This window comes from Exiguobacterium chiriqhucha RW-2, from assembly GCF_000416965.1.
Classification (GTDB): domain Bacteria; phylum Bacillota; class Bacilli; order Exiguobacteriales; family Exiguobacteriaceae; genus Exiguobacterium; species Exiguobacterium chiriqhucha.
Map to the genome: position 1 here is coordinate 803,889 of NZ_ATCL01000020.1, position 56,764 is coordinate 860,652.

Here is a 56,764-nt window from a genome sequence, read left to right on the forward strand (position 1 = left end):
GGTGCGCGCATCGCCTTCAGGGGAGCCTGACTCGAATGGCGGCGCGTGGAAATGAGACAACGGCTCCGCTGCCCCCCAGAACACGAGTCCGATTCCCATCCCGGCGCTGAACAACATGGCGAACCATGACAGATAGCCGAATTCCGGACGATCCGTATCTTTTCCGAGTCGAATTGACCCGAACCTCGAGAAGATTAAAAAGATGGCGACGAGTAGAATCCCGGTCGCACTGAGTAAATAAAACCAGCCAAAGCCGTTCGAGAGCCAGCCCTGCAGTTTCGTCGTCACATTTAAGAGACTGGCGTTACCGAGGATACTCTCAGGGATGACACCCCAGATCGTGAATAAGACCGTAATGATGGCTGAAACGAGAAAAACGGTCGTCACTTTGCTTTTCCTTTCCATAATCTCACTCCTATTCAATTTTCTTATTTTCATATACGTTTTCCACCGTAACATAGTTTGTAAACCCGACTCAACCCCGCGACGCGCTCGGCCGGCCAAGTCAAAAAAAGTGACGATGGCATGTCGTCACTCCGGCGGTTTCGGTTCCAAGGACACGATTAACGTCTCGTCAACGACGTAATAAGGCCGTTTAGGCAGCACTTTCAAATAACCACCCTCACGTAATCGAGTCAAATCCAATTGCAGTGTCTGTTGAAATTTTCGAAACGGTATTTTTTTTTCTTGTTCAAAGTATAAATCGAGCGCCCGCTGCACTTGATCCATCTCATAAACCAATTCCCGCTCGTCCTCGGGGACGATATGAAACGTCTCTTTTGACATATAAAACCGCTGTCTCGGTTTGCCGGGCAAATGTTTCTTCAGGCGTGTCAAGTCGATTTCTTGCGCCTCGTCGAGCAAGACCGTGCGATTGACGCCTTTCGGTAACGTCTGCTCATATTCATGGATGGCTACTCGCAACTGTGGAAGCGTGAGGTCGATCTCTTCCTCCGGCACTTCCTCTTTTTGCGTCAGCCGTTGCCACCAGTTTTTTCCTGAATTCGTCTGTCGTTCCATACACTCCCCCCTCTCCCCATTCTGTTCCCGATATGAGACATCCTCTCACCTCATATTCGCACATTCACAAAAAAAACCTTCCTTTTTGCAAAGGAAGGTCGGTGGGCTTACTTCAATTTGTTGCGGAGAACCATCTGAAGGATGCCGCCGTGGCGGTAGTAATCGATCTCGACTTCAGAATCGAAGCGAGCGACGACTTTGAACTCCGTCACTGTGCCATTTTCATGCGTTGCTTTGACGTTCAGGATATCACGTGGGCGGACTGACTCGTCAACTTGGATGTCGATCGCTTCTTCGCCTGTGAGCCCAAGTGAGTCGGCCGACTCCCCGTCCATGAACTGGAGTGGCAACACGCCCATCATGACGAGGTTCGAGCGGTGAATCCGTTCGAAGCTTTGTGCGATGACGGCCCGGATGCCGAGCAAGTTCGTTCCTTTGGCCGCCCAGTCACGTGACGAGCCCATGCCATAGTCGTTTCCAGCGAAGACGACGAGTCCCGTGCCTTGCTCTTTGTACTTCATGGCCGCATCGTACATCGGCATGATTTCGCCCGTCGGCCAGTACGTTGTGAATCCACCTTCCGTGCCTGGTGCCACTTGGTTACGGATCCGAATGTTCGCGAACGTACCGCGCATCATGACTTCGTGGTTTCCGCGGCGTGAGCCGTACGAGTTGAAGTCAAGCGGAGCGACACCTTTCGATTGGAGATATTGCCCGGCTGGAGTCGTTTTCGAAAACGCTCCGGCTGGTGAGATGTGGTCGGTCGTGACCGAATCCGCAAACTTCCCGATGACGCGGAGTCCGTTCAATGCATGCACTTCTCCTGCTTCCGGCTCGAGGTTTTCGAAGAACGGTGGGTTTTGGATATACGTCGAGTCGTCTGAGAAGTCATACAAGTTGCCTTCTGGGACGTCAAGCGCGTTCCAACGTTCATTGCCCGTGAACACCGTATCGTACTCTTTACGGAACGCTTCCGGTGAGACGACGTCTTGAACGACCATCTTGATTTCATCGTTCGATGGCCAGATATCTTTGAAGAAGACTTCATTGCCATCTTTGTCCGTTCCGAACGATTCGTTCATGATATCGAAGTTGACCGACCCAGCGAGTGCGTAAGCAACGACGAGTGGCGGTGACGCCAAGAAGTTTGCTTTCACGAGTGGATGGACGCGGCCTTCGAAGTTACGGTTCCCCGAGAGGACCGACGAAACGAGCAAATCGTTCGATGTGATCGCTTCTTCTACTTCGCGGTCGAGTGGACCTGAGTTTCCGATACATGTCGTACATCCGTAACCGACGGTGTTAAAACCGAGTTGGTCGAGGTACGGCGTGAGACCGGCTTTGTCGAGATAGTCGGTAACGACTTTCGACCCCGGTGCGAGCGACGTCTTCACGAATTTCGGAACCGTGAGACCGCGTTCGACGGCTTTCTTCGCTACAAGACCCGCTCCGACCATGACGTATGGGTTCGACGTGTTCGTACAGCTCGTGATGGCTGCAATCGCCACGTCACCCGTGCGCATGTCGACAGCGCCGTCTGTGTAGTTGATAGCTGCCTTCTTCTCAAGCTCGGCACGATCGAGACCGAAGCCGCTGTGTCCGGCTGGTGCCGTCACGCTATCGACGAAAGCTGACTGAAGGTCTGATAAGTTGATTCGGTCTTGTGGACGTTTCGGTCCAGCAAGCGACGGTTGCACTTTCGACAAGTCGAGTGTGAGCGTCTTCGTGAACGACGGGTCCGCTTGGTCCGGTGTATAGAACAAGTCGTTCGCTTTCGAATACGCTTCGACGAGGTCGATCAATTCTTCTGGGCGACCAGTTGTACGCATGTAGTTGAGCGTTTCCGTATCGACTGGGAAGAAGCCACAAGTCGCACCATATTCCGGCGCCATGTTGGCGATCGTTGCCCGGTCTGAGAGCGGCATCGTGTGAAGCGATGGACCGAAGAACTCGACGAACTTGCCGACGACTTTCTCGTTACGGAGCATCTCTGTGACGACGAGCGCGACGTCTGTCGCCGTGACACCCGGATTGACTTCACCGATGATTTTGACGCCGACGACGTCTGGTACCGGGAAGTAAGACGGTTGTCCGAGCATGCTCGCCTCGGCTTCGATTCCACCGACACCCCAACCGAGGACGCCAAGACCGTTAATCATCGTCGTGTGCGAGTCAGTTCCGACGAGCGAGTCTGGATAGGCGACATTGCCCGTTCCGTCATTCTTCTCGAGGACGACCGAAGCCAAGTACTCCAAGTTGACTTGGTGAACGATTCCTGTCGCAGGCGGAACGGCGCGATAGTTGTCGAACGCCGTCTGAGCCCAACGCAAGAACTTGTAGCGCTCTTCGTTACGCTCGAACTCGATGTCCATGTTTTTCATGAGTGCGCCGGCAAAACCGTACGCATCGACTTGAACCGAGTGGTCGACGACGAGGTCAACCGGGATTTCAGGATTGATTTTGTTCGGGTCTCCACCAAGGTCAGCCATCGCCTTACGAAGCGAGGCAAGGTCAACGACCGTTGGCACACCCGTAAAGTCCTGGAGGACGACGCGAGCCGGTTTGAACGGAACATCGATATCTTTCGAAACTTCGGCAGTACCCCATTTAGCCAAATTCTCGACATGTTCTTTCGTGATGGCGCGGCCATCCTGTTGGCGAAGCACCGATTCGAGCAATACGCGAATCGAGTACGGAAGTCGACTAAGTTCCGTCACCCCTTCTTCTTCGAGCTTTTTAAGCCGGTAAAAATCGTACGCCTGTCCATTGACCTCGAACTGCGTCCGAGATTTAAAAGCGTCTAATACGTTCGTCTGTTCCATACGATATCCCCCTTTTTGAAAGCGGCGACTTCGGCACGTGCCGTAATCGCTTACTTATCACATGTTTATCATAATACAACTATAGCGTGACGTAAAATACATTCCGTCACAAATTAGTCATAAGTAAAACTTATCAATAACATCAGACTCACTGAAACAAGAAAAGACGGCCCTTGGACAAGAGCCGTCTTCAATCATTATTCTGCGCCAATCTCGACGTTGACGTCGAGGGCATCGACGAGCGTGAGCTCATCTTCATACCGTTCTTTGAAGCGGTCGAACGTGAACTCGTTGGCGAACAAGAACACGGGACGCTCCCAACGATCCGTCACGAGCATGTTGCGTGAGTCCTGGAACGGCTTGAGCGCCTTCAATTCCTTGTCCTTCACCCAACGTGCGACGCTGTACGAAACCGGCTCCATGCGAATGTCGACGCCGTATTCGTTGTTCAAGCGATACTCGAACACTTCGAATTGGAGTTGACCGACCGCACCGAGATAAATCTCGTTGTATTCGTTGCGATATACTTGAATCGCTCCCTCTTGGGCGAGTTGCTCCACACCTTTGTGGAAGTGCTTCGATTTGAGCGAGTTGATCGGCGAGACGCGCATGAACAGTTCAGGTGGGAACGTCGGTAACGCCTCGAACGCGATTTTCTGTTTCGACGTCGTGATCGTGTCGCCGATTTGGTATGTCCCCGAATCGTAAATCCCGATCACGTCCCCAGCGAACGCCTGATCGACCGTTTCCCGGTCGTTGGCCATGAGCTGCGTCGACTGACTCAACTTGATTTTCTTTCCTGTCCGCGTGAGCGTGACGTCCATGCCGCGCTCGAACACGCCCGAACAGATGCGGACGAAGGCTATGCGGTCACGGTGGGCCGGGTTCATGTTCGCTTGAATCTTGAACACGAAGCCGCTGAACTCTTCTGACGTCGGGTCGATCGGACCGACGTTCGACTTACGGGCTTCAGGGGCCGGTGACATGGCGAGATAGTGGTTCAAGAACGATGTCACGCCGAAGTCGACGAGGGCCGTCCCGAAAAAGACCGGAGTCAATTTCCCGTGCTGAATCGCATCGACTTCGATTTCATTGCCGGCACCGTCGAGCAAATCGATTTCGTCTCGGAGGTTCGTCAAGTTCTCTTCCGTCAAATAGTCGGCGAGAATCGGGTCATTGACGCCGTCCTCGTTCAACGTGAGCGTCGATTTCTCGCCACGGAACAAGTGGACTTCGTTCTTCAGGCGGTCGTACACCCCTTCGAACTGCATTCCGCTCCCGATTGGCCACGTGACGGCGACTGAAGGCATGCCGAGAACTTCTTCGAGCTCTTCCATGAGTTCGAGCGGGTCTCTCGCTTGGCGGTCCAATTTGTTCATGAACGTGAAGATTGGAATTCCCCGCATCCGACAGACTTGGAATAGTTTCTTCGTCTGCGTCTCAATCCCTTTGGCCGCATCGATGACCATGACGGCACTGTCGACCGACGTCAACACGCGGTACGTGTCTTCCCCGAAATCGTTGTGACCTGGCGTGTCCATGATCGAGACGACCTTGTCTTGATAGACGAACTGCATGACGGACGAGGTGACCGAGATTCCACGTTGTTTCTCGATTTCCATCCAGTCCGACTTGGCATGCTTGGAATTTTTGCGGGCTTTGACCGTCCCCGCCTCACGGATGGCGCCCCCGTGAAGGAGCAACTTCTCCGTCAGCGTCGTCTTACCGGCATCCGGGTGCGAGATGATGCCGAAAATCCGACGCTTCTCAACTTCTTGTTTTAATTGATTCATGTATGGCTCTTTCCTTTCTGGACAATACGATTTATACGATGTCTTGCTCATTGCAACGCTATCTATTCTAACGAAATCGGCCCGTTTCGTCCATCTTTATAGTAGGGAGTTAATAGCTGTAGCTTTTGTATCGCGTCCCTTTTTTGTATACTTAGCTTGAATGATCGTGAAATGACAGAACGGGGGAAAGACGATGCCAGAAAACTTGATGATGTATTTCATTGTCTTCTGGGGATTCGTGATGATCGGGTTAATGTCGATCGGCGGTTACTTTATGTTCCGTAAATTTTTGAAACGAATGCCAAAAGAAGATGGGCGCTCACTCCTCGACATCGAGGATGACTACATCGACAAGACACGCCACTTATGGACGCCGGAGACACGAACGTTGCTCGACCGCCTCGTCACGCCGGTACCAGAGCTGTTCCGCGACGTCGCCATCCGCAAAATCGCCGGTAAAATCGGACAGTTCGCCCTCGAGACCCGGGCCCGTGAAATGACGACTGAACTCGTCGTTAAAGGTTATATCGCGGCGACACCGAAGCGGGACCATAAGTTTTTAAAGAAGGCACTTGAAGAAGAGCAGATCGACTGGAAAGTGTATCAACATTACTTCCAACAATGAGATGAGATGTCAGGCTATTTGCCTGACATCTTTTTTTGTCCAACACGTCCTGTCGCCTCGGCGCAGCCGACTTATTATGTCTCCCGTTCGCAAAATTGTGCCATACGACTAGTAGGTCAAAAGTACCTTTTTCACGAGTAGTAACTATTCAAAAATAATGTTCATAATATAGACAATATTGAAAACGCTTACATTAAAGTGGTATGACCAATATTAGTATAACAATTTCGTTTTACGCAATAAAAAAATGGATAGCTTTTCCTTTATTTACATTTCTATAATGTACGTATCTTGATGCCGAAGGAGGTTTTTATATGCATGATGTCACACATGTCACGCAAACCGACAGTACCCGCTCCGCCGAAGCGATTGTCGAGAGCCAGACGTTCCACAAACTGATGCGAGAAAAGAATCGGTTCATTGTTCCATCCATCATCTTCTCTCTTATCTTCTACTTCACGTTGCCAATCTCGACAAGTTACTTCACCTTTTTGAATATCCCGGTCGCCGGAGACATCACATGGGCCTGGGTGCTCGCCTTCGCCCAATTCTTTATGACCTGGACGTTCTGTGTGATGTACAGCCGCCGGGCCCGTCGGTTTGACGAACTCGTCACCGCCATCAAACAAGAGGAGGACGACCGATGAACTGGACCGCTATTTTATTATTCCTCGCGATTGTCGGGCTCACGCTCGTCATCACGTTCTTCGCCGCTCGTAAAACGAAGACCGCGAGCGACTTTTATACGGCCGATGGAGGGTTGACCGGTTTCCAAAATGGGCTCGCCATCGCCGGGGACTATATGTCGGCGGCTTCTTTCCTCGGGATCGCCGGGATGATTGCCCTCGCCGGATTTGACGGTTTCTTCTATTCAATCGGCTTCTTAGTGGCTTATCTCGTCGTGCTCTATCTCGTGGCCGAGCCGCTCCGTAACCTTGGCAAGTATACGATGGCCGATATGATTGCGGCTCGATTCAACAAACCGCGCGTGCGCGGTGTCGCCGCCATGAACGCCATCGTCATCTCAATTTTCTATATGATCGCCCAACTCGTCGGGGCCGGCGCGCTCATCGAGTTATTGCTCGGCATCCCATACACGACGAGTGTCGTCGTCGTCGGGATTTTGATGACGGTGTACGTCGTCTTCGGAGGGATGACCGCGACGTCATGGGTACAGATCACGAAAGCTGTGCTATTGATGATCGGGACCGCCATCATCTCGTTTCTCGTGTTCGCTCGCTTTGACTTCTCTGTCTTCACCATGTTCTCGGAAGTAAGCAAGGCAACGCCGCTCGGCGACAGTTTCTTAGACCCGGGCAACAAGTTCAAGCTCCCGCTCGACACGATCTCGCTCAACTTGGCACTCGTCCTCGGGACGGCCGGTCTGCCCCACATCCTTATCCGTTTCTTCACGGTCAAAGATGCACCGACAGCACGCCAATCGGTCGTCTATGCGACATGGGTCATCGGTGCGTTCTACATATTGACGATCTTCCTCGGATTCGGGGCCGCCGCATTCGTCGGCTCGGATGCCATTATCGCCGCCAACCCGGCCGGCAACATGGCCGCACCGCTCCTGGCCCAAGTGCTCGGCGGCGACTTGTTGTTCGCCTTTGTCGCGGCAATCGCATTTGCCACAATCCTTGCCGTCGTCGCCGGTCTCGTCTTGTCGGCCGCCTCGGCGTTCGCCCACGACTTCTATGGACATATCGTCCGTAAAGGGGAAGCGACAGAGAAAGAACAAGTCACGGCGGCCCGCATCGCTTCGATTGCTGTCGCCCTCGTCTCGATGGGACTCGCGTTTTTCGCACAGTCGATGAACGTCGCTTTCCTCGTCTCGCTCGCTTTCGCCGTGGCCGCCAGTGCGAACTTGCCGGTCATCTTGTTCACGATTTACTGGAGACGGTTCAACACTGGAGGAGCCGTGTTCGGCATGATCGTCGGCTTGTTCTCGTCACTCTTCCTCGTCGCCATCAGCCCGAACGTATGGGCGCCGGACGGTTCCGCCATCTTTATCGGCGAGGCACTGTTCCCGCTCACGAATCCGGGCATCGTGTCTATCCCACTCGGGTTCCTCGCCGCTATCGTCGGGACGTACGTGACGAAGTCAGATGAAGTCGCTGGAAACTTCGAACGGATCCTCGTCAAGGCGAACACCGGAATCGATGCCGAGACCGAGGCAGCCATGACCAAAAAATCTTCTTAAATCGACAAAACGGCGTCCCTCGCAAGGGACGCCGTTTATGATGCTACGATTTGTTTGTACTTTTGATACATGGCGATGCGCCACGGGACAATCATGCCCCAGGCGATCAAATAGAACAGGCCGCCCGTCGCGAATATGTTTACCTCGTCCCCGAGAAACGCCTTCATGACCGTCCGGATGGCCAATAAGACAAACACGACGATAAAGAACGCTTTCGAACGGGATAGATAAACTTCCCCGTCACGTTTCTCGAAATTCGACGTCTTGATGAGGAACACGCTGAAAATCAATCCGACGATCAGCGCCTCTCCGACCTCGAGCCAAGTCAGCCGAAACGCCGGGACGAGAAATTGTAACATGCCCGTCGACATCGCCAGCGGCGGAATCAAAATCTTTTTCGCATTCGTCGGACGTGCTGACGCTTTGACGCGAACGAAGCTCGCAATCAAGCCCATCATCAGTGCGACGAGGGTCGATCCCCAAAATATCGACATTCGGTCAACCCCTTTAAAATCCGGTGAATCCTACTAATTCGCTCATCCAAGCAGCGAAGCGGTTCATGCCATCAAAATATAATACGACGCCGAAAGCCATCATCAAATAGCCTCCGAATCTTGCTACCTTGGCGCTATTGCGTGCCAAGTACTTGATTTTGCCGACAAAACCGGCCATAACGAGGAATGGGATGGCAAAGCCGATGACGTATGCCAACATATAGCCCATTCCCTGACTCGGGTTCGACGCCGCGAGGGCGATGACGCCAGCAAGAATCGGTCCGGTACAAGGTGTCCACCCTGCTGCGAATCCGATTCCGATGAGTGCCGTCCCAAAATAGCCGCTCTTGCGCTCTCCTAATGCGAGTTTTTTCTCGCGCATCATAAAACGTGGTTGCCAGAGACCTGCCAAAAAGACACCAAATACGAAGATAAGGATGGCACCGAACATGCGCAAACTATCTTTGTATTGAATGAACACGTCGGCAATCAGCGAGGTCGACAAACCGAGCACGAGAAAGACGATAGAGAAACCGAAGAGGAATGAGAACGTATGAAACCATGCCGTGCGCTGCCGCAGTCCTTCGCTCTTCAAATCAGAGACAGAGACCCCAGTGATATACGATAAAAAGACTGGATACAACGGTAGCGTGCACGGAGACAAAAATGACAAGACGCCCGCCCCAAATGCGAGCCAAAGGGTAACTTCCATGCGATCTTCCACCTTTCAGCCCCATTATAGCGAAAACCTTTTCAAAATGCTCGCATCTTTTTCTGCAACGATTGTTTGATTGAAATTGTAATCTTTGAAATGGAAATGAAACTTGTAAACAGTAGTGTTAGATGCTAAGATTTGGATATTCCTAAGTAACACTTTTGACTTTATAATGATGGGGGAAACACCGTGGCGGTCATCACAGCTGAAAACTTACATTATGCCATTGAACAGAAACGCGATGAACTGTACGAAATCGCTTCGCAGCACAGTTGGACGTCTCCTGAAGTGATTCACGTCAGCCAAGAGTTAGACAAGCTGATCACACGTCACGTCCTGGCTATACATGCTTCAGAACACCTAACTTTTTAAATGAACGGCTCTCCGCATCTCATTTGCGGAGAGCCTTTTCCATGGAAAAAAGACGCCGGTATTGGCGTCTTTTTTTGTAATTTATGACATCAGACGTTGGCCTGATTGAAGTTCATACATCTTTTTGTAGAGCCCGTCTTGTTTCAATAACGATTGATGATTACCTCGTTCGACGATTTCACCACGATGGAGGACGAGTATCAAGTCGGCATCTTGAATTGTCGAGAGTCGGTGTGCGATGGCAATCGTCGTCCGACCACGTCTCATCCGCTCGAGGGCGAGTTGAACGCGTTCCTCGGTCTCAGTATCAATCGAACTCGTCGCCTCATCCAAAATCAAGATTTTCGGATCGCGAGCGACCGTCCGAGCAAACGCGAGCAATTGCCGTTCCCCACTCGAGAACGTCGCCCCCCGTTCACCGACCGTATGCCCGTAACCGGCCTCGAGTTTCTCGACGAACGTATGGGCTTGGACGAACTCAGCTGCTTCCCGGACTTTGTCAGAGTCGATTGTCGGGTTAAATAGTTTTAAGTTGTCCTCGATCGTCCCCGTGAACAAAAACGGGTCCTGGAGCACAAGGCCGACTTTGGCTCGAAGCTCGGCTTCCTCGAACTGCTCGATCGGATGCCCATCAATCGTGATTTGTCCTGATTGATACGGATAGAACCGAGTCAACAAGTTGATGATTGAACTCTTCCCGCTCCCGGTATGACCGACAAGTGCGACCGTCTCGCCCGGCTTGGCGACGAACGAGATATGTTTCAATACGTCGACTTCCCCGTCATAGCTGAACGTGACGTTCTCGAAACGCACTTCCCCGGAGCCAATTTCAGCCGTTCCCTCTAAGCTCTTACCTGGGGCCGGTTCATCCGTGTCCAAGACTTTGAAGACTCGGTCCGCCGAAACGACCGCCTGTTGAAATTCACTCAATCGTTGCATGATATCGAGCACGGGACGGAAGATTCGTTCGATATAGCTGATAAAGGCGTAAACGACCCCGACCTGTACTTGCTCGGTCGTTGACAAGACGCCGTAATAACCGAGCAGCCCGATGATGGAGAAGGCGAGCAACAATTCGATGATCGGTCGCAACAACATACTGTCGAGCTTCAAGTTCCGATAACGTGCTTCTTGGTGGGCTTCGTTCGTCTCTTCGAATTGGCGGACAAGCCGCTCTTCTTGACGAAACTGTTGAACGATTCCCATCCCGTTAATCGACTCATTCAACTGTCCGTTCAATTGTGACAGCAGATCACGCACTTGCGCGAAGTACTTTGTCGAGTAGCGACGATACACCCAGATGATGAGCCAGAACAACGGCACGAGCACAAGCCCCATCGTTGCGAGCGTCGGTTCGAGGATATAGAGAAACACGTATGTCCCGAGCAGCTGCACGGCCGATTGGACGAACGTACTCATCACCCCGACGTACAGCTCCTTGACCGCCTCGGTGTCGTTCGTAATCCGCGAGACGAGTACGCCTGCTGGCGTCCGGTCGAAATAGGCGAGCCGCATGCCCATGACGTGACGGAAAATATCCATCCGAATGTTTTGAACGATTTTTAAGGCGATTTTTTGGAATGAAATTGACTGTAAATAGTCGAAGATGATCGCCGACACATGCAAGACCAAATAAACGACGAGCAATGTGACGACCCAGTTCGTCGGATAGACGCCTGGCGTCACGAACTCATCAATAAAGACCTTGATTAAAAACGGTCCCGCGAGCTTCGCACCGGTGGCGAGCAACAAGAACACGAAAGCGAGACTGAGTGGGCGTGAGTAACGATTCGTATACGCCAATAGACGTTTGATGACCGCCCATTCCTGAACGTCATGCTTCATGGTGGCCACCCCCTTCTACGATTGCTTCGAGCTGTTGACGATCATACGTATCTTTGTACCATCCCGGTTCGCGAATCAAGTCCTGATGCCGGCCCCGTTGGATGATACGACCGTCTTCGAGAACGAGAATCTCGTCGGCGTGCTCGACCGCAGACAGTCGGTGCGCGACAATCAACCGAGATTGATCGGGATTCCCGGCCCGGAAATGCTCGATGATCGCTTCTTCCGTCTTCGCATCGACGGCGGAGAGAGCATCGTCTAGAATCAATACGTCCGCCTCGATCATGAGCGCACGTGCAATCGAGATGCGTTGTTTTTGGCCGCCCGATAGCGTCACGCCCCGTTCGCCTACAAGCGTGGCATAACCTTCTGGTAACCGCATGATGTCATCATGCACTTCGGCGATTTTAGCTGCTTCCATAATCTCGTCAAGTTTTGCTTCCGGTTTGCCGAACGCGATATTGTTCGCAATCGAGTCGCTGAACAAGAAGTGGTCTTGCGGGACAACGGCGACCTTGTCGAGCAGAAGTGACTTTTTCACCTGTCGGATATTGATGCCGCCGATTTTAATCGTGCCGTCATGGACGTCATACTCCCGCGTCAACAACCGAACGATTGTCGTTTTACCGGAGCCGGTCCGTCCGACAATTCCGAGCGTGCGACCGCGTTCGATTCGGAACGACACGTCTTGTAAGACGGGTGTCTCATCATAGCGGAAAGCATGAATGTCTGCCTCAATCTCCGAATGGGCAAGTTTCGTCGCCGCCATCGGATCATCTTGAATCTCAGGTTTGACGGCGAGCATTCGCTCGATTCGGTCATAAGACGCACGACCGCGTTCGACGATATTGAACAGCCAGCCGAACGCGAGCATCGGCCATGTGAGCAAACTGAGATACGCCGTGAAACTGACGATTTGACCGATTGTCAGCTCGCCTTGTTCAATCAAATAGGCCCCATAGCCAATCGATAGGATATACGAGAGGCCGACGATTCCGAAGATGGTCGGGTCGTATAGGGCATCGATTTTGGCGACGCGGACGTTCTTCGCCATGACCTCGTCGGATAACTTCTCGAACGAGTCGACGTCGCGGCCGACTTCTCCGGCCGATTTCAATACCCGGACACCGCTGACGCTCTCTTGGACTTTGTCATTCAGTTCGGAGAACGCCGCCTGAGCGACCCCGAACCGATTATGTAATAGTTTGCCGTATCGTGTCGTTAACGCGACCATGATCGGCAGCGGCAACAGCGCTACGACCGTCAACTTCCAACTAATCGTCGTCACCATCGTGATGATGACGAACGTCCCCATGGTAATGCTGTCGACGAGTGTCAAAATCCCCGCACCCGCCGTCGTCGAGACGGCTTGGACATCGTTCGTCGCATGGGCCATCAAATCCCCGACCCGCGACTTCTTATAAAAGCGTTGATCTAAATCGGTGAAATGGCGATAGAGCTGACTCCGCAACATCCGACCGAGCCGAATCGATGCTCCAAAGATGAAGTACCGCCAGAAGAAGCGGGCCACATAGTTTCCGATGCCGACGGCCGCGAGCCCGCCGAGCAACATCCACAATAAATCTGTTTCGAGCGATTCTCGGTTGATCTCATCGACGATTCGGCCGATGATGCGTGGCGGCACGAGTTCGAGCGCCGCAACGAACATGAGTAGGACGATACCGAGCGCATACGTCCGCCATTCGAGCTTGAAGAACCAAGCCAATTGTTTGAATACACGAATCTGAAACACCCCCTATGTTGTCTTGAATTCAGACTATTCTTTTAGATTAGCGAAAGTTTGTTCGATTGTCTAACAAAAAATGGATACAAAAAGCACTTTGCGGGCGCAAAGTGCTTCGGTCGATCCGGTTTATTTCTTTTCGTTCTTCATTTGAACGTTCATGGCGCGCATCACTTGGTTGACTTTCTTCTGTGACGGCTTTTGACCCATTTGCATCATCAATGTACGAATCATATCTTCGTTGATCGGTGGGTTCTGTTCGAGGTAGTTCATCATGTATTTACGAGCGATAAAGAAACCGATCGCAATACCCCCGATTAGTGCTGCCACGATCAGAAGAATCCAGAATAATGTACTCAAGGCTTAACCTCCTCTACCATATGAAACATCGTTTTTTACTATACACTATATTACGCTAATTCGCTAGTCGTCTGTAAAAAAAGTGGTGACCCAAAACTCCGGGCCACCACTGATAGTAAGCGATTAAAGTGATTTGACAGCAGCGACGACGTTGTCGACCGACATGCCATATTCTTTCATGAGGAGATCCCCAGGGGCAGAGGCACCGAACTTGTCGATTCCGAGTACTTTACCGCCGAATCCGACGTATTTGTACCAGCCGAGTGTCGCGCCCGCTTCAAGCGAGACACGCTTCGTGATTGACGAAGGAAGGACCGCCTCTTTGTATTCTGCTGACTGTGCTTCGAACAATTCCCACGAAGGCATCGAGACGACAGCCGCGTTCACGCCGTCAGCCGCGAGTGCTTCGCGAGCTTCGACGAGGACGTGTACTTCAGAACCTGTACCGAGAAGGAGGACGTCCGCCTCGCTCGAGTTACCGGCGACGACGTAGCCACCTTTGGCCGCTTCTTCGATCGACGTGCCTTCGAGTTCTGGCAACGCTTGACGCGTCAAGACGAGAAGTGACGGTGATGATTTCGTCGTGATTGCTTGCTTCCAAGCCGCAATCGTCTCTTTTCCGTCAGCCGGACGGAGAACAGACAAGTTTGGCATCGCACGGAAGCTCATCAAGTGCTCGACCGGTTCGTGTGTCGGGCCGTCTTCGCCGACCGCGATTGAATCGTGTGTCAAGACGAACGTCGATGGGATTCCCATGAGGGCCGCGAGTCGTACCGCTGGACGCAAATAGTCTGAGAAGACGAAGAATGTCGCGCCGTAAGGAAGGACCCCACCGTGGAGTGCCATACCGTTGACGGCAGCTGCCATTGCGAATTCACGGACGCCGAACCAGATGTTACGGCCTGCTGGATCTTCATCGAAATCCGCAGCACCTTTAATCATCGTGTTGTTCGAGCCTGCGAGGTCAGCCGAACCACCGAAGAGTGTCGGCACCGCTTTAGCGATTGCGTTCAATACTTCACCGCTCGTTTGACGTGTCGCTTTCTTCGAACCGATTTCGAACGTCGGCAACTCGCTGTCCCAACCTTCTGGGAGCTCATTGTTCACTGCACGCTCGAACTGTGCACCGAGTTCAGGGTGTGACGACTTGTAAGCCGCGACGAGTTCGTTCCAGTCCGCTTCCGCTTTGGCACCTGGCTCAACGACTTTCTCGTTGAACAAGTCGTACACTTCGGTCGGTACGTAGAAGTTTTCGCCTTCCCACTTATAGAACTGCTTCGTGAGCTCGATTTCAGCTTCGCCGAGCGGCGCGCCGTGTGAGGCCGATTTCCCTGACTTGTTCGGTGAACCGAAACCGATGACCGTCTTCACTTCGATGAGGGTCGGTTTCGACGTTTCCGCCTTCGCTTCGTCGATTGCTTTCGCGATTGTATCGATGTCCGTGCCATCTTCAACGCGAATCACTTGCCAGCCGTAAGCGTTGAAACGATCTTCGACGCTTTCTGAGAACGACTTGTGAAGGTCGCCATCGAGTGAGATGTCGTTTGAATCATAAAGGACGACGAGCTTTCCGAGTTTCAAGTGACCAGCGAGTGAGGCAGCTTCTGCCGACACGCCTTCCATCAAGTCACCGTCTCCGCAAATCCCGTATGTGAAGTGGTCAACCACTTTGAACTCATCACGGTTGTAAGTCGCTTCCAAATGTTTTTCAGCCATCGCCATACCGACTGCCATGGCAATCCCTTGGCCGAGCGGTCCAGTCGTCGCGTCGACACCAGCCGTGTGACGGTACTCTGGGTGTCCAGGCGTCTTCGAATCCATTTGACGGAACGATTTGAGATCGTCGAGTGAAAGGTCGTAACCAGATAAGTGAAGAAGCGAGTACAAGAGCATCGAACCGTGTCCTGCTGAAAGAACGAACCGATCGCGGTTGAACCAGTTCGGGTTTTTCGGGTTGTGACGCATCTTATCCGTCCAAAGTGTGAACGCCATCGGAGCCGCACCCATCGGCATCCCCGGGTGACCAGAGTTCGCTTTTTGGACCGCATCAATCGAGAGCGTCCGAATCGAGTTAATCGCTAATAATTCTTTAGTAGTTGTTTCCACTAATTTCATCCTCTCTGTTGTTACAAAGTTTCTACCCGTCATATTTTAGCATACTCATTCGTGTGTCACAACTAATTAATTAGTATAACACATTGAATGGAATCGTTTACTTCCTTTCGTCCAAAATCAGTCCAATAAGTCCCCCTGATCCCCGTTCGCGTATAACAAACATGCACACCCTATATGAAATAGGATGTGCATTCGTGGTCACTCCGAGCGATGTCGTTTCTGCTCGTCTTTCAATTTTTCAGGCGTTACATCGTTCCCGTCCGGATCGACGACCTTCATCCCCATCATTTGTGATTTGAATGATTGGCGGAACGCTTGCAAATATTGTTGGCGCAGCGCTTGCTGCTCGTCCATCTCTTCTGATGACAGTCCATCTGTCTTGGCTTTGTTGGCGAGAAAATTGATTCGCTCCAACTGTTCAGGTGCTAGCATCAGGCTCGCCCCCTCTCTACTGAATTTGTTCTTCTACTGTACAAAATCAGCGAGCAGGAATCAAGTTTCTGGCACTGATACGTGCTCCAAATAACGACGGTTCACGGTCGCTTTCGACACCTCATAGCCAAAACCACGTAGCGTGGCGGCAATTTCAGCGAACGTCAGTCCGCGCTCGCGCAGTTGGACGATCTCTTCGATCGGGACTTCGATTCGGCTCCGACCGCCTTGATCGTGATGTTGGATGTTGCGGTGCGGGTTGAACCCGTTCGCGACCGCCCGACGCATGCCGCGTGAGATTTTCGCATTATGGATTTTACGCTGGTACTCCTCGACGACACTGACGATTTCAAGCACCATCTTCTCGGCATCCGAGACGACGTATTCATCGGACGATTGCATCGTCAACAAGCGGACGTTATGTTTCATGAGCGTATGCAAGATGGCGATTTTCGCGTTCCCTCGTCCGAGGCGGCTGTCATCGCTCACGAGCACGGCATCGAGATTAGACGTCGAGACGTGCTCCAACAAATCGAGCAACCCCGTCCGATTGACCTCATACCCACTCTCTTGCTCACTGATCACATCGACGATTTCAGCGTCAAGACGTTTCGCCATCCGCGTCAGTTCGTCCGCTTGGCGACCGAGTGACGTCTCTTGCGTGGACTTGTTCGTCGACACGCGACAATAAATGACGACTCGCATCCCGTCACTTCCTTTCTTTCCATTCGCCCTCTACGATACACAGGTTCGGGGGCTGTTCGCAATCAGAAAAGATTATTCGGCGGCGAACCACGTCGTCTTGTCGTCTTCTTTCTCAGCGCGTTCGGCGAGAAGCTGTGCCTCGAGCGACTCGGCCTCCGTCAAGGCGACTTCTTCTTCGACGCTATGCTCGATCACCGGTTCGGTCGCGACGACATCGACGTCGTGGCGCATCTCCCCGACCATATAAAACGCGAACATTCCAAGTGCCAACATGCCGACTAAAATGATTCCATTGATTGTGTCTCTCATAACGATTACCTCCTGGGAATAAGAATACACGTTCTCGAGAACGTCTGTTCGTTTATCTGTTCTCATCATAAAACAAGAACTTCTGTTCGGTCAAGTAGAAAAAAACGAACGAATGTTTGTGCGCTCATGTGTTCTTGTGTTAAACTAAACCCATAAAGAATAGGATGCGTTCGCAGGTTATTCGACATAATCGAGGTGAAATCCATTGAAAAAAATGTCAGCAAGACAACAACAGATTCTTGATTTTATAAAAGCCGAGGTCCGGGCGAAAGGGTATCCACCTTCCGTTCGTGAAATCGGAGAGGCAGTCGGACTCGCATCGAGCTCGACCGTCCACGGCCACTTGGACCGTCTAGAGAAGCGTGGATTGATTCGACGTGACAAGACGAAGCCACGTGCCATCGAAATTTTAGATGAAGAGATGTCAGTCGTGGAAGACCATGATGCCGTCATGTACGTGCCGGTCATCGGGAAAGTCACGGCCGGTACGCCAATCACGGCAATCGAGAACGTGGAAGAGCACTTCCCGCTCCCGGCCCACGTCGTCGGTTCCGACAACGTCTACATGCTCTCGGTATCGGGAGACTCGATGATTAACGCCGGCATCTTGGATGGGGACCGTGTCCTCGTCCGCCAACAGAACACGGCCGACAATGGAGAGATTGTCGTCGCCATGACGGATGAAGGCGAAGCGACAGTGAAGCGGATTTATAAAGAAGCTTCGAAAGTCCGTCTTCAACCGGAGAACGACGAACTCGAAGCGATGTATTTCGATAACGTGTCGATTTTAGGGAAGGTCATCGGTGTATACCGTACGATTCACTAATGGCGAGTGGCAAGACACATACCCGTACGAATCTCGTGGCAATCGGTGCTCTTGCGATTGCCACGCCTTTTATTGACATCGATATTCCGACAGTGTTCCTATTCGGCGCCCTAATCGGGACGTTCTGGCTCTCCCCGGACCTTGACTTAAAGTCGGACGCCTATTATCGATGGGGACCACTCCGAGGCTTTTGGCTCCCTTACGTGAAGATTATGCCCCATCGGTCGTTATTCTCGCATCTGCCGCTCTTGAGTGATTTGATCCGGGTCATCTATCTAGGCTTCCCGCTCACGCTCGTGCTCACGTTCACGCCGTATGAGGAAGCTGCCAGATCGTGGCTCGACCTGAACGGGGCCGCCTGTTTCTTCGGACTCGTCTTCGCGACGACGTTACATACGACGCTCGATTATGCGTCGACGTTCTTCAAACGTGCCTTTTAAGCCAAACATTTATGCTATGCACCTAAAAGGGCAACCCGTCTACTAGACTGGGTTGCCCTTTCTGAACTGTTTATTATATAGAAGCTCAATAACTTTTATGCAACATGACATGATGTTCTGCCACTTCTCGTCCATTGACCAGCAAAACGACACGATGCTCCCCTGAATAATGCCGACGAGTCGTCAAATCTGCCCAACTGTGCATCCTGTTCGCTACAAGTCGCGCACCCCCGGGGACGATTTTGTTCGCTAGCAGAAAAGCTTTACGACTCGCTTTCCCGTTCGCTTTTATGAAATCGATGGCGTATTCGACCCGAATATAGGCGGCATCTCCTGGACGAATCGCCAAATCATACTGAATCTCGCACGCCTCACCTATGCTGAGCACATTCGGATGTATAGTAATCGATGAGTTGACGGTCAAATCCGTTTCTTGCGTATAACCAAACAATGTTAACGCGTCCGGGTGTGCGGATTTAATTAACGTTCGGCACGCGTGTCTGATGACCCAGTCGGTATGGGGATGTTCGCCTTGCCATCGACGCGAGACTTCGAGCACGGCTTCCGGGTGATCTTTCGAGATATCGTTGAGATTGTTGGCGACACTTTTCCTTACATATAATGATGGGTCTTCTTTTAATAACTCTAAAACTGCCAACACTGGAGCCGGATTTTCTCTGAACATCGGTAATGACTCCGCCCACGGAAGACGAGGACGACAGCCTTCACTTGCCAATCTCCGCACATGCTCATTCAGATGCTTGGCCCATGCCATCATGCGATCCATCACTCGCGTCGAATCACGAAGCAGAAAAGCTCTGATTGCGAATTCGGAAGACGATTTCTGCGTGAAGAGTTCAAGTGCTGACATCGAGCGTTCCCAATGTTCTTCCGCCTGTCCATACACTTCTACGAAGTCGGGAAAGAATAAATATGGAAAACCGATACAATCGTCTGCAATGTTAACCAATACGTCCAAAGCGGACTCGTAATCTTCAGGTAAAAACTGGCCGAGCTTTGTCGAGATACGGCGAGTCCGCGCTTTGAGTGCTAACGCTTCCCATGACTCATCAACGATTGATGCGACAAATGCTTGTATATCAAACGATGGGTACACGGATTGAATCCGTCGCCCAAATTCTAATAAAAACCCCTCATCATACACGTCTTTTAATGGCGTTGCCATTGCTTGGCCCCCTCTATCTGCTTCGATTACGCTCATATTTTCAATAACCGCTTTTCATTATATTGATTAATTAGAATGAATGACACAAAAAGAGCTCTGAATGAGCACTTCTTGCGAAGACTCATTCAGAGCTCTGGTTTTTAAAGGGGATATCCCTTATTAGTCGACTTAGTAGAGCGTCATGTACTGATCGCGTTCCCACTCCGTCACTTGCGTGCGGAACATATCCCACTCGATTTCTTTCAACTCGAGGAAGTGCTCACCGATATGCTCGCCAAGCGATTCCATGACGACTTTGTCAGTACGGAGTACTTCGAGCGCGTCGAAGAGCGTAGCCGGAAGATCGTCAATCCCGTTAGCAACACGTTCTGGCTTGTCCATGACGTAGATGTTGCTGTCGATTGGCTTCGGTGCTGTCATATCTTTCTCAATTCCATCGAGACCTGCAGCCAATAGTGTGGCCAAAGCGAGGTACGGGTTTGCTGCCGGGTCGACCGAACGTACTTCGATTCGAGTCGAGAGACCACGGGCCGCTGGTACACGAACGAGTGGTGAACGGTTGCGCGCGCTCCATGCTACGTAGCAAGGTGCTTCATAACCAGGAACGAGACGCTTGTACGAGTTGACAGTCGGGTTACAAACAGCCGTGAATGCACGGGCATGCTCGAGAATCCCTGCCGTGAAGGCGCGAGCCGTGTCAGAGAGTTCCATTTCGCCGTTCGGATCGTAGAAGACGTTCGTGTCACCTTTGAAGAGCGACATGTTGGCGTGCATCCCTGAACCGTTGACACCGAAGAGTGGCTTCGGCATGAACGTCGCGTGAAGACCATATTTCGCTGCAATCGTCTTGACGACGAGTTTGAACGTTTGGATGTTATCAGCCGTCGTGACCGCATCTGCGTATTTGAAGTCGATCTCGTGCTGACCTGGTGCGACTTCGTGGTGTGATGCTTCGATTTCGAAGCCCATGTTTTCGAGCTCGATGACGATCTCTTTACGGCAGTTCTCGCCGAGGTCGACCGGTGCCAAGTCGAAGTAACCGCCTTGGTCGTTAAGTTCGAGTGTCGGTTGGCCGTTCAAGTCTTTCTTGAAGAGGAAGAACTCAGGCTCTGGTCCGACGTTGAATGCTGTGAAACCGAGCTTCTGCATGCGCTCGAGGTTACGCTTCAAATTGCCGCGCGGGTCACCGCTGAACGGTTTTCCGTCCGGAGTATAAATATCACAAATCAAGCGAGCGACTTTACCGCTGCCGTCTGTCCACGGGAAGACAACCCATGTGTCAAGGTCTGGATAGAGGTTCATGTCTGATTCCTCGATGCGTACGAACCCTTCGATTGAAGAGCCATCGAACATCATCTTGTTATCAAGTGCTTTGTCCAATTGGCTGATCGGAACCTCGACGTTTTTGATCGTACCGAGGATATCCGTGAATTGAAGACGAATAAAGCGTACGTCCTCTTCTTGTGCGATGCGTTTGATGTCTTCTTTCGTGAACGTTTTTCTGGCCATGGTGAAATGTCCCCTCTCACATTGTGTAATGGTTAGTGTACTGGCGTCATCGATAAAAACGTGACAGCTCACCTTGAATGAGCGACGTCTTATTGAAACGGCCAGCTTCTTGAAGCTGTGTTTTCAATAATTTGTGTAACTCTTGTTCAGAGATCTTCGGTGCTTCATCGACCGGTGCCTTTGGTGATTCCGCATCTTTGGCGTCCGTGTTGTCGAGCATATGACGAATCGCCGCCAAGTTGAAGCCTTGGTCGATAAAATCCTTGATCGTGAGTAGACGTTCGACATCATTAAAGGAATAGAGCCGTCGTTTCGATTCCGTCCGACTAGGCGAAATTAGACCCTGTTCTTCATAGTACCGAATCTGTCTACCTGTCAGCTGTGTCAAATCTTGAACGATTCCAATCGGAAACAACGGGTTGGAGCGACGAAATTGATCGGCCATCTCTTACCCCTCCTTTTCTGTCTCACACTGTGAGAATAATACATGACAACTTACCTGTCAATAGATGTTAAGAAAGTTAACATGACATTTCGGTTACAACTTCTGTGAGATATTGTCACGGTCAAATGTGACGAGCTCTTTCGTCCGCAATTGGCTCAAGGCGAGCATGAGCGCGACCTTGACGTGGGCGTAAGTCAATCCGCCTTGAACGTAGGCCGTGTAAGGCGCGCGGAGCGGACCGTCGGCCGACAATTCAATCGACGAGCCTTGAATGAACGTCCCGGCCGCCATGATAACGTCATCCTCATACCCCGGCATATAGGCCGGTACCGGTAACGCATGCGCATTGACCGGCGACGCCATCTGGATGCTCTGACAGAACGCAATCATCTTGTCGCGGTCGCGGAACGTCACCGATTGAATCAAATCGGTCCGGGGCGTCGTATAATGCGGATCGGTCTCGAAACCGAGCAATCCGAGCAGGCTCGCCGTCAAGTGCGCCCCTTTCAACGCTTGGGCGACCGTGTGCGGCGCCATATAAAACCCTTGATACATCTCTTGTAACGAATAGAGCGACGGACCGGCCTCGCTGCCGATGCCAGGTGTCGTCATGCGGAACGAGCAGCGTTCGACGAGTTCTTTCGTCCCGGCGATATAGCCACCCGTCTTCGCCAAGCCGCCACCCGGGTTCTTGATGAGCGAGCCGGCCATGAGATCGGCCCCGACGTGGGTCGGTTCGATCGTCTCGACGAACTCGCCGTAACAGTTGTCGACGAAGATGAAGACGTGCGGGTGTGCCGCCTTGATTTTCGCGATCGCCTCACCGATTTCTTGGACCGGAATGCTGCGTCGGTTGGCGTAACCTTTTGAGCGTTGGATGCCGACGAGCTTCGTCTCAGGGCGAATCCGTGCGATGACGGTCTCGACGTCGATCTGGTCGTCTTTCAATTCGACCGTGTCGTAGCCGACTCCGAGCTCTTTGAGCGAGCCACGGCCGTCTCCCCGAATCCCGACGATCTCTTCGAGCGTATCGTACGGCTTGCCGGTGATATAAAGCAGTTCATCCCCTGGCAACAACACACCGAACAAGGCGATCCCGATGGCGTGCGTCCCAGAGATGATTTGCGGACGGCACAGGGCGAGGTCCGCCCCGAACACGTCAGCATAAATCGACTCGAGCGTGTCGCGTCCGATATCGTCATAGCCGTACCCGGTCGTCGGATTGAAATGAAAATCCGACACTTTATGCTTTTTGAACGACTCGAGGACACGGTATTGGTTGAACTCCGCCGTCGCCTCGATTGTTTCAAAATATGGTTTTACCCGTTCTTCCGCCTCGGTCACGAACGGGGCCAATTCATCATAATACGCAATCTTTTCTTGCCACATCATTGTTTCACACCTCAAATTGTTTCAGCGTCGCATATAGACGCGTGTCTTCTCTCATATATCCAACGAGTTCGACCGAACCGTCATCGAGGAACTTCTCCTCGAGACGATACATCGAATCTTTGGCCGGATGGTAATGCTCGAACGAGCGGACCGGCAAGATGACGTGTACTTTCGTCAACACATCCGCAATCTTATCTTCGATCGCGCCGATGAGCGTCTCGATATCGTTCGAGTCGAGCGCCGAGATGACGAGCGGTCCGCCGACGAAGTCTTCGGTCAACCGGTCTTTCTTATTGTATACCTCGAGCTGCGGCAACTCACTCGCGCCGAGTTCCGTTAAGACCGAGTTGGTCGTGTCGATCTGGTTCATGTAGTGCGGGTTTGACGAATCGATGACGTGCAAGACGAGGTCAGCCCCGAGCACTTCCTCGAGCGTCGAGCGGAACGCGGCGACGAGTTTCGTCGGCAAGTCGCGAATAAATCCGACCGTATCCGTGATGAGCACTTTCCCGCCGCGCGGCAATTCGAGCTCACGCGTGAGCGGATCGAGCGTCGCGAACAATTCGTCCTGTTCGTACGTATCGGCGTCCGTCAAGCGGTTGAAAATCGTTGATTTTCCGGCGTTCGTATATCCGACGAGCGCGACTTGGAACACACGGTTCTCTTTCCGACGTTCGCGGTAACGGTCACGGTGCGCGACGGTGCCTTCGAGATTTTTCTTAATCTCATCGATGCGGCGCTTGATGTGCCGGCGGTCCGACTCGAGTTTCGTTTCACCCGGTCCCCGTGTCCCGATTCCGCCACCGAGACGTGACAGTTGCGTGCCTTGTCCGATTAAACGCGGGAGCAGGTAGTTCATTTGGGCGAGTTCGACTTGGAGTTTCCCTTCTTTCGATTGGGCCCGTCCGGCAAAGATGTCTAGAATCAATTGCGTCCGGTCAATCAGTTTCATCTCGTCCGGGTCGTTCAGCGAGATGCGGATGTTCTTCGACTGGGCTGGCGACAGCTCGGCGTTGAAGATAACGATGTCCGGCTCAAACTGTTCGATGAGCACCGCGAGCTCCTCGACCTTCCCTTTCCCGATGAACGTGCGGCGGTCGACTTGTTGCCGTTTCTGGTCGAGACGGGCGACGACCTCACCTCGTGCCGTATCGACCAATTCGACGAGTTCCCCCATCGATTGTTCATATGTCCAATCGTCGACAGTCGGTAATTGACATCCGACGATAATGACTTTCTCTCGTTGCATAAAAATCCCTCATTCCTATAAGTCTCATCCTCCATCTTACCACGAAACGGCGAATGGAGAACGTCCGTTTGTGGTACGATATGAGGAGAAGGAGGAACGTCCATGACGAAACGTAGAAAAGAGTATCCATTGCCTGAATATATCGAGGCGTACTTGTTCCATCTCGGCGCGAGCGGCCGCCAACCGTCGACGCTGAAACGCTATCGATACGATTTGATTGATGTGCACAAATACTTTCATGACCATAACGTCGAGCTCGAGGCCCCAGAGGCGTGGCTCGCCGTCCCGCTCGAATCGTGGAAGACGTTCGTCAACGACTTCCTCATCGAAGAGAAGCAATACCAACAGGCGACGGTCGCCCGAATCGTCACCGTCATCAATAGCTTGACCGTCTTTTTAAATCCGCTCCGCAAAAAGATGCTCGCCTATGCCCAACCGGCCCATACGCTCACCGTCGACCAGATTGCCTTGCCCGCCGAGTTCAGCAAACTCGTCCGGACGATCCGCTCGACAAGCGGGTTGAGTGAGAATCAGCTTCAGGCGCATCCGTATCTCGTCAATCGGAACGAGCTGATCGTCACGTTGTTCTATAAATATGGGCTCCGGGTGCACCATATCATCCGCCTCCGGATGAACGACCTGCATCTCGCGAGCCATGAGTTCGACGTCTATGACCGACTCGGCAACCGATTCACGTTGAAACTCAGTCAAGAGGACCAGACGCTCCTTATGAACTATTTGGCCGACATCCCGACGCCCGTCCGTCCGCGTTGGTACTCGGACGACCCCGTCTTCGTCTCGTTCGACTTCTCCCGGATGACGTTCCGTTGGGTGTATGCGAAGAACCAGCCGAAACAGCTGACGATCGTCATGATCACGAAGATGATGCGCCAGTTGAATGAACGCAGCGGCCTTACCCGTTCGGTCACACCGTCGATGCTCCGGAACGCCCACGTCTTGAAGACGTATGCTACCGACATGACGTCACTCGAGCGGATGAACGTGACGTGTATGCATAAAGAGTCATCGCTCAGGCGTTATGAGCAGGCGTATGCGGAGTTCGGCGCGACGCTTTTCGAGTCAGGCAGAGTCACCCCGTAACGAGTCGTCATCTTTGAAGGTGACGACTTTTTATATAGGACGCCTCGTTTTTCCCATACTTACTGTCAGAAAGGTGGTCGTCTTATGCTCTTTCAGAAAATCCAGTCCGCCCTCATCAGTCTATTCATTATTCCAGTCGTGTTGCCGTTCTTATTCCCCGAAGCGCTCGGGCTGTCATATGGACCTAGTGTGGCCATCTATCTGCTTTATGCGATTCCGATCGTGTTCATCTACGGGACGTTCACGTCGCTACTATCCGAGTATATCAGTCAAAAGACGCCATTCCGTTCGAAACGGATGACGTCTTTGGTGTTTCATCTTATCGCTGGCTGGTTGTTTGTGCTTCCATACGGACTAATGTTCGATCCATCCATCTTCGAGACAGGCGTACTTAATTTCGCATCGTTACTCGGAATATGCAGTGCCCTCGTTTTTTATACGGTCGACCAACTGCTCGGCCATCATTTCAACACGTTGTAGTCAGTGGGCCCACTCGTCTCGCAACAATCCGTACACGACGTGATCGACGTAATGGTCATAGAGCCACTCCGCATTGCGGAGCACCCCTTCTTCGAGGAAGCCGAACCGTTCCGGCAAGGCCCGGCTCTTCATGTTTCCGGTCGCGACCCGAATCTCGATTTTATCAAGTTTCAAGTCACGGAACCCGTAATCGATGACCGTCTCGAGTGCTTGACTCATAATGCCCTTCCCTTGAAACTCTTGGCCGAGCCAATAGCCGACCGTCCCGCACTTGATGCCCCGGTCGATGTCGTTGAAGCCGATTGTCCCGGCGAGCTCGCCCTGATACACAATTGCGAACGATTTCGGATACCCGCCCGTCTCCATCAATCCTTTAATTCGTCCCTCGATATTTTGTCGCGAATCCTCGACCGTCTCGGTATAATCGAGCCAACCGAGCCACTCGCGAAGGTATGGCTTCGACGCCATCGTCAATTGGAACAACGCCTCCGCGTCGTTCACGTTAAACATCCGTAGCGATAAATCCTCATTTACTTTATAGTCGAGCATGTTTCCCCCGTCCTTTCCCTGTTTCCAATATTGATGTAACGATTTATTCCTTTGCATGTGGATACGTGACAGCAATCTTTAACGGATGGATGGTCCGTTCACTCAACTCACTAAACGTGCGAATCAAGTCGTCTCGTTGAATCTCCATGTCAAAAATCTGTTTGACATATTCGGCCTGCTGAACCGATTCGAAATACCACTGAAAGTGTTCCGGATAGTCCCAGCCGTCACTCGACCCCATAACCTGTAACTCTTTTTCATAGAATTCAGGTTGAAGGACGAGCGTCTCTTTATTCCCGTCCGATAACACGCAAATCGATTGTCCCGGTTTCACGGCTTGCTGGAGTAAGGCAAATGCAGCATTGCTCGCTGAACACTCGATGCCGGAGTCATAGCAGTCGAACCCCACTTCGTTCGGCACGTATACGGTCGTTACCCCAAACGCTTTAGCTAGTTCTCTCCGAGCAGGGTCCGGCTCAATCGCATCCACTTTTACCACTCCATAAAAGGCCTTTAAATAGTAAACCGCAAGTAGACCCATCGTGCCCATGCCGGCGACAATGACCGCATCGGTGGGCGAAGGGTTCAATTTTCTAACCCCTTTGGCGGCATCACACGACAAGATGGCTAACAAGGCCGATTTATCATCAATCTCTGCCGGTACGTGGAACGCTTTATGTTCAGAGACGATGCCATATGATTGTTGCCCATAAAATGCGAGTACTCGATCCCCGATATGAAGCGATGTGACTTCGGTTCCTACGTTCATGATGACGCCATAACTTTCATAGCCTACTTTTCGCGGATAGTCAGGCGACGGGTCGGTCAGGTCGGTCGCTTCATATTGGGGGAGTTCGGCACCTATGCTGACAGAAGTCGTGATTGTCTGAATCAACACTTCATCCGGCGCTAAAGCCGGTAGCTGATCTGAATCCCAACGCAGTTGTTTTTTCCCCACTAATTTTAACGATTGTTGAATCATCTGCCCCTCCTACGAATTACAATTTTATCCACACGTTTAGTTTACATAAATAATCATTTTTTGTATAATTATTTTAATATTATGTAGAGAGCGGTGTAAATATGTAATTCGACATCATGTCATCCACCCAAAATTGAATAGTTCTGGAGGAGAGTCATGATGAAGTCGTTTTACCTGCTGCTGGTCAGTCAATGGCTGGCCAATATCGGCGACGTTCTCTATATTGTCGCCTTGATCGCTTTGTTATATCAACAGACCGGTTCCGCTCTGGCCGCCGCCAGTTTCCCGATTGCCGTCACGATCGGCATGACCGTGAGCGGTCTGTTCTTTGCCCGCGTCTTGTCTCGGTTCACCCTCGGTCAGACGTTGCTCGTCACGCAACTGTTGAAGACGGTCTTGCTCGGGGCCGTCATCTGGTCGGAGTCGATTCTCGTCCTCGGACTCGTCGTGCTCATCGCCTTCTTCGACGGATTCGCCCGACCGGTCCAAGCGTCGTTCATCCCGCGGCTGACGACGAATCGTCAACAAGCGAACAGTCTCGTCCAAGGATCGAACCAGTTCATCCAGCTGGCGATGTGGCCGCTCGGCACAATGGTCGTCGCTTCCTTCTCGAGCGCACTCGCTCTTACTATTGCGTTGATATTGTTCATGATTTCGACGATCGTCACGTTTCAATTCGTCCGTTCGCTCGACCGCGACGTGACAGTAGAAGATGGCGAATCAGACATATCGCTTAAGGACAGCCTCGCCTTCGTGTGCACTGCTCCTTTCGCCAGGTTAATCACGGTGTTCGTCACGTTCGAGTCGTTCGTCAGCACGCTCTGGATCTCGGCGCTCTTGCTCGTCTATCTGGAACGCCACCTCCACATCGATACGGGCTGGTGGGGCACGATGAACGCGAGCTTCTTGGTCAGCATGATTCTGGCCAGCGCTTACCTGTATCGTGCAAAGCGCAACAGCCCCCTCGCCGTCAGCTCCATCCTGTCGGTCGGGGCGGCCTTATTGTTCGGGGTGACGTCCCATATCGTGTTCGCGCTCATCGCGCTCGCGGTTCAAGGATACGCCACCCAGCTCCGTATTATTCAAACGAACACGGTGCTCCAAGAAACGACATCACCCTCGCAACTTCCTTACGTATATAGCGTCCAACAGACGGCCTACACTCTCGCCTTCAGCATCGGCAGCCTGACGTTCGGAATGCTCGCGGACGGATTGCCAATCGCCATCGTCTATTTGATTGGCGCAGCGTTGACCGTTCCGCTCGTCTGGCTCGGTCGACAAATCGATTTGACGGAAGATGTGGTTCAATCTGCATAACAAGATGGCGCCTTCTCGGTCAGAGAAGGCGCCTGTTTGCTGATATGAGTGCTTCTTACGATTGCTCGTAATAATGCTTGCCTCCAAAATAGTAACTCGGGCTGCTGCGACGGATACAATTCAATCCGATTGCCGCCTCGACAGTCGGGTCCGACATCGTGATGATTTCGAGGACCGTGTCCAATCCGTATATCCGATAGTGGCAAAATGTAGCGACGTCCGGTTTGATGTACTCCCACAATTGGAAACGTGTTTCTTGGAGTTGCTCGAGATAGCCTGATCTCATGTAACGTATGATTTGATGTCCTTCAAACTGGTCATGAGGCGTGATCACCACCCCATCGGCATACGATTCATCGATGACTTCCAAGTAGATAATGTCTTCAAAGCGGAGCTTCACGTTCAACATCTCGCTTTGCGGAGGAATCCCATTCGCCTCGAGCCGCTCGCGGAACGAGGCGTTCTGGTTCTTGCGATGGTCGAGAAGTTGAAGCTGGAACGTCAGGTGCTTTGGACCAATATCATAATTAAAAGCAAACACCTCCATCATCCCGTCATACAAGAACAAATCTTCAAATCTCATTGGAAACCACCTCTCCATTATGTTCATATTGAAATACTCCAAATCCATATCCTTCTGTCAAATCGCCTCCGATGAACAACGAGACGATTCCGGTTTCGGTTGGGATTAAAAATCGGAACCCTTCCCACTCTTCATAATGTTCCAAGAGTGACTCAAGTTGATGAACAGCTTGCACTGGTTGTCGGGAGACATCACAGCTTACCTTATACGTCTTCGACCACGTCCATTTTCCACTAGATTCAATTGTATGATCGCTTCCGGTCCGCTTCGCCCAAGACTCAAGATGAGATAACAATTTATTTTTGGATAAGACGACTTGGAATGAAGTGACACCGAGTGCGATGAATAAGTCCGCAATGAATGCCGCAGGGGCTTTCACTTTCGGTAAACCGAGCTCTTTCCATTGGCTGTACGGTGAGAGGCCGTAAGCATGTTCCATTTTTAATGAATACGAATCAGGGTCATGAAACGTCCCGCTATGCGCCAATATAAAATCGAGAAACAAAACATCGTGTGTTGCTAGCTCAATGGGAACAACTTTTTCTGTATGTAGCTTCCGATGATACGGGTCATACAAAAACACGAGCTGTTCATTCGAATAGATGCCGAACGGTAACGTCAAATCAATCCATCGAAGCTGAAGTAATTGTGGTTTGGCAAGTTCCATATCTAGCACACCATAGTCAATCACGCGATACGAACCGAGCGGCAAAACGTCTGACCAAATGGACTTGAGCAAGAACAAATCAATCGTCTGGAACGTCTGCGCATGTAGATGCTGAACATCTAAGGCATCGAAATTCACTTGGCATTCCCCTTTCCATGAACGGCGTGCTGAATCAATCACAAGTGATGTCGTATACTGAAAGAAACCTTGGAATGGAGTGATTAATGATGTCCATCCTTTCACACGAAGAAACAACCGAATTATTGAACACTCTTGAAGCGCGCTTTATCACCCATCCGGAACGACATGCCGATACCGCTTGGCCTGACGTATTGAAGCGTCTCCAAGCTGACGAGCGGAAACTCGTCGTGCTTGCCGAGATGGAGCGGACCGGTGGCGAACCTGATGTGATTCAACTTCCAGACGGTGACCTCACTTTTTGCGACTGCTCATCGGAAACCCCGAGCGGACGACGCAGCCTTTGTTACGACGAGCAGGCGCTCGCGGCGCGGAAGAAGAATAAGCCGGACGGGAGCGCCGTCGCGTTGGCTGAAGAGATAGGCATTGAGCTACTCGATGAAGCAACGTATCGTCATCTGCAGACGCTCGGCACGTTTGACTTGAAGACGTCGAGTTGGATTTTAACCCCGGAAGCAATCCGCCAAAAAGGCGGCGCCTTGTTCTGCGACCGCCGCTATGACCACATCTTCGTCTATCATAACGGAGCCGACTCCTATTATGCGGCCCGTGGATTCCGCGGCATGTTCATCCTCTAAGCAAGGCTACGTGCCTTGCTTTTTTATGTAACAAGCCAGTTGAAGACAACGGGAACATATTTGATAAAGAAGAGGCTTACGAAAAAGAGCGAGGGTACTTTTAGAAACCACATATACCAGACATTGTCTTTACGCATCCAGAACAGAATGACGGCATGAAGCAGCGCATGCTGTGTGACGTTCGGTCCGTTTATCATTTGATTTAAGAAAGCTCCCCACCCAAGGAAGGAATCCAGACCAAACGATGCCGTGAAATCCGGTGATGTATCATATTTGATGCGTACATACCACGCCATCGCATACAGAGAGACAAAGAACGAAGCGACAATCGTCATCACTAAAAACGCCAAAAACTCTTTCCATGACTCCGCATCGAGATAAAACACAACGAACAAAGCTCCAATTGCAAAAATAACCTGAATGATAAAAGCTGGAGAAATCGTTAGGACAGAAAACTCTTCTGCCGTCCAAAGGGCTCCCATCACAATACTAGTGTCGTCAATCATATTAAATCCTCACTATTATCTAAATATTAGGCCGTCATCGCCTCGCTATCAATCGTATGATGACAGCTACCTCGTTAATCCATTCATTGTGATTACATGAACAACCAGTTGACCACGACCGGGATGTATTTGATGAAAAAGAGACTTACAAAGAAAATGAAGACGACTTTTACCGGCCACATGTACCAGTCATTGTATTTTCGCGTCAGAAACAGAAAAGCAGCATATGTGATCGCATTCCCAGTGACATCTGGCTCCTCCATACTTTGTGCCAACAATTCTTTCCATCCTGGAAATGGACCGGGCGCAAACGAGGCCGCAAAGTCCGGCGTGATATTGTATTTTACTCGCACATACCAGGCAAATACGTACATCGAAATGAAGAACAGCGACCATATTGTTACAACAGTATTGAGCAATCGGCCTTTCCAGCTCTTGCTTCGGGAACAAATCACGACAACCAAAGCCACAGCACTGAAGATGACGTTGATGATGAACGGCGGTGAAATCGTCAAGATGGAGAATGTTTCCGCGGACAGGGTTACGCCCATCACTAAATGTGAGGCTTGCATCATCGTCGCGTCGCCCTTTCTTTTATATAATAAATTCGGTAGTTGAAATAATATAAACGTTAATCATTTGGTTTACCTTTTCAAATTTTAGAGTCATTCCACCTAAATGTCTACCAAAATTTTCAAACTAAAACAGCATACCTGAATCAGGCATGCTGCAAGTCACTTATTAACGGGTTGAAGCTTTACTTGACCAATGCCTTCCACAATCAGCATCAGTTCTGGACCGGCATCTCGTGACGTGAACGGCACTTGGAACACCAGATTTGTTTTTCCGGCACTGACCGATCGACTATATCCAGATTCAATGTTGTACACGTTCCCATCCGCATCACGTAGCTTCACGTGGTCGATAAAATAGTTCTCATCGTAATCATCCCCGTTGACGGTAAGCTCGATTCGCATCGATGTCAGGTCGACAACCACATTCCCGACTTCAAGCGGGGAGACGGCGTCGTCAGCTTCATAACGGATCGCGGCTTGCATCGTCACCTGTTCAATCGGTAAACGCCAGTCACCGTTGATTGTATCGGTCTCCCCGTCACGGAACAGCCGAACCGTCTCAATCTCAATCGTCGCTCCTTCCAGTGACGGAATGTCTTTGTCGCCCGCCTCGCTCAACACTTCATATACGAGTGATCCGCTCTCATCGACCATCACGTTCACTTGATGGCCACGCATTCCACCGTCCCCCTTCAACGGCAACGTATCCGATACCATCTCGTCGACATACGATCCGTCCGCACTACGAACACGATAGTCGAGACTCAGATCCGTGACGTCTTTCCATGGTATTTCCTCTTTTGTCAGGACGAAACGGAGCGCGAGTTGATGGCGGTCGGCGATGACCCGCTCTAACTTGATGTGAACGTCTTGATCTGTGGTGGTCGCGACCGGTCGCTCTCCTCCGTTCGTCAACACGACTTGGTCGATGCCACGGTCTCCGAACTTAAATAAACGATCGATGGCGGCAAGCGCTGAACCGTCAAACGCCAGTATGAACACGAGCAACGTCGCGGCCGCCATCATGACCACCCCGCCGACACGGCGCCGGCGTCTCCGACGCGCCCGGTTCGCCTGTTCCCTGACGCGGGCATAGCCGGCATCGAACGCCTGGCGCGCCCCGCTCGATAGATTGGTTTCATTATGTAATTGTGTCAATCGCTTGTCGAACTCTTCATTCATACCGATTCACGCTCCTGTCGATAGTACGTCTGCTTCAACTGTTCTCTCGCCCGCGATAACCTTGCTTTGATTGTTCCTTCCGGCGTGCCAAGCACGTCTGCAATCTCACGGGTCGTCAGTTCCATCACATAGCGCAACGTGACGACTTCGCGATACATCGGGGCAAGAGCGTGAATCGCCTCGTCGAGTTCAAGGTGATACGCATCGTTCACCGCCGTTTCTTTGATGATGCCGTTCACGTTTGTCTCTCGCTCTCGCTTGCGGATGAGACGATGACATTCATTCAGCATGATTCGGTACAACCACGTATGCAGAAATTCAGCGTCACGCAACGTGTGCAGTTTCGTATAGGCGAGGAGCACCGTCTCTTGCATCACGTCGGCGACATCTGCTTCATGGCGCAACATGCGTAGTGCGCCGCCATAGAGAGTCGACTCATAGTGTTGCATCAAGGTGATGAACGCCTCTTCATCGCCCTTTTGCGCCCGCTTGACGAGGCGTCTTCGTTGTTCCATCCGGTCGACCCCCTTTTTCTTTGTCATACATTAGAGTCGACAGCCTCGCGTTTCGTTGCATGAAAAAACTGCAGACGAGTCGTCTGCAGTTTCAAGCTTATGCGTGAAGCGTGACGTTCAGTTCTTCCGCGACCGCCTTGAAGGCAGCGAGCGCGCGTTCGAGGTCGTCGCGCGTATGTTCCGCCGTCACGATCGTCCGAATCCGGGCCTTGCCTTTCTCGACCGTCGGGAAAGCGATGCTCTGTGCGAACACGCCGTGGTCTTTCAGCTTATCCGAGAATGTGTGCGCAAGCGTCTCTTCGCCGAGCATGACCGGCGTGATCGGTGTCGTCGCATGGCCAATATCAAAGCCGAGGTCACGAAGACCCGTCTTGAAGAACTCGGTGTTCGCCCATAACTTGTCGAACAGCTCTTCCTCCTCTTTCATGACACGGATCGCCTCACGGTTCGCCGCGACGACCGCTGGCGGGTGTGACGTCGAGAACAAGAACGGACGTCCCTTTTGAATCAAGAAGTCACGGATGTCGTTCGAGCAGGCGACGTAGCCGCCGAGGACACCAATCGCTTTCGATAGCGTCCCGACTTGGATTGCGACCCGTCCGTCGAGCCCGAAGTGGTTGACCGTGCCGCGACCGTTCTTCCCGAGCACGCCCGAGGCGTGGGCGTCGTCGACCATGACCGCCGCATCATACTTCTCGGCGAGCTCGACGATTTCTGGGAGCGGCGCGATATTGCCGTCCATCGAGAAGACGCCGTCCGTGACGATGAGACGTGTGCGGTAGTCTTGCGTCTCTTTCAACGCCGCCTCTAAATCGGCCAGGTCGACGTGCTTGTAAATGCGGCGAGCCGCTTTCGTCAACCGGATGCCATCGATAATCGAGGCATGGTTGAGCGCGTCACTGATGACGACGTCTTCCGGACCGAGCAGTGCCGACAAGACGCCGAGGTTCGTCGCGAAGCCCGACTGGAACACGAGCGCCGCTTCCGTATGCTTGAACTCGGCGAGCTCGCGTTCGAACGCCTCGTGCATCTCGAACGTCCCGGCAATCGTCCGGACCGAGCCTGTGCCGGCGCCGAACTGTTCGACCGCTTCAATCGCCGCTCGTTTCAAGCGCGGATGGTTGGCAAGCCCGAGATAGTTGTTCGAAGACAACTGGACGAGCGATTTGCCGTCGATCGTGACTTCGTTCGCTTGCGCCGACTCGAGCGGCACGAGTGAGCGGAACGTGCCCGCTTGTTTCATTTCATTGACTGCTTCTGTAATATGTTCAAATGCCATATCGATTCCCCCTGTTTATGGTAATAAGACCACTTTACCGCACTTCCCGGCCCGCATGAGCTCGAAACCTTGCTCGAACTCCTCGAGCTTGAACACGTGCGTGATAATCGGTTCAACGTTCAATTGACCTGTCGCGAGTAGCGTCGACACTTGACCCCACGTCTCATACATCTTACGTCCGGTGATGCCTTGTACACGCACCCCTTTGAAGACGACGTCACGCGTCAAGTCGATTGCGACCGGCTTGGCTGGGAGTGACAACACATTGACGTCCCCGCCGGCCGTGACCATCTTGAACGCCTGGTCGATGGCGACCGGATGCCCGCTCATCTCACAGACGACATCGATGCCGTCCCCATCGGTCTGATCCATGATCAGCTCGAGCGGATTTTGTTCGAGGCTATTGATGACGACATCCGCCCCCATCTCCTCGGCGAGCTTCAACCGATATGGATTGACGTCAATCGCATAGACGCGGCTTGCACCGGCCGCCTTGGCGACTCCTACAGCCATGAGGCCAATCGGGCCGCAGCCGACGATAGCGACCGACTTGGCCGACACGTCACTCGCGAGCACCGTGTGAACGGCGTTTCCGAGCGGCTCTTGAATCGAGGCGAGCTTGGCCGGCATCGACTCTGGATTGACCCACAAGTTCTCTTCGGGCATGACGACGTATTCAGCGAAACAGCCTTGCGTGTCGACACCGATGATTTTCGTGTTCTTACAGATGTGATACTGCCCGCGCAAACACTGTTTACATTGGTGACAGACGATATGCGTCTCGGCCGATACGGTCTGTCCGATTTGGATGCGTTTCGTTCCTTCCCCGAGCGCCACGACTTCCCCCGCGAACTCGTGACCGAACACGTATGGCGGTTTGACCCGGCTCTTTGCCCAGTCGTCCCACTCATAAATGTGGACATCGGTCCCGCAAATCGATGTCGCTTTCACTTTGATTAACACTTCCCCGGCTCCTGGTGTCGGGATTGGCACTTCGACCAATTGGGCCCCGAATCCGGCCGTATGTTTTTGAATCGCTTTCATCACAGGTGTCGTTGCTTCCTTCTCTGTCGTAGACACGAGCTGTTCCATTGAAAACGTCCCCCTCTTCATCTCTTAATCGAACTTCACGTTCTCTTTCATCTTGTCATAAAATGACGAACCTGAGAAGATAGAACGTCGATTTTCCAGACAAAAAAGAGAAGCCATCCGCGCCGATGGCTTCTCTTACAAGAATAGGACCTATGTCCCGACCGCAAGCTCATCTTGGTTCGATGATGAGCTTGATTGCCGTTCGTTCTTCTCCGTCAATCATAATATCGGTGAACGCCGGGATGCAAATCAAATCCAGCCCGCTCGGCGCGACGAAACCACGCGCGATCGCGACCGCTTTGATGGATTGATTGAGCGCTCCAGCGCCGATTGCTTGAATCTCACACGTTCCTTTTTCACGAAGTACGCCAGCGAGTGCACCCGCCACGGAGTTAGGATTCGATTTTGCCGAAACTTTGAGTACGTCCATTCTTGTTTCCCCCTCGGGTAGGTTGTTCAATCAAACCATACGGTCTGATCATCTAGGTGTATGCGTTCGATTTTCGTGGCTCGTTTCGATTGGTCATCGATTGTGATTAAAACTCCATTTAGTTGTTCCCGTCCCTCGGCAACTTCAAACCGGACCGGGAGCTGGGTGATGAATTTTCTTAAGACGACCTCGGCATCCATGCCGAGCACCCCGTCGAGCGGACCCGTCATCCCGACGTCGGTGATGTACGCCGTACCGTTTTGTAGGATGCGGTTGTCAGCCGTCTGGACGTGCGTATGGGTGCCGACGACGGCTTGGACGCGTCCGTCAAGATGATACCCCATCGCAATCTTCTCACTTGTCGCCTCGGCGTGCATGTCGACGAAAATCGCATCGACCTCGCCGCGAATCTCTTCGACGAGCGCGTCGACGGTGCGGAACGGACAGTCGAGCGACGGCAGGAACACCGTCCCCATCGCGTTGATGACGGCGAGCTTCTTCCCGCCTTGTTTCAACACCATCATCCCGACACCGGGCGTACCGGCAGGATAGTTGGCCGGGCGGACGATGCGGTCGGCATCATCAATCCAGTCAAAGATGTCACGGTTGTCCCAAGTATGATTCCCCATCGTCACGCCGTGGAATCCAAGCTCGAGAAATTGTTGATAGATTTTTTTTGTGATACCGCGTCCGTTGGCTGCGTTTTCACCGTTGACGAGCATGAACGTCGGGCTATATTTGCTTTTTAAGCGTCCAATTTGGGCGCTCAAGATGTCGCGACCTGGTTTTCCGACCACGTCGCCGATAAATAAGATTTTCATAGTCTTGTCCTCCTCCAATAGAAAAAGCGGAGAATGTCTCCGCTCTTGTTACTTCGCATAATCGACGGCACGCGTTTCGCGAATGACCGTCACTTTGATTTGGCCTGGATAGTCAAGCTCATCTTCGATCCGTTTACAGATGTCGCGGGCCATCTTGTTCGCCACGACGTCATCGACGACGTCTGGGCGGACGATGATCCGGACTTCACGTCCCGCTTGGATGGCATATGACTTCTCGACTCCTTCGAACGACTCACAGATCGCTTCGAGGCGCTCAAGGCGTCGGATATAGCTTTCGAGCGTCTCTTGACGGGCTCCTGGACGCGCCGCTGACAAGGCGTCAGCCGCTGCGACGAGAACCGCAATCGTCGATGTCGCTTCGACGTCCCCATGGTGCGAGGCGATCGAGTTGATGACGACCGGATGCTCTTTGTACTTCGTGGCGAGCTCGACACCAATCTCGACGTGGCTGCCTTCGACTTCGTGGTCGATGGCTTTCCCGATATCGTGGAGGAGACCCGCTCGCTTGGCGAGCGTGACGTCTTCCCCGAGCTCGGCGGCCATCATGCCGGCGAGGTGGGCCACTTCGACCGAGTGGGCGAGCACGTTTTGACCGTAACTCGTCCGGTAACGCATTCGACCGAGCGTCTTGACGAGGTCCGGGTGGACGCCGTGGATGCCGGCTGAGAATGTCGCTTCTTCTCCGTATTCACGGATGCGTTCATCGACTTCACGACGTGATTTCTCGACCATCTCTTCAATACGGGCCGGATGGATCCGACCGTCTTGAACGAGTTTTTCGAGCGTCATCTTGGCGATTTCACGACGGACCGGGTCAAATCCAGACAGGATGACCGCTTCCGGCGTGTCATCGATGATGAGATCGATGCCGGTGAGTGTCTCGAGCGTGCGGATGTTACGTCCTTCACGTCCGATAATCCGCCCTTTCATCTCATCACTCGGCAAGTTGACGACTGATACGGTCGTCTCGGCGACGTGTTCGGCCGCATAACGTTGCATCGTGAGAGACAAGAGGTGTTTCGCTTTTTTATCAGCTTCTAATTTTGCTTTTTGCTCGATTTCTTTTTGAAGGAGAGCAGCATCGTGAAGCGCTTCCTGCTTCGCTTCGTCCATGATGATGGTCCGTGCTTCTTCTTTCGACAAGGCTGCCACGCGTACTAGTTCTTGGCGTGCCTCCTCATATAATTCCTCCACTTTGCTCTCGAGCGTTTCCGCTTCACGCTTCCGTTTCGCGAGTGCAGCCTCACGTTCATCCAACGCGTCTTCTTTCCGTTCAAGCATGTCTGCTTTCCGGTCGAGAAGCTCTTCCTTTTGGACGAAACGATTTTCTTTCACTTTCTGCTCTTCACGTCGTTCGCGCAATTCTTGTTCGGTTTCATTGCGAAGTTGAATCATCTCTTCTTTTACTTCAAGCCGTGCTTCTTTTTGCATCGCTTCCGATTGTTGTCGCGCTTGCTCTACAATCTTGGTCGCTTCCGTCTCGGCACCTTGAATCTTCGCTTCGGCGATCGATTTACGCACAAAAAAACCTGCAACAAAAGCTATCGGCAAAAGGAGGATCAGAATAAGCTCTAATAGCCATTCCATCATGTTCACCTCCCTTTCGCAAGGTTATTTTATTTTTTCATGAATGAAAACGCGAGCGAGCCCGCGTATAGCTTTATTGTACTTATTTACCTGTTAGAATGCAATGCACGGACAGGATAGAACTACCAATTCATCAAAAAAATTATACTAAAAAAATCTCGCCTGAACCATGTCAGGCGAGAAACGTTACTTACTCTTCGTCTAAAAGTGAGAGGACGTCATCGTTGTCAGCTTCGACTGTGACCGTCTTTTCACCGTTGAGACCGTAGTGGTCGCGAATCCGTTCTTCGACCGATGCGGCCACCGACGGGTTCTCTTTCATATACTGCTTCGCGTTCTCACGGCCTTGACCGAGACGCTCCTCGTTGTACGAGTACCACGCGCCGCTCTTTTGAACGATATCGAGGTCGGCCCCGATGTCGATGAGCTCGCCTTCGCGCGAGATTCCTTCGCCGTACATGATATCGACTTCTGCCGTCTTGAACGGTGGCGCGATCTTGTTTTTGACGACTTTGATTTTCGTCCGGTTCCCGACCATGTCTTGGCCTTGTTTGAGCGTTTCAGCACGACGGACTTCGAGACGGACCGACGAATAGAACTTGAGGGCACGACCACCAGGTGTCGTTTCCGGGTTACCGAACATGATTCCGATTTTCTCACGGATTTGGTTGATGAAGATGACGATTGTCTTCGACTTGTTCGTCGCACCAGACAATTTACGGAGCGCTTGGCTCATGAGGCGGGCTTGAAGACCGACGTGTGAGTCTCCCATCTCCCCTTCAATCTCGGCTTTCGGAACGAGTGCCGCAACCGAGTCGACGACGAGGATATCGACCGCACCAGAGCGGACGAGGGCTTCCGCGATCTCAAGGGCTTGTTCCCCTGTATCCGGTTGTGATAAGAGCAACTCATCGATGTTGACGCCCAAGTTTTGTGCGTATTTCGGGTCGAGCGCGTGCTCGGCGTCGACGAAGGCAGCTTGTCCGCCGCGCTTTTGAACTTCAGCGATAGCATGAAGCGCCACCGTCGTCTTACCTGACGATTCAGGTCCGTACACTTCGATGACACGACCACGTGGATAACCACCTGCACCGAGGGCGATGTCGAGGGCGATTGAGCCTGACGGGGTCACCGAAACTTGCTGATCTGTATTTTCACCGAGGCGCATGATTGAGCCTTTACCGAATTGTTTCTCAATTTGGCGTAATGCCATTTCTAACGCTTGTTTACGATCACTCATAGATTAATGAGCCTCCTTTGATTGATACTTTCATTATAAGCGAAGCGAAGACGATACACAAGTTTTTTGCGAACGTTTATTCGCCTTTTTTCATTTGTTGCAGGAGCGCCCACATTCCGTCTTTCGTAGCCCGGGCTTGAATGACATGCCGCTCTTGATGCGGGTAATCACGTTCGATCACGTCAATCCCGTCCGGTGACCGGATGCCGATGAACACTTTTCCGACCGGCTGACCCGAATTTGACGTCGGACCGGCCTCGCCGGTGAACGCCAGCCCATAATCCGTTCCGGTCTGACGAGTCAGACCGAGGATCATTTCAAAGGCGACTTCTTTTGAGACGACCGAGTGTGAATCAATTGTATCAAGGGACACCCCTAAAAACCTATTTTTTAGCTCGTCGGAGTACGTGACGACTCCGCCCTTGAACACCGAGGATGCTCCTGGAACGGCCGTGAGCATCGCTTGGGCTTGACCGCCCGTGAGCGACTCGGCAATCGACAGCGTCGCCTTGCGCGCTTGTAACTCGTGAATCAGCCGTGCGGCGAGCGTATCCTCGTCTGAACCGAAGTAATAGTGACCGACCCGCGCCAAAATATCCTGTTTGACCCGTTCAATCATCTCCCGCGCCACGGTCTCAGTATCGGCGCGGGCGCTGATGCGCAGTCGTGCCTCGCCCGACTCGGCGTACGGGGCGACCGTTGGGTTCGACCCGGTCATCAAATCGACGACGGCCGCGTCGAGCGCCGACTCACCGATTTCATAAAAGCGCAACGATTCAGAGACGATGGTCATCCCGCCGAATTTTTCTGGGAACGTGGCGTCGACGATCGCTTTCATCTCCCACGGGACACCCGGTAACAACAGCCATGTCGGTTCGTCCTCGATCCACATCCCGGGCGCGAGACCGACCGGGTTAGTGAGCACTTCGGCCCCGGTTAAGACATCGGCTTGCCGCGCGTCCCCTTCGTTCGGCTCGCGTCCGCGCGAGGCGACGAAACGATGGATCGTCTCGAGCGATGCCTCGTCACGGATGAGTGGACGACCGAGCACCTCGGCGAGTGTCGTCTTCGTGATATCATCCGCCGTCGGCCCAAGGCCGCCAGTGACGATGACGAATTCACTTCGTGATCGCGCTTGTTCGAATGTCGCTCGCAAACGTTCCTGATTATCTCCGACGACTACATGATACAGCACGGACAACCCATATTTCGATAGCTGTTCTGATAAGTAACGGGCGTTCGTGTTCGTGATTTCCCCTAAGAGCAGTTCAGAGCCTACCGCAATGATTTCGGTGCGTTTCATCCAAATTCCTCCTCCCAATAAAAAAACGAGCTGTTCGGCCAAGCTGAACAACTCGTCTATGCCGATGGTTACATCGACTTTACAATGATCTTATAGTTTTGTGCGAAATATTCGGCCCCTGAGTAAATCGTCAAGACGAGAGCGAGCCACATGGCCCATTCGCCGAACGGGATGCCGACATAGCTGAAAATCGGGTTGCCGAACAGCAGGAAGATGATGGCAAAGAGTTGGACCCATGTCTTCGCTTTGCCCGACTTCCCGGCCGCGACGACGATTCCTTCATCGGCCGCCACGAGACGAAGTCCCGTCACCGCGAACTCACGCGAGAGAATGACGACGACGACCCATGCCGCGACGAGATCCATCTCGACGAGCAGGACAAGTGCCGCCGTGACGAGTAGTTTGTCAGCGAGCGGATCCATGAATTTCCCAAAGTTGGTGACCAAGTTGTGCTTCCGGGCGAGATGCCCGTCAAGCCAGTCAGTGATAGCGGCAATCGTAAAGATGACCGCGGCGATGAATTGATGGAGCGGTACGTCCGCCCCGAGGAAAGCGATGTCTCCCCAATCAAAATCTACGGCGAGTAAGACGACGAACACGGGGATGAGCAACACCCGTAACATCGTCAAACGGTTAGGTAGGTTCATCGAGAACTCCTCCTCTAGAAGGAGAGTCAACTTATTCTGCGTCGACTCTCTTTACAAATATATTTTGTGTGACCGGCGAGTCGGCTAATTCAAGCTCCCGGCCATTGACAACAATTTTCTCGACCCCACCGATCAAGCCGATTCGGATGCGAAGCGTATCCGTCTCCGCGTCCTCGATGACAATCGGGTTTTGTTTCGATTGGTTCGGATATTCCGGAGCGAGGAACGCTCCCTCGAGTGAGGTGTCCCGAACACCGACATATGTCGCCGGCGACTCTTTCACATGAATCTCCGTCGTCAGTTTATCGGTCGTCGCGATCTCATATGTGAGGTCTGCCCCGTTCGTCGACGCGACCGCAATCGGTCCCGTCTCTTCTGCCGGTTCTTCTTCGACCGGTTCTTCAGCCGGCGGTTCTTCTTCGACCGGCTCTTCTTCCGGCACGTCCTTGTTTTGATCAATGGTTACACCCGAGTTCGTCTGTTCAGTCGGTGACGCGTTTTGGTCGCCGAAATCAAGGTTTCGGACGACGTAATAGACGGCCGTCATCAACAGGAACGCGACGAGCACGAGCATGACTTTCGGTACCCAACGCGAGACACGGCTCGACGTCTCGGACGCTTTCGAATAGGTTTGCTTTCGCGATAATTGAACGGTCGGTTGCGGCTCGATTTTCGGCAAGTCTTTCGCATACGTCTCGTACAGTTCATCGACATCAAGTCCTAACGATTCCGCATACGTTTTAATGAACGCCCGTGCATAGAACGAGCCAGGGAGATTTTTGTAATCACCTTCCTCGATCGCGATGATATAGCGTTTTTGAATCTTCGTCGTCTGCTGGATTTGGTCGAGCGTCAAACCGCTCGCCTCACGCCTTTGTTTCAAAAAAGTCCCTAGTTCTGTCACAGGGGTCCACACCTTCCATTCAAGTAGTTATTCAAACCATTCTGCCTCACGATGTGTCTCTTGAGGAATGATAATCTCCTCATCTTGTGAGTTCCTCAGTTCGATGATGTAATCAAAGTCTTCGAACACGCAATCGGTGTTGCGCACGTATAGGTCCGGATGCTCGATGACTTTCACGGACGGCAACCGCATGACTTCTCGAATCAATTGACGATGGCGTTCATCCATCGTCCGCGTCGAGACGGCACCGTCGATGATATAGACGTGGTCCCCTTCGCGTTCTTCTTCGAACAACGAGGTCCTCACCGTCTGCTTCATGAGCGTCGATGACAGGAACAGCCAGCGCTTGTTCGCACAGACGCTCGCCGCAACAATCGACTCGGTCTTCCCGACACGCGGATTGCCGCGCACCCCGATCAACAAGTGCCGTTCTTCTTTCATCAGTTCGGCGACGAAGTCGACGAGGACACCTAAGTCCTCGCGGACGAATTTGAACGTCTTCTTGTCGTCATTGTCGTGCTCGATGTAGCGCCCATGTCGAATCGCGATTCGGTCGCGAAGCTTCGGTCGCCGGAGCTTGATGACGACGATGGCTTCCATCTTGCGCAAAATATGTTCCAGACGATGGACGTGATCCGCGGCCGGGGCCTTTAACAGCATGCCGCGGCGCTGGAGATCGACGCCGTTAATCGTCACGATTGAGATTTGAAGCATCCCCATCAGGGAAGCGATATCCCCCAGGATACCGGGCCGATTTTGGCAAAGTTCATATTCGAGATACCATTCTTCGAACTTATGATCCATCTCGTCCACCCTTTCCGATGTGTGCTCGCTACCTTGTTCATTCTAAATTATTTTAGAAGAATTGAAAAGAACTCGTTTCAGTCGTGGCGACAAAGTTTCACACCCAACCGCCATCGATACGAAGCACGGCACCGGTCATATAGGCTGCAGCCGGGGAGCAGAGGAAACGAATCGTCTCCGCCACTTCTTCAGGTCCGCCTAACCGGCCGAGCGGAATCTCCTCACGGGCCGTTTGTTTCGTCTCTTCTACCGTATCATTCATCGGAGTGTCAATCCACCCCGGTGTGACCGCGTTGATACGGACATGAAACGGTCCCGCCTCACGCGCGAACGCTTTGACGAATCCGAGTTGGGCGGCCTTGACCGTCGAATAGAGGACTTCCCCGGCCGCACCGACCTCACCCCAGACGCTCGAGACGACGACGATATCTAGGGGGCGGTCGTACGCTTTTTGCCCGACGACGTGCTGCACGAGCCGGACCATCGAGCGGACATGAATTCGGTACAGCCGATCGAGTTCGAGGAGCGACTGGTCGACGAGCAACCCGTAGGCATGATTGCCGGCGACGTGGATGATGCGGTCGACCGGTCCGAGTGTGTCGAGCCAAGCCTCGAGCCCGGCCTCATCATCGAGGTCACACGTGACGACGTCAGCCGTCAGTCCTTCGCTCGCGACGAACGCACGGAGCGATTCCGCCTGCGTATGCGCCTGCAAGATGAGGTCATCGTCCCGGAACGACAGGGCGACGGCACGACCGATTGCCCCGCTCGCTCCCGTGATGAGCGTCGTCACGGCTTCTTGACGATGCAGACGGTCCGTTGATCGGCTTGGAATAGACGGTCATACGCGGCGTACAGATCGTCGAGTGAAATCGCATCGAGCAGATCAGGGATGTCGAACATATTACCGCCACTGAGCGCATAGCGTGAGAACTGGTTAGCAATGAACTCAGGTGAGTTGAGCGCCTTCAAAAACTGCCCTTTCATCATGCGCTTCTTGCGATCGAGTGTCTCGACGCCGAGTTCGAGCGGACGCTCGAGGGCGGACGTAATCCGATCGACGAACGTCTCGACGTGTGGCGTCTCCATCGACAGGACGGCGAAGGCGAACGTCTCTTCTGACGTATAGTCGAACGAGAACGCGTCATCAATCAATCCTTCGGCATACAGTTCCGCATAGAGCGGTGCCGTCGTGTCGAACAAGGCATGCATGAGGAGCTCGACGATGAGCTCTTGCTTCATGCCATCCTTGCCGGCAAGCGGCATGTCTTTATACCCAATCATCACTTTCGGCACCGATACGTCCATCTCGATAATGCGTTCGGCCAGATGCACCGTCTCCGGCTCCTCGATTTCTTCCCGCGCTGTCAACAGCGGCTGTGGGAACGTCTTCGCCGCCTGATTGGCGGTGATTTCCGCTAGGATGGCGTCCGGGTCGATATTCCCGACGACGAACAGCACCATGTTGCTCGGATGATAGAACGCTTGGTGGCAACGATACAAATCGTCCGCCGTGATGGCACTGATCGAGTCGATCGTCCCGGCGATATCGATTTTTACCGGGTGTTCGGCGTACATCGCCTCAATCAAACCGAAGTAGAGCCTCCAACCTGGATTGTCTTGATACATCTGAATCTCTTGACCGATGATGCCTTTCTCTTTTTCGACCGATGCTTCTGTAAAGTACGGCGCTTGGACGAAGTCGATTAACGTCTTCAAGTTCTCACTGACGTTCGACGTCGCACCGAACAAATATGCCGTCCGGGTGAACGACGTGAACGCGTTCGCCGACGCACCGAGGCGTCCGAATTGTTGGAACACGTCGCCGTCCTCTTTCTCGAACATCTTATGCTCGAGGAAATGGGCGATCCCGTCCGGTACGTCGACCCAGTCCTCTAGCTTGAACCGACGATCAATCGACCCGTATTTGGTCGTGAACGTGGCGTACGTTTTCTCATAGCCGGTCTTTTTCAATAAGTAAACCGTCAATCCGTTCTCGAGGACGGTATGATGAAGCGTCTCTCCGACGTTTGGAAAATCGAGTTTCATGCGGTTCCCCCCTTTAAACAATAGACGGCCTGTAGCGTCAATCGGTTCGCGAGCGCGGCCACGTCTTGACGCGACGTCCGTTCGATAATCGCCATCTCTTCGTCGAGCGAGAACGGACGGATGTCCGAACCGCTCATCCAAGCGATCAATTGGCGCGGATTGTCGCCGAGTTGACGACGCTGATGGAATAACATCGCTTTCGTCTGTTCGAGCGTCTCATCCTCGAACGTGCCGGCTTGAAGGTCGGCTAGCTGGTCGGCGATAATCGCCTCGGTCTTGGCCTGGTTCGAGGCATCGATTCCGGCGTAGACGAACAACATCCGGCTGAGCGAGCTATACTGCGAGGCCGCGTAATAGGCCAAGCTCTCTTTTTCACGGACATTCATGAACAGTTTCGAGTGCGGGAAGCCGCCGAATAAGCCGTTGACGACTTGCATCCGGACGGCGTCCTCACTTCTCGGGTCGATGTCGACTTGATAGGCGAGGTGCAACTTGCTCTGATTGATGGCTTGATGTTCCTCGAGCCGTTGAAACTCACGGTCGACCGGCTGGGGATACTCCCGAACGAGACGTTCTCCGAGCCCTTCGAGCGGGGCGAACGCGTCCGTCACTTGTTCACGACTGACGTCCCCGACGACATAGACGTCGACGCGGTCGTGACGGATCATCGCTTCATACGCCTCGAACAACGTCCGAGGTGTCACGTGCTCCAACTGGTCAAGTGTCCCAAGCGATGGGATGGCGAGTTCTTCGCCGAGCAGCTCTTGTAGACGTTGTTGGGCAAAGCGCATCTTGTCATCGTATACCGATTCGATCCGTTGACGCTGTAGACGAGCCTCTTGCTCGACGATGAGCGGTTGGAACGCCCCGTCATAGGCGTTCGGACGAAGTAGCACTTCCTCGAGCAGTTTGATGGCTTGAGCGAGCACCGGTTCGCCGACGAGTTCATCGTTCACGACTTCAAGCTGGAACTGGATGATATGCTCTTTGCCGACTTTTGAGGCCCCGGCGTACAGGCTTGCGTCATACAGTTGTTCGAGCGGTGTATGGAACAGTTCGATCGACGGATAGGCTTCCGTCGCCTTCTCCATCACATACGGCAACAAGGCGCGGGCTGCAATCGTCTCAGGCGACAATGGCGCCGCGAACGAGACGAGACATGTCGTCGTCTTGAATTTTTGGGTCGGGTAGACCGAATAGTGCAATCGCTGTTGAAATTGTTCGATTCCTTTCATAACTGGATCTACTCCTTCTTCTTTTTCGTTTTAAAGACATCGGCACCGCGGGCGTACTCTTGATCAGGCACACCGGCCACGACGTTGGCGTAACGGGCCGCAGTAAATAAGTAATCACTCAATCGATTGTAGTACGGGAGTTGACGGACGGCTGCATCGACATTGACAAGTTCTCGTTCGACACGGCGACAGACGGTGCGCGCCACATGCAGGCTTGCCGCTCCGACACTGCCTCCCGGCAAAATGAACCGGACGAGCTCAGGACATTTGGCCTCAAGCTCGTCAATCCACGTCTCAAGCTCCGTGACGATTACTAAATCGACTTGTTGCGGCGGGTCTTGTTTATACATCAGCTCCGAGCCGAGATCGAACAAGTCGTGCTGGATTCGTGTCAATTGGGTCCGGAGCGTCTCGTCCGTCTGATGGGCGAGCGCGAGACCGATCTGACTGTTCAACTCATCTAACAGCCCCATCGCCTGGATGTGGGGATGGACTTTCAAGACGCGTCCACCAATGAGCGACGTCTCGCCCTTGTCCCCGCCTCGTGTGTACAGTTTCATGTCATTTCCTCCTTTATGCCACAAATGGTGACCCATAGGAGTCACCATTGTCGTTATGCCTGCGGTTGCGTGTACGGGAGACGGATTGTGAACGTCGTCCCTTCGTCGAGCGCGCTTGAGACGTCGACCGTGCCGTGATGGGCATCGATGACGTTCTTGACGATGGCGAGACCGATACCGGTACCCGCCTTGCCGCCGCTCGTCCGTGCTTTATCCGCTTTGTAAAACCGTTCGAACACGAACGGTAAATCTTCTTTCGGGATGCCGCTGCCCGTGTCAGACAGACGGATCATGAAGCCGGTCTCTTCTGCGCTCGCTTCGAGTCGAATCGAACCGGACTCGGTATGTGCGATGGCATTGCCGATCAAATTCGTGAACACTTGTTCCAATCGGTCCCCGTCCGCCTCAATCGTGTGACGCGGAGCCTCAGTCGAGAGGGTGATCCCTTTCTCGTTCGCCATCTGGTTGAACTTGCGCATGACGCGCGGTAAAAACTCACCGAGGTCGAACGTTGCGAATTGCATCGTCTCTTTGCCTGATTCAATCCGTGCCAAGTCGAGTAAATCGTTGACGAGACGGGCGAGCCGGAGTGACTCATCATAGATGATGGACGCGAATTCTTTCGTCGCATCATCACTCTCGGTCATACCGTCGATAATCGCCTCGGAATACCCTTGGAGCGTCACGAGCGGGGTCCGGAGTTCATGGCTGACGTTGGCGACGAAATCGGTCCGCATCTTGTCGAGGCGATGGCTCTCTGTCGTGTCACGGATGACGACGACGGCCCCTTCGAAATCGTCCTCGCCAAGAAGCGGTGTCACGGTCAACGTGTAGTAATGGTCGAGCTGTTTCACTTCGATCGTCTTCTCCGGAGCCCCGGCGACGACGTCCTCATAGAGCGACAACACGACTTCGTGCGGTTGCTCGTCAATGAGGAGCGGTTGGGCCTGCGGATTCGTCACGATGACGTTCGCATGGCGGTCGAGGGTGATGACCCCATCGGCCATCGACCGTAAAATCGAGGCCAATTGTAGCCGTTCCCGATCGAGCGCGTTCACATACGTAGACAGCTGGCTGCTCATCGCGTTGAACGAGCCGGCCAGTTCGCCGATCTCATCGTTCGACTTTTGAACGAGGCGCAGGTCGAACTGCCCTTCCCCTGTCTTGTTGACGGCGTCGCGCATCTCCCGGAGCGGTGCCGTGATGCGCGTCGATAAGAAGAACGCGAACACGGTCGTGACGATGATGGCCGAGGCGACCGTCCAAAAGATGATCGTCCGGGCCCCTTCGTTCGCACTCGAGATCGCATCAAGCGGTTCAATCAAATAAAGCGTATACTCGCCCGTCTCGAGTGAGAACGTCGTCCGGTATGCGAGCGCGGCCTGGTCGTCAAACGACGAGAAGTTCCCGATCGACGTCTCTCCGACGGCTTGATACGCTTCCCAGTCTTGACGTCCGAGTTCGGTCATGAGCCCATCTACTTCGGTCCCGAAATTCGAGCGGACCGTCCCGTTCTCCAATATATAGTTGGCGCCGTACACTTCGATGATTTGATCAACCGTCCGCGATGCGTCCCCTTCTTGGAGCAGTACGGATTGAACTTGTCCCCCGAGTTTGGCCAAATGGCCTCGTTCCTGATCAATATGAAACGAGTTGAAAAACTCGAGCATCAGAACGGAGACGATGAACAAGATAAGACTGACCAACACGAGAATCGTCAACCACAGCTTTGTGACGATGCTATTGCGGCGAATCATCACTCACTGACGACTTCGAACTTGTAACCGACACCCCATACCGTCGTAATCATGTGCGCGGCTTCTGGAGAGACCCGGTTCAACTTTTCCCGGAGTCGCTTCACGTGTGTGTCGACCGTTCGAAGGTCTCCAAAGAATTCATAGTTCCAGACCTCTTTTAATAGCTGTTCCCGTGAGAACACTTTGTCAACTTGCTTGGCCAAGAAGAACAACAATTCATATTCTTTCGGCGTGAGCGCAATCTCTTCTCCGTCGACCGTGACACGGTGCGCGTCGTTATCGATCGTCAAATGCGGGAAGACGATTAAGTCTTTTGATTTTTCAGCCGTACGTAAATATTTGGTCGATCCTGAACGGCGGAGGAGCGCCTTGACGCGTAGGACGACCTCACGCGGGCTGAACGGTTTGACGATATAATCGTCGGCCCCGACCTCGAACCCTTGGACACGGTCGACTTCTTCCCCTTTCGCCGTCAACATGATGACCGGCGTCGCTTTCGATTTGCGAAGTTCGGTACACACCTCGACACCGTCCATTTTCGGCATCATCAAATCGAGCAAGATGACATCGAAATTATGCTCGAGGGCGAGCTGTAACGCCTCTTCCCCGTTCGTCGCTTCGACAATCACGTACTGTTCCCGTTCCAAATACATTTTTAATAGGCGGCGAATTCTTTCCTCGTCGTCGACCACTAAAATTTTTGTTTTATTAGCCATCCACTAAACCTCCTAATCGAACCATTACAAGATGTAGCGATTGTTGCACAATTGTGAACATTTCGCTCTCTTTCATAACTATACCACTCTATTATTTGGCTTCACAACGGTCAGTTGATAGCGCCATGAAAAAAGAAGCCACCGGAGTGACTTCTTTGTTTACGCATATGAATGCAAACCGGCGATGACAAGGTTGACGAAGACGAGGTTGAACATGATGACGGCGAATCCACCGACACAGAGCCAAGCCGCTTTCGTTCCCGTCCAGCCACGCTGGATCCGCATATGCAAGTAATAGATATAGATGAGCATCGTGATGAGCGCCCACACTTCTTTCGGGTCCCAGCCCCAGAAACGGTTCCAGGCGATTTGGGCCCAAATCATGGCGAAGATGAGGCCCCCGAGAATGAACACCGGCAAGCCGATGGCGATCGAACGGTAACTGATCTCGTCAGCGAGGTCGAGGTCGACCTTTTTCGCGAGCGGCTGTAACGCCTCGGCGACGCGCTTGCGTAAGATGACGAAACGGAGCAACACATAAATCACGACGCCGGCGATGACCGACCAGATGAGTGTGTTCAATTTCAACGTGTTGATGAACGTCGGCAACTCGAGTGACAAGCCGCTGGCACCAGAGACAAGTTGCGCCCCTTCCGGTACGAACAGCATCGGCATGAAGTACTCATACGACTCTTGCGTTCCGCGATCGTTCGTGAACTCGACGACGCCACCGGCGCCAATCGCCTTGAAGAGCATCGAGACGAGAATGAAGCCGAGCGTACACATGAGTACGAACATCGTGACTTCAAGCCACGTCCGAGACTTCGACTGCTCGCGCATCGATGTCTCGTTTAGCAAGAAGATGAGGCCTGATGCAAAGCTGATGGCCAGAATCCCTTGTCCGAGCGCTGCGGTCGTGACGTGAATCTTCAACCAGACACTGTTCAAGGCTGGGATGAGCGGTGCCACTTCGCTCGAGAACATCGAGGCGAACGCGATGACGAGCAACGCCACCGGCATGGCGAACAACCCGAGCACATCATTCTTATAAATGCCATACACGACGAGGAAGCCAAGCACCATCATCATTCCGAAGAACGTCGTGTATTCGTATAGGTTCGATACCGGCGCATAGCCGACCCCAACCCACCGTAAAATAAAATATCCCATTTGGGCAATAAAGCCGATGACCGCCAGCATGAACGCATACTTTCCATAGGCGATACGGTTGACGTTGCGGTCTTTGCGCATCCCGCTGACCGCGATCGTGAACAACACGGTCGCGACAGCATACAGGATGAACGCGATGAAGAGCAAACGACTGCTCCACTGAATCCACTCCATTATGATTCCCCTCTTTCATTGGTTGAGTTGTCGTCTGTCTTTTTTTCAAACCGTGCCTGATCTTCCCAGATCGGCAGGCCATGTTTCTCTAGGAGCGGTGTGATTTCGCGGTTAAGTGAAGATGGGTTCTTGTTCGTGAAACCGGCGACAAGCACGTCCGTCTCGCCGTGACGGCGAATCCAGATGCGACGGTGCGGCCAATACATACCCATCACGATCCCGACCATGAAGATGATTCCCCCGACGATTAACACTGGATACGTCGAGTCACTCTTGACGCGAAGACCGCTCGTGCTCGCCATCTCCGTCCCGGCGAATTGGACCGCATAGCGATTCTCCTCGTCGGCAACGTTCAAGCGAATCCCGATCAAGTTCGATTCGGTCGTGCCGTCCGGTGTGTCAATCGCCATGAAGAAGGCCGGGTTGAGCGCCCGTGGCGATTTCGTGTTCGGCTGGCCGTCCTTGACTTCAAAGTCCGGGTATAAGTCGTTCAGTTTGACCGTGACGTCACCGAGGTCGTATGTCGTCTCCGGATTCGTCAAATCGACCGTGAACGGTCCATACACGTCGCCTGTCTCTTTATCAGCGACGTTGAATGACATTGACAAGAACTCTGGACGACTCGAATACTGTTCTTGATACACTTCATATTTTTCAAACTTGAACGGATGGTTCACTTTCGTCGAACCGGTATCGACTTCCTCGAGTTGCGGCGATCCGTCCTCGTTCGTTCCGGTCTTCTTGAACAGCGTCAATTCCGTCTCATAGTTTTTTGGGACAGCACCCGCTTTTTCGATTGCCTCGGCAAACTTCGCATCTTCGGCGTTGTTTTCCGGATCATACATCTCTAAAATAAATTGATCGTTGCGGAGATAATATTCATCATCCGTCGCCTCGAGCGGAACCGTATCGCCTTCGCGCACCCATTCGAGCGTGTCCGTATGGAATGCCGGAAAGACGCGTAGCATCGCCCCGATGAAGAAGATGACGAGCCCGATGTGGTTGACGTATGGGCCCCAACGGCCAAAACGGTATTTTTCGGCGAGTAAGGCGTCGCCGTCACGCTTCACTTGATAGCGCTTCGCTTTTAAGGCGTCGCCGAACGCATCGATTTGTTCGTCCGAGCCTTTGCCTTCCCCAATCAGACGTTGTCCGCGCATGAAGCGATCGGTACGTCGGACCGGCTGGTTTTTCAACGCTTTATATAGCGGGAAAAATCGGTCGATTGACACGACGATGAGCGATAACGTCAGCATGACGATCAACGTGATGTACCACCACGATGTATAGAGGTTATGGAATCCTAACGTGTAATAAATCGTTCCCGGTGTCCCGTACTCGTCCGTATAATACTGGCTCGCCGGCAACTGTTGCGGAATATACATCTCTTGCGGGAAAATCGTTCCGATCGCCGATCCGACGATGATGAGCCCGATGAGCCATAGACCGACCTTGACCGATGCAAAAAAGCTCCACACCCGGTCAATCCATGACCGTGGACGACGCTTCGATCGTAAATCGGCGCCGTCGTATTTCATATCTAGCATATGTGCGCCCCCCGTTCGCTTACAATGACTTCTCGGCCAACTCCATCAGTTTCTCTTTCGTGAGTTCACCTTCGTACTTTTCAATCACTTTGCCATCGGCATCGATGACGAACGTGACCGGCAAGTTATAAATCCCGTACGCCTTCTCGACTTCGCTGCGCGTGTCCATCAAAATCGGATAGTCGAGCTTGACGCCGAGGTCGTTCACAAAGTTATCGACTCGGAGCGGTGTCTCACCGACATTGACCGCCCAAAAATCGACGCCCATGTCTTGAAGGGCCGCATAGTTGTCCTGGACGACCGGCATCTCTTTCTCACACGGTTCACAGAACGTGCCCCAGAAGTTCACGAGCAGCCCTTTGCCGTCGTATGTCTCGCGCTCGACCATCGTCGTCCCGTCTAAACTGACGAGCTTGAAGTTCGGCGCATCGTCACCGGCCTCGACCCGTCCGTCGTTACCGGCTTGTTCAATCAATTGCATGATGACGACCGCTCCTGCGAACAGGACCATCGTCATGATCATGAGCCGCCAAAATGACCGTTTTTTCTTATGGGCCATCGCCTGATTCATGCGATCACCCGACTTTGTTTCTTTCGTCATGAGTTCACACCATCCTTCAGTTGTTATTGTACTGAAAAAACACCAAAAACGCACATTAACAGACTTTTTTCATCTTTTTGTCACACAATCTCCACAAACTAAAAAATCATCCTATCTCAGGACGATTTTTTAGTTGTTATTTTTTCTTTTTCTTGCCTCGTTGTACAGGGGGTACGGTCGGGTTGGCAAGTTCACGCAACTTGGATACTTCTTTGCGTGACAGTTCACGCCATTCGCCCGTCGTGAGACCGTCGAGCGTCAAGAAACCGAACTGTTCGCGCTTCAATTTGATGACTTCCGAACCGACTGCTTCGAGCATGCGGCGGATTTGACGGTTATGGCCTTCCGAGATGACGATTTCTAGAATGGCCGAGTTTTTCTTATGGTCGACCGTCTTCATCTTCACTTGGGCACTGCCCGTCTTATATCCGTCATCGAGCTCGACGCCCGACTCGAGTTGTTTCATCGCGATATACGAAGGAATGTTCTTCACTTTCGCCACATAGCGTTTCGGGATTTTGAACTTCGGATGGGTCATCATGTTCGAGAACTCTCCATCGTTCGTCAAGATGATGAGTCCCGTCGTGTTATAGTCCAGACGTCCAACCGGGAAGACACGTGATCCGGGTGGGACGAGGTCGGTGATGACTTTACGACCTTTATCGTCTTCGACCGTCGAGACGTAACCGCTCGGCTTGTAGAGGACATAGTAGACATGCTCTTCTTGTTCGATTTTCACACCGTCGACTTCGACTTCAGACTTCGGTCCGACTTTCGTCCCGAGTTCGCGCACGACTTTCCCGTTGACGCGGACCCGTCCATCTAAAATCATTTCTTCGGCTTTGCGCCGTGAGGCGACACCTGCTTGGGCAATCACTTTTTGTAAACGTTCCATTTATTCATTCTCCAATCTATCTTGCATAATCGCAGACGGCTGGCCGAAGAACAAATCGCCTTCGTCCGAGAGCTCGTCTTCAAACGTTAATGGGGGCAATTCATCAAGTGAATTAAACCCGAAATGGTCCAGGAAATGCTCGGTCGTGCGGTACAACTTAGCCCGTCCGATCGTCTTGGCACGGCCTGCCGACTCAATCAACCCTTTTGATAACAGCGTATGAATGACGCGTTCGACTTTGACGCCCCGAACTTCTTCGATATCGGCCCGGGTGACCGGTTGCTTGTACGCGATGATGACGAGCGTCTCCATCGCGGCCCGAGACAACGCTTGTTCGGCCATCGTGCCGACGTAACGCTGAATATACTCGGATACCTCGGGGACCGTCACGAGCTTGTACACGCCCGCCGATTCAATCAATTGGAACGGGCGACCGGAGTCTTTAAACGATACTTCTAGCTTACTCAACTGTTCGCGGGCGGCGGCTTCCGAAATGTCGAGCGTATCCGCGAGGGCACGCACTTCCATCCCTTCTTCGCCGACGACGAACAGTAGACTCTCAATAATCGTTTCATAAGACAGCAACGGCTTCATTCCTTTCCTTTGATGATTCGACGAACGAGATTTGAATGTCCCGTTCTTCTTGTTTGGTCGTGACGACACGCAACTTGATTAGCTCAAGCAACGCCATGAACGTGACGACGAGGTCGGAGACATCGGGCCGCTCTTCAAAAAACGAAAAGAACGAGGTCGTCCCTGCTGCCGAGACGTGCTCGTGCAACCGCGTCATCTGCTCCTCAAGCGTCCGTTCTTCGCGCTTGATCGTCTTCTTGCGGCGTTCTTTCCACCGCTTGCGTTCGACCATCTTCGAATAGGCGTGCAACAAGTCCGAGAAGTTGAGCGGTCCGTCATACGGTTGGACGAGGTCGGACATATAGCGCGTAAAATCTTCGCCTGGACGGCTGTACAGTTCGAGCCGAGACTCTTCCTGCTCGCGCATGAACACGACCGCTTCTTTATAGGCCTTATATTCAATCAACTGTCGAATCAACCCTTCGCGGGTCGGTTCTTCGCCGAAGTCAGGAATGTCATCCTCTTCGACCGGTACCGGTGGCAACAGCTGCTTGCTCTTCAATTGGAGCAACGTCGCCGCCATGACCAAATACTCACTGGCCACATCGAGCTCAAATTTTTGCATCGTCCGGATAAAGGCGACATACTGGTCCGTGACCTCGGAGACAGAGATGTCCGCGATATCGAGCTCCATCTTGCCGATCAAGTGGAGCAGCAAGTCGAGCGGACCTTCGAACGTATCGATTTTGACGTTGTACGCTTCCATAGAGACACCTGCCATTTACATTTTTGCGCTTTAGTATAACATGTTTTGTAGTACCGTGACCACGAAAGGAGAAATTTGATGTCAACGCCTTTAATCCAGTATACGCTCTTGTTTGAATGCCATGCCGATTATTTCGAATGCCACGAAGTGCTCGAGGAAGCATGGCAAGACGGAGGCCGTCAAGATTTAGGTTACGCCGCCTTGATTCAGTACGCCGTCGCCCATTACCATGCCCGCCGCGGCAATACGGCCGGTGCGAAAAAGAGCATCGCGGCGTTACAACAGAAGCTTGGGCTGGCCGCGACCGAGCTCGAGGGGCACGGCATCGATGTGGAAACGTTCGCCAAGGATTTGGAGTGTTGGCCGCTCCCCGAGACGTTGCCGCTCGACAAATCGACGCGCCGACAAATCGAGCGCTTGAAACCGACATTCGAACCGACCGCGCTCACGTTTGACGAGCTCGTCCATAAACATATGTATCGAGACCGGACACCGGTCGTCACCGAGCGGCTCCGGGCGCTCGAGGCACGCAAAAAAGCTAGGCGCTGAGCCTAGCTTTTTTTAGATGACGACTTGATTCCATTTATCGAGCAAGTCCCCGGTCTTGCCTTGACCGACGAGCTTCAAGTCGAGCGGCAATAAGTTCCGGGTCTCATCGAGCAGTTCATAGGAACGTTTCTCGCCACGGAACGACGGAGACAACGCAATATGATGGATGAACATCGTCGTCTCTTGTTGCTCCATCCCGATGATCCC

The 56,764-nt window shown here is 52.6% G+C and carries 60 protein-coding genes (2 of these 60 only partly in view); 11 read left to right on the forward strand and 49 right to left on the reverse strand.

All coding sequences use genetic code 11. From position 1 onward, the window contains the following. The 4 genes from M467_RS28230 to M467_RS28245 form a co-directional block, all read right to left on the reverse strand. On the reverse strand, window positions 1-405 hold the 5' portion of the coding sequence (locus M467_RS28230) for a BCCT family transporter (RefSeq protein ID WP_021067572.1). 1,164 nt of this gene lie to the left of the window's left edge; the window shows 405 of its 1,569 coding nt (coding positions 1-405); its start codon is at window positions 403-405; its stop codon lies beyond the left edge, outside the window. Window positions 406-531: 126 nt separating this feature from the next. Continuing rightward, window positions 532-1,020: a DUF3939 domain-containing protein gene (locus tag M467_RS28235; RefSeq protein ID WP_021067573.1), complete on the reverse strand. Its 489-nt coding sequence runs from the start codon at window positions 1,018-1,020 to the stop codon at window positions 532-534. 107 nt (window positions 1,021-1,127) lie between these two features. Next, a complete protein-coding gene (acnA, locus tag M467_RS28240; protein WP_021067574.1) occupies window positions 1,128-3,842 on the reverse strand; it encodes an aconitate hydratase AcnA in 2,715 nt (904 codons plus the stop codon). Window positions 3,843-4,039: 197 nt separating this feature from the next. Then, complete coding sequence (locus M467_RS28245; protein ID WP_021067575.1) at window positions 4,040-5,635, reverse strand: peptide chain release factor 3; 1,596 nt, start codon at window positions 5,633-5,635, stop codon at window positions 4,040-4,042. 193 nt (window positions 5,636-5,828) lie between these two features. Here M467_RS28245 and M467_RS28250 point away from each other — a divergent pair, with 193 nt between their 5' ends. The 3 genes from M467_RS28250 to M467_RS28260 all read left to right on the forward strand — a co-directional run bounded on the left by M467_RS28250 (window position 5,829) and on the right by M467_RS28260 (window position 8,466). Beyond that, complete coding sequence (locus M467_RS28250) at window positions 5,829-6,260, forward strand: DUF2621 domain-containing protein (protein WP_021067576.1); 432 nt, start codon at window positions 5,829-5,831, stop codon at window positions 6,258-6,260. Between the two features lie 314 nt (window positions 6,261-6,574). Continuing rightward, the gene (locus tag M467_RS28255; protein WP_021067577.1) at window positions 6,575-6,907 is read left to right on the forward strand and encodes a DUF485 domain-containing protein; all 333 of its coding nucleotides are present in this window, start codon (window positions 6,575-6,577) and stop codon (window positions 6,905-6,907) included. Continuing rightward, a complete protein-coding gene (locus tag M467_RS28260) occupies window positions 6,904-8,466 on the forward strand; it encodes a solute symporter family protein (RefSeq protein WP_021067578.1) in 1,563 nt (520 codons plus the stop codon). The genes M467_RS28255 and M467_RS28260 overlap by 4 nt, the downstream gene beginning before the upstream one ends. 35 nt (window positions 8,467-8,501) lie before the next feature. Here the strand turns inward: M467_RS28260 and M467_RS28265 are convergent, their stop codons facing one another. Both M467_RS28265 and M467_RS28270 read right to left on the reverse strand, forming a co-directional pair. Further along, window positions 8,502-8,954 (reverse strand): CcdC family protein, encoded by a 453-nt coding sequence (locus tag M467_RS28265; protein WP_034797347.1) that lies wholly within the window; start codon window positions 8,952-8,954, stop codon window positions 8,502-8,504. Window positions 8,955-8,973: 19 nt separating this feature from the next. Next, window positions 8,974-9,672, reverse strand: a complete 699-nt coding sequence (locus M467_RS28270; protein WP_021067580.1) for a cytochrome c biogenesis CcdA family protein — start codon at window positions 9,670-9,672, stop codon at window positions 8,974-8,976. 192 nt (window positions 9,673-9,864) lie between these two features. On the opposite strand from M467_RS28270, the gene M467_RS28275 reads away from it, so the two are divergent. Continuing rightward, the gene (locus M467_RS28275; protein ID WP_021067581.1) at window positions 9,865-10,047 is read left to right on the forward strand and encodes an aspartyl-phosphate phosphatase Spo0E family protein; all 183 of its coding nucleotides are present in this window, start codon (window positions 9,865-9,867) and stop codon (window positions 10,045-10,047) included. Between the two features lie 81 nt (window positions 10,048-10,128). Here the strand turns inward: M467_RS28275 and M467_RS28280 are convergent, their stop codons facing one another. The 7 genes from M467_RS28280 to M467_RS28310 all read right to left on the reverse strand — a co-directional run bounded on the left by M467_RS28280 (window position 10,129) and on the right by M467_RS28310 (window position 17,557). Further along, on the reverse strand, window positions 10,129-11,892 hold the full coding sequence (locus M467_RS28280; protein WP_021067582.1) for an ABC transporter ATP-binding protein: 1,764 nt from the start codon (window positions 11,890-11,892) through the stop codon (window positions 10,129-10,131). After that, window positions 11,882-13,636 carry an ABC transporter transmembrane domain-containing protein gene (locus M467_RS28285; RefSeq protein WP_029595352.1) on the reverse strand — a complete coding sequence of 585 codons (1,755 nt, stop codon included), beginning with the start codon at window positions 13,634-13,636 and terminating at the stop codon, window positions 11,882-11,884. Before M467_RS28285 ends, M467_RS28280 begins: the two co-directional genes overlap by 11 nt. 129 nt (window positions 13,637-13,765) lie before the next feature. Next, complete coding sequence (locus M467_RS28290) at window positions 13,766-13,996, reverse strand: YneF family protein (protein WP_021067584.1); 231 nt, start codon at window positions 13,994-13,996, stop codon at window positions 13,766-13,768. Between the two features lie 123 nt (window positions 13,997-14,119). Beyond that, entirely contained in the window at window positions 14,120-16,111 is a 1,992-nt protein-coding gene (gene tkt, locus M467_RS28295; protein WP_031200265.1) for a transketolase, read from the reverse strand. 198 nt (window positions 16,112-16,309) lie between these two features. Next, entirely contained in the window at window positions 16,310-16,543 is a 234-nt protein-coding gene (locus tag M467_RS28300; protein ID WP_021067586.1) for a DUF896 domain-containing protein, read from the reverse strand. Window positions 16,544-16,603: 60 nt separating this feature from the next. Then, on the reverse strand, window positions 16,604-17,248 hold the full coding sequence (locus M467_RS28305; protein ID WP_021067587.1) for a YneB family resolvase-like protein: 645 nt from the start codon (window positions 17,246-17,248) through the stop codon (window positions 16,604-16,606). 72 nt (window positions 17,249-17,320) lie between these two features. After that, complete coding sequence (locus M467_RS28310; RefSeq protein ID WP_021067588.1) at window positions 17,321-17,557, reverse strand: hypothetical protein; 237 nt, start codon at window positions 17,555-17,557, stop codon at window positions 17,321-17,323. 205 nt (window positions 17,558-17,762) lie between these two features. Here M467_RS28310 and lexA point away from each other — a divergent pair, with 205 nt between their 5' ends. Together lexA and M467_RS28320 are read left to right on the forward strand one after the other, a co-directional pair. After that, on the forward strand, window positions 17,763-18,383 hold the full coding sequence (lexA, locus tag M467_RS28315; RefSeq protein WP_021067589.1) for a transcriptional repressor LexA: 621 nt from the start codon (window positions 17,763-17,765) through the stop codon (window positions 18,381-18,383). Continuing rightward, window positions 18,383-18,823, forward strand: a complete 441-nt coding sequence (locus M467_RS28320) for a metal-binding protein (protein ID WP_021067590.1) — start codon at window positions 18,383-18,385, stop codon at window positions 18,821-18,823. The genes lexA and M467_RS28320 overlap by 1 nt, the downstream gene beginning before the upstream one ends. A gap of 85 nt (window positions 18,824-18,908) precedes the next feature. Here the strand turns inward: M467_RS28320 and M467_RS28325 are convergent, their stop codons facing one another. The 5 genes from M467_RS28325 to hflX form a co-directional block, all read right to left on the reverse strand. After that, complete coding sequence (locus M467_RS28325) at window positions 18,909-20,009, reverse strand: DNA alkylation repair protein (RefSeq protein ID WP_021067591.1); 1,101 nt, start codon at window positions 20,007-20,009, stop codon at window positions 18,909-18,911. Window positions 20,010-20,177: 168 nt separating this feature from the next. Then, the gene (gene glnA / locus M467_RS28330) at window positions 20,178-21,518 is read right to left on the reverse strand and encodes a type I glutamate--ammonia ligase (protein WP_021067592.1); all 1,341 of its coding nucleotides are present in this window, start codon (window positions 21,516-21,518) and stop codon (window positions 20,178-20,180) included. A gap of 46 nt (window positions 21,519-21,564) precedes the next feature. Beyond that, window positions 21,565-21,963, reverse strand: coding sequence for a MerR family transcriptional regulator (locus M467_RS28335; RefSeq protein WP_021067593.1), 399 nt, complete (start codon window positions 21,961-21,963; stop codon window positions 21,565-21,567). Between the two features lie 93 nt (window positions 21,964-22,056). Next, the gene (locus M467_RS28340; protein WP_034797348.1) at window positions 22,057-23,352 is read right to left on the reverse strand and encodes a methionine gamma-lyase family protein; all 1,296 of its coding nucleotides are present in this window, start codon (window positions 23,350-23,352) and stop codon (window positions 22,057-22,059) included. 7 nt (window positions 23,353-23,359) lie between these two features. Then, window positions 23,360-24,604 carry a GTPase HflX gene (hflX, locus tag M467_RS28345; RefSeq protein WP_021067595.1) on the reverse strand — a complete coding sequence of 415 codons (1,245 nt, stop codon included), beginning with the start codon at window positions 24,602-24,604 and terminating at the stop codon, window positions 23,360-23,362. 102 nt (window positions 24,605-24,706) lie between these two features. On the opposite strand from hflX, the gene M467_RS28350 reads away from it, so the two are divergent. Together M467_RS28350 and M467_RS28355 are read left to right on the forward strand one after the other, a co-directional pair. Beyond that, on the forward strand, window positions 24,707-25,705 hold the full coding sequence (locus M467_RS28350) for a site-specific integrase (protein ID WP_021067596.1): 999 nt from the start codon (window positions 24,707-24,709) through the stop codon (window positions 25,703-25,705). Window positions 25,706-25,789: 84 nt separating this feature from the next. Continuing rightward, window positions 25,790-26,185, forward strand: a complete 396-nt coding sequence (locus M467_RS28355) for a hypothetical protein (protein WP_021067597.1) — start codon at window positions 25,790-25,792, stop codon at window positions 26,183-26,185. On the opposite strand, the gene M467_RS28360 is transcribed toward M467_RS28355, so the two are convergent. After that, the gene (locus tag M467_RS28360) at window positions 26,186-26,734 is read right to left on the reverse strand and encodes a GNAT family N-acetyltransferase (RefSeq protein WP_021067598.1); all 549 of its coding nucleotides are present in this window, start codon (window positions 26,732-26,734) and stop codon (window positions 26,186-26,188) included. 43 nt (window positions 26,735-26,777) lie between these two features. Continuing rightward, window positions 26,778-27,716, reverse strand: coding sequence for an alcohol dehydrogenase catalytic domain-containing protein (locus tag M467_RS28365; protein WP_021067599.1), 939 nt, complete (start codon window positions 27,714-27,716; stop codon window positions 26,778-26,780). Between the two features lie 156 nt (window positions 27,717-27,872). On the opposite strand from M467_RS28365, the gene M467_RS28370 reads away from it, so the two are divergent. After that, on the forward strand, window positions 27,873-29,033 hold the full coding sequence (locus M467_RS28370; RefSeq protein ID WP_021067600.1) for an MFS transporter: 1,161 nt from the start codon (window positions 27,873-27,875) through the stop codon (window positions 29,031-29,033). A 55-nt stretch (window positions 29,034-29,088) separates the two neighbouring features. Here M467_RS28370 and M467_RS28375 read toward each other — a convergent pair whose 3' ends face one another. Both M467_RS28375 and M467_RS28380 read right to left on the reverse strand, forming a co-directional pair. Beyond that, window positions 29,089-29,616, reverse strand: coding sequence for a hypothetical protein (locus M467_RS28375; protein WP_021067601.1), 528 nt, complete (start codon window positions 29,614-29,616; stop codon window positions 29,089-29,091). Next, complete coding sequence (locus M467_RS28380; protein ID WP_021067602.1) at window positions 29,606-30,421, reverse strand: hypothetical protein; 816 nt, start codon at window positions 30,419-30,421, stop codon at window positions 29,606-29,608. Before M467_RS28380 ends, M467_RS28375 begins: the two co-directional genes overlap by 11 nt. Before the next feature lie 89 nt (window positions 30,422-30,510). Here M467_RS28380 and M467_RS28385 point away from each other — a divergent pair, with 89 nt between their 5' ends. Further along, window positions 30,511-31,059, forward strand: a complete 549-nt coding sequence (locus M467_RS28385) for a DUF4256 domain-containing protein (protein WP_021067603.1) — start codon at window positions 30,511-30,513, stop codon at window positions 31,057-31,059. A 23-nt stretch (window positions 31,060-31,082) separates the two neighbouring features. Here the strand turns inward: M467_RS28385 and M467_RS28390 are convergent, their stop codons facing one another. The 26 genes from M467_RS28390 to M467_RS28515 form a co-directional block, all read right to left on the reverse strand. Beyond that, on the reverse strand, window positions 31,083-31,565 hold the full coding sequence (locus M467_RS28390) for a hypothetical protein (RefSeq protein WP_021067604.1): 483 nt from the start codon (window positions 31,563-31,565) through the stop codon (window positions 31,083-31,085). Between the two features lie 92 nt (window positions 31,566-31,657). Next, window positions 31,658-32,140 carry a hypothetical protein gene (locus M467_RS28395; RefSeq protein ID WP_021067605.1) on the reverse strand — a complete coding sequence of 161 codons (483 nt, stop codon included), beginning with the start codon at window positions 32,138-32,140 and terminating at the stop codon, window positions 31,658-31,660. Window positions 32,141-32,299: 159 nt separating this feature from the next. Continuing rightward, window positions 32,300-33,322 (reverse strand): DUF4179 domain-containing protein, encoded by a 1,023-nt coding sequence (locus tag M467_RS28400; RefSeq protein ID WP_021067606.1) that lies wholly within the window; start codon window positions 33,320-33,322, stop codon window positions 32,300-32,302. Beyond that, window positions 33,319-33,837: an RNA polymerase sigma factor gene (locus M467_RS28405; protein ID WP_021067607.1), complete on the reverse strand. Its 519-nt coding sequence runs from the start codon at window positions 33,835-33,837 to the stop codon at window positions 33,319-33,321. The genes M467_RS28400 and M467_RS28405 overlap by 4 nt, the downstream gene beginning before the upstream one ends. A 97-nt stretch (window positions 33,838-33,934) precedes the next feature. Continuing rightward, window positions 33,935-35,116, reverse strand: coding sequence for a glycine C-acetyltransferase (locus tag M467_RS28410; RefSeq protein WP_021067608.1), 1,182 nt, complete (start codon window positions 35,114-35,116; stop codon window positions 33,935-33,937). A 15-nt stretch (window positions 35,117-35,131) separates the two neighbouring features. Further along, window positions 35,132-36,208: an L-threonine 3-dehydrogenase gene (tdh, locus tag M467_RS28415; RefSeq protein ID WP_021067609.1), complete on the reverse strand. Its 1,077-nt coding sequence runs from the start codon at window positions 36,206-36,208 to the stop codon at window positions 35,132-35,134. 169 nt (window positions 36,209-36,377) lie between these two features. Continuing rightward, window positions 36,378-36,638 carry a stage V sporulation protein S gene (locus M467_RS28420; RefSeq protein ID WP_012726477.1) on the reverse strand — a complete coding sequence of 87 codons (261 nt, stop codon included), beginning with the start codon at window positions 36,636-36,638 and terminating at the stop codon, window positions 36,378-36,380. A 26-nt stretch (window positions 36,639-36,664) separates the two neighbouring features. Continuing rightward, a complete protein-coding gene (locus M467_RS28425) occupies window positions 36,665-37,459 on the reverse strand; it encodes a TIGR00282 family metallophosphoesterase (RefSeq protein WP_021067610.1) in 795 nt (264 codons plus the stop codon). A 48-nt stretch (window positions 37,460-37,507) separates the two neighbouring features. After that, window positions 37,508-39,070 (reverse strand): ribonuclease Y, encoded by a 1,563-nt coding sequence (rny, locus tag M467_RS28430; protein WP_029595337.1) that lies wholly within the window; start codon window positions 39,068-39,070, stop codon window positions 37,508-37,510. A gap of 187 nt (window positions 39,071-39,257) precedes the next feature. Next, window positions 39,258-40,307, reverse strand: coding sequence for a recombinase RecA (gene recA / locus M467_RS28435; RefSeq protein WP_021067612.1), 1,050 nt, complete (start codon window positions 40,305-40,307; stop codon window positions 39,258-39,260). A 76-nt stretch (window positions 40,308-40,383) separates the two neighbouring features. Continuing rightward, window positions 40,384-41,610, reverse strand: coding sequence for a competence/damage-inducible protein A (locus M467_RS28440; protein ID WP_021067613.1), 1,227 nt, complete (start codon window positions 41,608-41,610; stop codon window positions 40,384-40,386). Between the two features lie 68 nt (window positions 41,611-41,678). Further along, window positions 41,679-42,257, reverse strand: a complete 579-nt coding sequence (gene pgsA / locus M467_RS28445; RefSeq protein WP_021067614.1) for a CDP-diacylglycerol--glycerol-3-phosphate 3-phosphatidyltransferase — start codon at window positions 42,255-42,257, stop codon at window positions 41,679-41,681. Window positions 42,258-42,288: 31 nt separating this feature from the next. Beyond that, on the reverse strand, window positions 42,289-43,161 hold the full coding sequence (locus tag M467_RS28450; RefSeq protein WP_021067615.1) for a helix-turn-helix domain-containing protein: 873 nt from the start codon (window positions 43,159-43,161) through the stop codon (window positions 42,289-42,291). A 27-nt stretch (window positions 43,162-43,188) separates the two neighbouring features. After that, on the reverse strand, window positions 43,189-43,965 hold the full coding sequence (locus tag M467_RS28455; protein WP_021067616.1) for a YmfK family protein: 777 nt from the start codon (window positions 43,963-43,965) through the stop codon (window positions 43,189-43,191). A 97-nt stretch (window positions 43,966-44,062) separates the two neighbouring features. After that, a complete protein-coding gene (ymfI, locus tag M467_RS28460) occupies window positions 44,063-44,758 on the reverse strand; it encodes an elongation factor P 5-aminopentanone reductase (protein ID WP_021067617.1) in 696 nt (231 codons plus the stop codon). After that, the gene (gene yfmH / locus M467_RS28465) at window positions 44,755-46,014 is read right to left on the reverse strand and encodes an EF-P 5-aminopentanol modification-associated protein YfmH (protein ID WP_021067618.1); all 1,260 of its coding nucleotides are present in this window, start codon (window positions 46,012-46,014) and stop codon (window positions 44,755-44,757) included. The genes ymfI and yfmH overlap by 4 nt, the downstream gene beginning before the upstream one ends. Then, window positions 46,011-47,249 carry an EF-P 5-aminopentanol modification-associated protein YfmF gene (gene yfmF / locus M467_RS28470; RefSeq protein WP_021067619.1) on the reverse strand — a complete coding sequence of 413 codons (1,239 nt, stop codon included), beginning with the start codon at window positions 47,247-47,249 and terminating at the stop codon, window positions 46,011-46,013. The genes yfmH and yfmF overlap by 4 nt, the downstream gene beginning before the upstream one ends. 8 nt (window positions 47,250-47,257) lie before the next feature. Beyond that, the gene (locus M467_RS28475) at window positions 47,258-47,809 is read right to left on the reverse strand and encodes a cob(I)yrinic acid a,c-diamide adenosyltransferase (protein WP_021067620.1); all 552 of its coding nucleotides are present in this window, start codon (window positions 47,807-47,809) and stop codon (window positions 47,258-47,260) included. A 53-nt stretch (window positions 47,810-47,862) separates the two neighbouring features. After that, window positions 47,863-49,566 (reverse strand): sensor histidine kinase, encoded by a 1,704-nt coding sequence (locus tag M467_RS28480; protein WP_021067621.1) that lies wholly within the window; start codon window positions 49,564-49,566, stop codon window positions 47,863-47,865. Continuing rightward, window positions 49,566-50,282, reverse strand: coding sequence for a response regulator transcription factor (locus M467_RS28485; RefSeq protein WP_021067622.1), 717 nt, complete (start codon window positions 50,280-50,282; stop codon window positions 49,566-49,568). Before M467_RS28485 ends, M467_RS28480 begins: the two co-directional genes overlap by 1 nt. A gap of 159 nt (window positions 50,283-50,441) precedes the next feature. Then, complete coding sequence (ccsB, locus tag M467_RS28490; RefSeq protein WP_021067623.1) at window positions 50,442-51,626, reverse strand: c-type cytochrome biogenesis protein CcsB; 1,185 nt, start codon at window positions 51,624-51,626, stop codon at window positions 50,442-50,444. After that, a complete protein-coding gene (gene resB, locus M467_RS28495; protein ID WP_021067624.1) occupies window positions 51,626-53,173 on the reverse strand; it encodes a cytochrome c biogenesis protein ResB in 1,548 nt (515 codons plus the stop codon). Before resB ends, ccsB begins: the two co-directional genes overlap by 1 nt. Window positions 53,174-53,192: 19 nt before the next feature. Continuing rightward, a complete protein-coding gene (locus tag M467_RS28500) occupies window positions 53,193-53,774 on the reverse strand; it encodes a redoxin domain-containing protein (RefSeq protein WP_021067625.1) in 582 nt (193 codons plus the stop codon). A gap of 136 nt (window positions 53,775-53,910) precedes the next feature. Next, window positions 53,911-54,669: a pseudouridine synthase gene (locus tag M467_RS28505; RefSeq protein WP_021067626.1), complete on the reverse strand. Its 759-nt coding sequence runs from the start codon at window positions 54,667-54,669 to the stop codon at window positions 53,911-53,913. Continuing rightward, window positions 54,670-55,263 (reverse strand): SMC-Scp complex subunit ScpB, encoded by a 594-nt coding sequence (gene scpB / locus M467_RS28510; RefSeq protein WP_021067627.1) that lies wholly within the window; start codon window positions 55,261-55,263, stop codon window positions 54,670-54,672. Further along, window positions 55,241-56,008, reverse strand: coding sequence for a segregation and condensation protein A (locus M467_RS28515; protein WP_021067628.1), 768 nt, complete (start codon window positions 56,006-56,008; stop codon window positions 55,241-55,243). Before M467_RS28515 ends, scpB begins: the two co-directional genes overlap by 23 nt. A gap of 78 nt (window positions 56,009-56,086) precedes the next feature. Between M467_RS28515 and M467_RS28520 the strand changes: the two genes are divergently transcribed. Beyond that, window positions 56,087-56,557, forward strand: coding sequence for a DUF309 domain-containing protein (locus M467_RS28520; protein ID WP_021067629.1), 471 nt, complete (start codon window positions 56,087-56,089; stop codon window positions 56,555-56,557). Window positions 56,558-56,569: 12 nt separating this feature from the next. Here the strand turns inward: M467_RS28520 and M467_RS28525 are convergent, their stop codons facing one another. Then, window positions 56,570-56,764 carry the 3' portion of a GNAT family N-acetyltransferase gene (locus M467_RS28525; protein ID WP_021067630.1) on the reverse strand. It continues 162 nt past the right edge of the window, so only the last 195 of its 357 coding nucleotides appear in the window; its start codon lies off the right edge, out of view; the stop codon is at window positions 56,570-56,572.

What these genes read in the sequence shown, in the direction of transcription:
- M467_RS28235 (WP_021067573.1), bottom strand. Translation starts at nt 1,020, where the DNA reads ATGGAACGACAGACGAATTCAGGAAAAAACTGGTGGCAACGGCTGACG.
- acnA (WP_021067574.1), bottom strand. Translation starts at nt 3,842, where the DNA reads ATGGAACAGACGAACGTATTAGACGCTTTTAAATCTCGGACGCAGTTC.
- M467_RS28245 (WP_021067575.1), bottom strand. Translation starts at nt 5,635, where the DNA reads ATGAATCAATTAAAACAAGAAGTTGAGAAGCGTCGGATTTTCGGCATC.
- M467_RS28250 (WP_021067576.1), top strand. Translation starts at nt 5,829, where the DNA reads ATGCCAGAAAACTTGATGATGTATTTCATTGTCTTCTGGGGATTCGTG.
- M467_RS28255 (WP_021067577.1), top strand. Translation starts at nt 6,575, where the DNA reads ATGCATGATGTCACACATGTCACGCAAACCGACAGTACCCGCTCCGCC.
- M467_RS28260 (WP_021067578.1), top strand. Translation starts at nt 6,904, where the DNA reads ATGAACTGGACCGCTATTTTATTATTCCTCGCGATTGTCGGGCTCACG.
- M467_RS28270 (WP_021067580.1), bottom strand. Translation starts at nt 9,672, where the DNA reads ATGGAAGTTACCCTTTGGCTCGCATTTGGGGCGGGCGTCTTGTCATTT.
- M467_RS28280 (WP_021067582.1), bottom strand. Translation starts at nt 11,892, where the DNA reads ATGAAGCATGACGTTCAGGAATGGGCGGTCATCAAACGTCTATTGGCG.
- tkt (WP_031200265.1), bottom strand. Translation starts at nt 16,111, where the DNA reads ATGAAATTAGTGGAAACAACTACTAAAGAATTATTAGCGATTAACTCG.
- M467_RS28300 (WP_021067586.1), bottom strand. Translation starts at nt 16,543, where the DNA reads ATGCTAGCACCTGAACAGTTGGAGCGAATCAATTTTCTCGCCAACAAA.
- M467_RS28305 (WP_021067587.1), bottom strand. Translation starts at nt 17,248, where the DNA reads ATGCGAGTCGTCATTTATTGTCGCGTGTCGACGAACAAGTCCACGCAA.
- M467_RS28310 (WP_021067588.1), bottom strand. Translation starts at nt 17,557, where the DNA reads ATGAGAGACACAATCAATGGAATCATTTTAGTCGGCATGTTGGCACTT.
- M467_RS28320 (WP_021067590.1), top strand. Translation starts at nt 18,383, where the DNA reads ATGGCGAGTGGCAAGACACATACCCGTACGAATCTCGTGGCAATCGGT.
- M467_RS28325 (WP_021067591.1), bottom strand. Translation starts at nt 20,009, where the DNA reads ATGGCAACGCCATTAAAAGACGTGTATGATGAGGGGTTTTTATTAGAA.
- glnA (WP_021067592.1), bottom strand. Translation starts at nt 21,518, where the DNA reads ATGGCCAGAAAAACGTTCACGAAAGAAGACATCAAACGCATCGCACAA.
- M467_RS28335 (WP_021067593.1), bottom strand. Translation starts at nt 21,963, where the DNA reads ATGGCCGATCAATTTCGTCGCTCCAACCCGTTGTTTCCGATTGGAATC.
- M467_RS28340 (WP_034797348.1), bottom strand. Translation starts at nt 23,352, where the DNA reads ATGTGGCAAGAAAAGATTGCGTATTATGATGAATTGGCCCCGTTCGTG.
- hflX (WP_021067595.1), bottom strand. Translation starts at nt 24,604, where the DNA reads ATGCAACGAGAGAAAGTCATTATCGTCGGATGTCAATTACCGACTGTC.
- M467_RS28350 (WP_021067596.1), top strand. Translation starts at nt 24,707, where the DNA reads ATGACGAAACGTAGAAAAGAGTATCCATTGCCTGAATATATCGAGGCG.
- M467_RS28355 (WP_021067597.1), top strand. Translation starts at nt 25,790, where the DNA reads ATGCTCTTTCAGAAAATCCAGTCCGCCCTCATCAGTCTATTCATTATT.
- M467_RS28360 (WP_021067598.1), bottom strand. Translation starts at nt 26,734, where the DNA reads ATGCTCGACTATAAAGTAAATGAGGATTTATCGCTACGGATGTTTAAC.
- M467_RS28365 (WP_021067599.1), bottom strand. Translation starts at nt 27,716, where the DNA reads ATGATTCAACAATCGTTAAAATTAGTGGGGAAAAAACAACTGCGTTGG.
- M467_RS28370 (WP_021067600.1), top strand. Translation starts at nt 27,873, where the DNA reads ATGATGAAGTCGTTTTACCTGCTGCTGGTCAGTCAATGGCTGGCCAAT.
- M467_RS28375 (WP_021067601.1), bottom strand. Translation starts at nt 29,616, where the DNA reads ATGAGATTTGAAGATTTGTTCTTGTATGACGGGATGATGGAGGTGTTT.
- M467_RS28385 (WP_021067603.1), top strand. Translation starts at nt 30,511, where the DNA reads ATGTCCATCCTTTCACACGAAGAAACAACCGAATTATTGAACACTCTT.
- M467_RS28390 (WP_021067604.1), bottom strand. Translation starts at nt 31,565, where the DNA reads ATGATTGACGACACTAGTATTGTGATGGGAGCCCTTTGGACGGCAGAA.
- M467_RS28395 (WP_021067605.1), bottom strand. Translation starts at nt 32,140, where the DNA reads ATGATGCAAGCCTCACATTTAGTGATGGGCGTAACCCTGTCCGCGGAA.
- M467_RS28400 (WP_021067606.1), bottom strand. Translation starts at nt 33,322, where the DNA reads ATGAATGAAGAGTTCGACAAGCGATTGACACAATTACATAATGAAACC.
- M467_RS28405 (WP_021067607.1), bottom strand. Translation starts at nt 33,837, where the DNA reads ATGGAACAACGAAGACGCCTCGTCAAGCGGGCGCAAAAGGGCGATGAA.
- M467_RS28410 (WP_021067608.1), bottom strand. Translation starts at nt 35,116, where the DNA reads ATGGCATTTGAACATATTACAGAAGCAGTCAATGAAATGAAACAAGCG.
- tdh (WP_021067609.1), bottom strand. Translation starts at nt 36,208, where the DNA reads ATGGAACAGCTCGTGTCTACGACAGAGAAGGAAGCAACGACACCTGTG.
- M467_RS28420 (WP_012726477.1), bottom strand. Translation starts at nt 36,638, where the DNA reads ATGGACGTACTCAAAGTTTCGGCAAAATCGAATCCTAACTCCGTGGCG.
- M467_RS28425 (WP_021067610.1), bottom strand. Translation starts at nt 37,459, where the DNA reads ATGAAAATCTTATTTATCGGCGACGTGGTCGGAAAACCAGGTCGCGAC.
- rny (WP_029595337.1), bottom strand. Translation starts at nt 39,070, where the DNA reads ATGATGGAATGGCTATTAGAGCTTATTCTGATCCTCCTTTTGCCGATA.
- recA (WP_021067612.1), bottom strand. Translation starts at nt 40,307, where the DNA reads ATGAGTGATCGTAAACAAGCGTTAGAAATGGCATTACGCCAAATTGAG.
- M467_RS28440 (WP_021067613.1), bottom strand. Translation starts at nt 41,610, where the DNA reads ATGAAACGCACCGAAATCATTGCGGTAGGCTCTGAACTGCTCTTAGGG.
- pgsA (WP_021067614.1), bottom strand. Translation starts at nt 42,257, where the DNA reads ATGAACCTACCTAACCGTTTGACGATGTTACGGGTGTTGCTCATCCCC.
- M467_RS28455 (WP_021067616.1), bottom strand. Translation starts at nt 43,965, where the DNA reads ATGGATCATAAGTTCGAAGAATGGTATCTCGAATATGAACTTTGCCAA.
- yfmH (WP_021067618.1), bottom strand. Translation starts at nt 46,014, where the DNA reads ATGAAACTCGATTTTCCAAACGTCGGAGAGACGCTTCATCATACCGTC.
- yfmF (WP_021067619.1), bottom strand. Translation starts at nt 47,249, where the DNA reads ATGAAAGGAATCGAACAATTTCAACAGCGATTGCACTATTCGGTCTAC.
- M467_RS28475 (WP_021067620.1), bottom strand. Translation starts at nt 47,809, where the DNA reads ATGAAACTGTACACACGAGGCGGGGACAAGGGCGAGACGTCGCTCATT.
- M467_RS28480 (WP_021067621.1), bottom strand. Translation starts at nt 49,566, where the DNA reads ATGATTCGCCGCAATAGCATCGTCACAAAGCTGTGGTTGACGATTCTC.
- M467_RS28485 (WP_021067622.1), bottom strand. Translation starts at nt 50,282, where the DNA reads ATGGCTAATAAAACAAAAATTTTAGTGGTCGACGACGAGGAAAGAATT.
- ccsB (WP_021067623.1), bottom strand. Translation starts at nt 51,626, where the DNA reads ATGGAGTGGATTCAGTGGAGCAGTCGTTTGCTCTTCATCGCGTTCATC.
- resB (WP_021067624.1), bottom strand. Translation starts at nt 53,173, where the DNA reads ATGCTAGATATGAAATACGACGGCGCCGATTTACGATCGAAGCGTCGT.
- M467_RS28500 (WP_021067625.1), bottom strand. Translation starts at nt 53,774, where the DNA reads ATGACGAAAGAAACAAAGTCGGGTGATCGCATGAATCAGGCGATGGCC.
- M467_RS28505 (WP_021067626.1), bottom strand. Translation starts at nt 54,669, where the DNA reads ATGGAACGTTTACAAAAAGTGATTGCCCAAGCAGGTGTCGCCTCACGG.
- scpB (WP_021067627.1), bottom strand. Translation starts at nt 55,263, where the DNA reads ATGAAGCCGTTGCTGTCTTATGAAACGATTATTGAGAGTCTACTGTTC.
- M467_RS28515 (WP_021067628.1), bottom strand. Translation starts at nt 56,008, where the DNA reads ATGGAAGCGTACAACGTCAAAATCGATACGTTCGAAGGTCCGCTCGAC.
- M467_RS28520 (WP_021067629.1), top strand. Translation starts at nt 56,087, where the DNA reads ATGTCAACGCCTTTAATCCAGTATACGCTCTTGTTTGAATGCCATGCC.